Below are 55,913 nucleotides of genomic sequence, written 5' to 3' on the forward strand. Positions count from 1 at the left end.
GCTCTGAAAGCGGCATTCCGTTCCCCTCTCTCTGGGATTTACGGCTAGGTCTCTATAGTACGCCCCGATTCACTAGGTAGGCTAGACGAGTGCCTGAGAGTAACCAGTTAGTTGACCTTGTCCAGCTGAAGATTGACGAGTTTCTGAGCGAAAAGCGCAGCGAGCTCGAAGCGATCGCCCCCGAGTTGACAGCCCTCACCGATGTGGGAGGTTCCCTTCTTGCCGGCGGCAAGCGCTTTCGTGCTCTCTTTTGCTACTGGGGGTGGCAGTCGATAGCGGGACTGGCTTCGCCACAGGACCCCTTCGCTGACGAGACCGACAGTCACGACCTCACCGGAGTGCTGCTCTCCGCCTCGGCGTTGGAACTTTTCCATGCAGCCGCGCTCGTCCACGACGACATCATGGACCGCTCCGACACCCGCCGTGGCGCCCCCTCAGCCCACCGACGCTTTGAGGGCATGCACAACGAAGGCGGCTGGAGCGGCAGCGCCGAAGCCTACGGCGAGGCCTCCGCGCTTTTGCTCGGTGACCTCCTGCTCGGCTGGAGCGACGAACTTCTCGGTCGAGGCATCGCCACACTTCCCCGCCCGTCAGCTCTTGCGGCGCGCAAGGAGTTCATGACCATGCGCACGGAGGTCATGGCAGGCCAATTCCTCGACATCCACGATGAGAGCGCCTGGGCTAGCTATCCCGAGTCCGAGGCCCTTGAACGCGCTCAGCGAGTACTGATTTACAAGTCGGCCAAGTACAGCGTTGAAGCACCCCTGGTACTCGGTGCAAGCCTCGGAGCGGGCAGCGACGAGCAGTTAGCATCGCTCCGCGCCTTCGGCTTGCCGCTCGGAGTCGCGTTCCAGCTGCGCGACGACGTTCTCGGAGTATTTGGAGATCCCGAAGTCACAGGCAAGCCGGCCGGCGACGACCTTCGCGAGGGGAAGCGCACGGCAATAATCGCAATCGCACGCCAAAAGCTCTCGGCCAGCGCGAACTCGATCCTCGACGAGCTCCTCGGCGACCCTGACTTGAGTGACGAGCAAGTCAACATGATTCGCTCCACGCTCCAAGAATCCGGCGCAGTCGACCAGGTAGAGAGAGTTATCTCTCGCAACCTCGAGCGCGCATGTGAAGCGATTGAGACTGCGAACCTCGCACCGACGGCTCGAGCACGACTTCTTGAGCTCGCTACTGCCGCCACTACGCGTTCGTTCTAAGGGCTGAGGCGTCCGCTTATTCGCGTCAACGCGGGTGAGCGGACGCGATCGCCCTTCATCTCATCACGCGAGGCCGCCGAGCAGAATCGCGACTATGGCACGAGGCGCAAAGAGAAAACGCGCTTAGAAGCCGAGCGCCTGAGCGACGCGACGTACTTCTGCCTTACGCCCGGCGCGTAGTGCCTCCACCGGAGAGACTCCCAAGCTCGGCTCGCTCGAGAGCAGCCAATTCATCGCCTCGTCAGAGCTGAATCCCGCGTCAGACAAGACGACAACGGTTCCCTTTAGTTCACGCAACGGAGCGCCATTAGCGATGAAGACATCGGGAACTTGCCAGACGCCATCAATCTTGCTGGCGAGCAGGGCGCCCTCTTCAATAAGGCGGCGCACTTGGCTCACCTTGAGCCCGAGGAGCTCGGTGAGGTCTGGAACAGTAAGCCAGTTGGTGGTGGGTGATTCATTCACACGTTAAGACTGCCACGTCATTGCGGGAAAACCTGACAGTTCGCACGGCATCCGCACATATTCATTAGTGAACTTAGGTAACACCAGTCACATCAGTCACTCCTGCCACAATGGTTGACACTAGATCGCTTCTGTGACAACTTTGGAGCGGTGATCTCAGTGATCACATACACCTTCTCGGGGCCGGGAGCAGGAAGAACGACATGACACAATTCACAATGGATGACACAGACAGCGTCGCATCGAGCGTTTTCGCAGGGCTAGTTCCCGCGACATCCGCTCACATTGACGAACGCGCACGCCGCACGGCGCAGCAGCGAGCTCGAGTTAATCGCAGCGTCATGAACACCGTTCCGGTACTGCTCGTAGGTTCGCTCGCCGCAGCGACCTTCAATCTGACCGGGCCTGTTGAGCCAGTCAACGCCAAAACGCCCGACGATCCCCGGCTATCCGCCGAACGCGCCAATAAACCCACCACCATCACAGCAAGCACGGTCAGTGAAGCCTCGGTGGCTGTCATCGGACCGGCTCCCGCGAGTTACCGCGTGGTCGAAGGTGACACGGTCAGTGACATTGCCTCTCGGTACGGGCTCTCGACGGCATCCGTACTCGCTCTTAATGGGCTGAGCTGGTCGTCAATGATCTTCCCCGGCCAAGAACTCAAGCTCACGAAAGAAACAGTGGAAACGCTGCCAAGCGTCAATCACGTCAAAACCACCAACGGGCAGTACACCATCGTTGCTGGCGACACCGTGAGCGGCATCGCCAACAAGTTCGGTGTATCCACCATCTCCGTAATGTCAGCAAACGGCTTGGGCTGGTCAAGCATTATCTACCCCGGCCAGACCATTATCATTCCCGGCAACCTGAGTTCACCCACTCAGGAAACCGAGGAGTACGACTTCACCCTCGACGAGGACTACGCCGACGATTCAGTTTCGTCAGAGGCACCCTCCAGCGACGTCGTCGAAGACGATGTCGCTGTCGAAGCCCCCGTCGAAGAAGTCGTCGAGGCCCCCGCAGCCGTCGTCGAACCAGAGCCGGAACCTGCGCCGGTGCCGGAGCCCGTTTCTGTTTCGGGAACAACGTACCTCGTCGTATCGGGCGACACGATTTCAGCAATCGCTTCACGCGTCGGAGTCTCGACTCAAGCGCTTCTCGACGCTAACGGTCTCACCGCTTCGAGCATGATTTACATCGGCGACAAGCTCACGATTCCCTCGTCGAGCTCGGTTCCCGCTAGCAGCGGTGACAGTGTCACCTACTTGAATGCTGAAATGCGGGCGAACGCCGAAGTCATCATTCAGGTGGGCCGCGACCTGGGAGTCTCGGATTACGGCATCACGATCGCCCTCGCAACAGCGATGCAAGAGTCGAGCCTGCGCAATTTGAACTGGGGCGACCGCGACTCGGTCGGGCTCTTCCAGCAGCGGCCAAGCTCAGGGTGGGGCACGGTCAGCCAACTCACCACGCCCACACACGCAGCACGCCTGTTCTACGGCGGACCGAGCAACCCGAACAAGGGCATTACGCGCGGATTGCTTGATATCTCGGGCTGGCAAAACATGACTCTGACCCGCGCCGCACAGGCCGTGCAGATCTCCGGACACCCCGATGCGTACGCAAAGTGGGAAACATCCGCCCGTTCTTGGCTCCAACAGCTCGGCTAACCGGCAGAACAGCCGTGTCTAGCGGCACTCTCGAAGCTCAGAACTTTAGACTCTCAGAGTGAATGCGAACTCTACTGATCCGATGATCGGCCGTCTGCTCGACGGCCGCTATCAGATTCGTTCGCGGATCGCCCGTGGCGGTATGGCTACCGTCTACCTGGCAACCGACCTGCGCCTTGAGCGCAAGGTTGCCATCAAGGTGATGCATGGCCACCTTGCCGACGACAGCAAGTTCAAAGAACGTTTCGTTCAAGAAGCACGTTCCTCCGCTCGCCTCGCCCACCCCAACGTGGTGAATGTCTTCGACCAGGGTCAAGACAGCGACATGGCGTACCTCGTCATGGAGTACTTGCCCGGCATCACGCTGCGCGACCTCTTGCAAGAGCACCGCATCCTGACAACCGAGCAAACGCTCGACATCATGGAAGCCGTACTCGCCGGTCTTGCCGCGGCTCACAAAGCGGGAATCGTCCACCGCGACCTCAAGCCGGAAAACGTTCTCCTCGCCGATGACGGGCGTATCAAGATCGGTGACTTCGGCCTCGCCCGCGCGGCCAGCGCCAACACGGCCACCGGCGCAGCACTTCTCGGCACCATTGCTTATCTCTCCCCCGAACTCGTCACGCGGGGTCTGGCTGATACCCGCAGCGACATCTACGCCGTTGGCATCATGATGTACGAAATGCTTGTCGGCGAGCAGCCCTTCAAGGGCGAGCAGCCCATGCAGATCGCCTATCAGCACGCCAACGAAGTGGTGCCCAGCCCCAGTGCAGCCAACCACCTCGTTCCTGCTGAGCTTGACGACCTTGTTCTCTGGGCGACTGCGCGGGAACCGGATGACCGCCCCAAGGACGCTCGCGCCCTTCTCGACCAGCTTTACCAAACGCACAGCTCGCTCATGACGGCGCTGCCGCCGACGGCATCCACTGCGGTGCAGCGCACGATGGTCTTGCCGAGCGCTCCCGCTGCCGAGCCGCAAAACTCCACCGCGGACACTCAAGTGTTCGGCGCCGAGCTTCAGCAAGTGGCAGCTCCCGCTCCCACTCAGGTTTCGGAGAACACCACGACGCTCTCAACACGCGCCACCAAGCGCAAGTCGCGCGGCTGGTGGCTCGTCGTTTTGATCGTGCTGCTCGTCGGCGGTGCTGCCGGCGCAGGCTGGTACTTCGGCGCCGGCCCCGGCTCTCAAGTCACCATTCCCGAAAGCATCAAGAGCGCGACTCCCGCCGAAGCTCAAGCCATGCTCGAAGAGCTCGGACTCGTGGTTAGCGACGAGCTGGGCGAAACCTACGACCCTGTCGTAGCCGTTGATCTTGTCGCCAACGCCACTCCCGAAATCGGCACCGCCGTGCCTAACGGGTCGACCGTTCAACTTCTGATCTCGCAAGGACCACGCCCGATTGCTGTCCCTGACTTTCTCGGGATGACAGAGGAAGAAGCGCGCACCGCCATAAGCGAGGCGCCCTTCACCCTTGTGGAGCCGACCGTTAAACAGTTCGACGGAGACATCGCTGCCGGCCTCGTTGTCGACGTTCTCGGTGCTGACGGGGCTTCTATCGTGGGTGCCGAAACGTACGGTGAGCTTCAAGACGTGAGCCTCATTGTCTCAGCTGGCGCCCTCCCCGACGTGAGCTGTTCAACTGTCGATGAAGCGACACAAATTCTGGCGGGAGTGGGGCTCAACGCTCAGCTCGGCATCGAGGTGTTCAGCGATTGCGCCGAAGGCAGCGTTGTGACGATCGATTCGGAAAAGAACGCCGACGGAGTTGCTCGCACATTCCGCGAAGGCGACACCGTGACACTCATCACGTCCCGCGGTCCTGACCTTGTTCAGGTACCGGATGTGTCAGGCGAGACCATCAACGGCGCGATTTCGGAACTCGAATCTCTCGACTTTGTCGTCAACGTCGAAACTGATCTACCCCAGGGATTCTGGGGATCAGGCCTCGCCATCGTCTCAGGCACTGACCCGGCGGCAGGTGAAGCTATCAAACGCGGCTCCGAGGTCACGATTTTCGGGCCTCAGATCTAGCGAGGTTCTTCCTGCCCCGGGCTTGTGTGAATCTCGCTCGCTGCGGCGCCTTCGCACTGTTCACGTGGTGCTGTTCACGTCGCCCTCGGGCTAACTCCTGCGAAACAGGCTGACGTCTGTGCCGGATCAGTACACAAAAACGCCCGCCACCCGCGCACTTTTCAGTGCGTCGCGGTGACGGGCGTTTGTTGTTGTTAGAAAGCGCGAAGCTCTTCAGCTACCAAGAACGCAAGTTCGAGGGACTGCATGTGGTTGAGTCGAGGATCGCAGAGCGACTCGTACCGTGTTGCGAGAGTCGCTTCGTCGATTTGCTCCGAGCCGCCCAAGCACTCCGTGACGTCGTCGCCGGTGAGCTCGATGTGGATGCCGCCAGGGTAGGTTCCTGCAGCGCGGTGCGCCTCGAAGAATCCCTTGACCTCATCGACAACGTCGTCGAAACGACGCGTCTTGTAGCCGGTGGGCGTGGTGAGACCGTTCCCGTGCATCGGGTCGGTGACCCAGAGCGGCGTAGCATCCATGCTCTTGATGGCCTCGAGTAGGGGCGGAAGCGCGTCGCGAACCTTTCCAGCACCCATGCGGGTGATGAAGGTGAGTCGGCCGGGCTCGCGCTCGGGGTCGAGCTTGTCGATGAGCTGCTTCATCGTTTCGGGCGTCGTGGTCGGACCGAGCTTGACGCCGATCGGGTTGCGCAGTCGCGAGAAGTAATCGATGTGAGCGCCGTCAAGATCGCGGGTGCGCTCACCGATCCATAAGAAGTGGGCACTCGTGTTGTACGGGGTGCCGGTGCGCGAGTCGATGCGCGTCATGGGGCGCTCGTAGTCCATGAGCAAGCCTTCGTGGCTGGCGTAAAACTCAGTGCGCTTGAGCTCGTCGAAGTCGGCGCCTGCCGCCTCCATAAAGCGCACGGCCTTATCGATTTCCTTGGCGAGGCTTTCGTACTGGCGGTTCGCCGGGTTGGCAGCGAAGCCCTTGTTCCACGAGTGAACCTGGCGCAGGTCAGCAAAGCCGCCCTGAGTGAAGGCCCGAATGAGGTTGAGCGTCGAGGCAGCCGTGTGGTAGCCCTCGACGAGACGCGCGGGGTCGGCCGTGCGGGATTCGGGAGTGAAGTCAAAGCCGTTGACAATGTCGCCACGGTACGCGGGCAGCGTGACGTCGCCACGTGTCTCTGAGTCGCTTGAGCGCGGCTTGGCGAACTGGCCAGCCATGCGCCCCATCTTGACGATGGGCTTCGATGCGCCATAAGTGAGCACGACGGCCATCTGCAGAATGGTCTTGACGCGATCGCTGATCTGCTGAGCAGTCGCGCCGGCAAACGTTTCGGCACAGTCACCACCCTGCAGCAAGAAAGCGTCGCCCTGAGCAGCACGCGCGAGGCGTGTGCGGAGACGATCTACTTCGCCCGCGAAGACGAGAGGCGGCAGCGAGGCAATCTTGCTGGATGCTTCGCCAACGGCGTCGGCATCCGGCCACTGCGGCTGCTGCTTGATGGGGAGAGTGCGCCAGTTGTCTAGACCGGCAATCACGGCGGGATCAGCGAGCACGACTGGTTCTGACGGGTCGACCACGAGGAGTTTCCTTCATACATTTACTACGAGAATGACTGGGTTTGTGACCCACTAAGAGCCTACGGCACCGCACGGCGCTCAATGTCACCGTTACGAGGCTGTAAGGAGAGAGTTGCACGCCTTCTGGGCGGCGAAGAAGCTAGCGACGAGCTGCGCTGCGATCCTTGACGGAAGTGGCATACACATCGACGTACTCTTGCCCGCTAATGCGGTTGAGCTCGTACATGATCTCGTCGGTGATCGAGCGAAGGATGAACCGGTCGCCCTCCATGCCTTCAAAACGGCTGAAGTCGAGCGGTTCGCCGAAAACGATGCCGATGCGTCCCATGCGAGGAATCTTGGTTCCAATAGGCATGACTTTTTCGGTGTCAATCATCGCTACTGGAACGACCGGCACGTGACCCTCAAGAATCATGCGCGCCACGCCCGTGCGGCCGCGATACATTTTTCCGTCGGGGCTACGGGTGCCCTCGGGATAGATACCGAGAACTTCTCCGCGAGCGAGAACAGCGAGCCCAGTGTTCAAGGAAGCCTCGGAGGCTTTGCCACCGGAGCGGTCGATCGGGAGCATGCCCGTGCCGTTGAAGAACGCACGCGAGAGGAAGCCCTTAATACCTTTGCCGGTGAAGTAGTCGCTCTTAGCAAGGAAGAAAATGCGACGATCCATCACGAGCGGCAAGAAGACTGAGTCAATGAAAGACAAGTGATTGCTTGCCAAGATCACTCCGCCTTTACGCGGAATATTCTCCAAACCGGATACCCACGGACGGAAGACGGTCTTCAAGATGGGACCGGCAACCAGATTCTTCATAAACCAATAGAACATGGCACCTCTTCTCCTCGTCGCGGGACTACCCACTCTACCGTCCGGCGCCGCGCACCCCACAAACGGGTGCAAATATTCTCATGCGCCAATTCGCACGTGGTTTGTGCCCCCTCACCTAGCTAGAGTGGAGTAGACCACCTAACCGGTGCCAAAGGAGTTGCCGTGAAACAGTTTGATGTAACAGCCCTAGTTGAGGCTGACCCGGAAGCAAACGCTACCGATCTCTTGATAGATCGCGTTGCGGCTACACCCAATAACGCGTTGTTCTCGCTCCCTACAGCCAATGGAGGCTGGAGCGATGTGACGTCGACCGAGTTCCTTACCCAAGTCAAGGCTCTCGCCAAGGGCCTTGTTGCTGCAGGCATTGAGCCCGGCGACAAAATTGGTCTTATGTGCAAGACCCGTTACGAGTGGACTCTGATCGACTTCGCGACGTGGTTTGCGGGAGCAGTACTCGTACCGATCTACGAGACAAGTTCGCCCAGCCAAATCCACTGGAACATTACGGATTCAGGCGCGACGGCAATGATCACCGAAACGCCGGATCACTTCGCTCGCTTCGACGAAATTCGCGCTGATGTCCCCGCCATCACCAATGTGTGGCAGATCGACCTTGGCGACCTCGACAAACTTGCTAAGTCGGGTTCCGTGGTCACCGACGAAGAGATCGAACGTCGCCGCAACATTGCCAAGGGATCGGACCTTGCGACCCTGATCTACACGTCAGGGACCACAGGAAAGCCCAAGGGTTGCGTCATTACCCACTCGAACTTTGTCGAGTTGTGCCGCAACTCGCAGAAGGCGATCCCCGAGGTTGTCAATCCCGATTCGAGCACGCTGCTGTTCATCACGACAGCGCACATCTTTGCTCGCTTTATCTCGATCCTCTGCATCCACGGTGGAGTGAAGGTCGGCCACCAGCCCGACACCAAGCTCCTGCTGCCGTCGATGGCGTCGTTCAAGCCGACCTTCCTCCTAGCAGTGCCACGCGTCTTCGAGAAGGTCTATAACTCGTCGGAGCAGAAGGCCGAAGCCGGCGGCAAGGGCAAGATTTTCCGCAAGGCTGCCGAAGTCGCTATCGCGCACTCCAAAGCGATCGATGCCGGTCACGTACCGCTGGGTCTCAAGATCCAGTTCGCGGTTTTCGATCGCCTCGTGCTCTCGAAGATCCGTGCTGCACTCGGTGGACGTGTCAAATACGCCGTTTCAGGTTCTGCACCTCTCGGCCTTCGCCTGGGACACTTCTACCGCAGCCTTGGACTGACCATTCTTGAGGGCTACGGTCTCACCGAGACCACCGCTCCCATCTCGGTTAACAAGCCGTCGAACTTCAAAATTGGCAAGGTCGGTCCCCCGCTTCCCGGAGTATCGGTCCGCATCGCTGACGATGGCGAGATTCAGGCCAAGGGCGTCTGCGTGTTCGACGGCTACTGGAACAACCAAGCTGCCACTGACGAAGTGTTTGAAGACGGCTGGTTCAAGACCGGCGACATCGGACAAATCGATGAAGAGGGCTACCTCGAAATCACCGGCCGCAAGAAGGAAATCATCGTGACCGCCGGAGGCAAGAACGTTGCCCCCGCCGCTCTCGAAGACCCGATTCGCGCTAACCCGATCATCGGACAGGTTGTCGTCGTCGGAGAACAGCGACCGTTCATCTCGGCTCTCGTAACCCTCGATGAAGAAATGCTTCCGACCTGGCTTGGCAACAATGGACTTGACGCCACGTGGACTGTAGAACAGGCAGCAGCCCACCCGGCAGTGCTCGCCGAGGTTCAGAAGGCGATCGACGTTGGAAACTCCCGAGTCTCCCGCGCCGAATCGATTCGCAAGTTCCACATTCTGGACGCCGACCTGACTGAGGCGAGTGGTCACCTGACCCCGAAGCTCAGCATCAAACGAAACGTTATCTTGGCTGACTTTGCCGATGTCATCGACGGGCTCTACTCGAACTCGCCGGCGACCGAGGGAATCTCTCTCAAGTAGCTTCAACCGCAGAAAACCCCCGTCGCGCCTGCGTGACGGGGGTTTTCTTGTTAATGCGTCTGGTCGCTGTCAACACCGCGAGATCACTGACCGTTAGTACCAGGGTGCCTTACGAATCTCGCGCATCGCTTCACGCTTGGTCTCAGCCTCGAGGCCCTCGATGTAAAGGTGTCCGTCGAGGTGATCCGTCTCGTGCTGAAGTGCCTGAGCCATCAGGCCATCACCGCTGAGCTCTACAGGGTCCCCCGCGAGGTTCACGCCCGTAACGCGTGCGAACGGGTAGCGACGGCGTAGAAAATAGAAGCCGGGCACCGAGAGACACCCCTCATCGACGAGCTCCGGCTCCCCCGAAACTTCCGCAAGCACCGGATTGATGATGTAGCCGATGTCTCCATCGATGTTGTAGCTAAATGCTCGAAGGCCAACCCCAATTTGATTGGCAGCAAGCCCCGCTCGACCCGGCAGTTTCACCGTTTCGATGAGGTCTTCTACGAGCGCCGCGGCGCGCGGGTCTCCGATAGTGATCGGATCGCACGCCGAGCGAAGAACAGGGTCGCCAAAAAGACGGATCTCACGAACAGCCATGGTGTCAGTTGACCCGAACCGCAGGAAGGCCGTCCATGACGACGGCGGCAAGCTCCGTGGCCGCAGCCTTTGTCAGCTTGTTGAGGTCGCGGTAGTGCACAACCGAGCCGGTAGCCAAACTGGGGTCGTAAGGAACGCGTACGATTTCGCGAACACGCGACTTGAAGTGCGCCTCAATCTCCTCGAGCTTGACCAAGTTAGTGCCCTGCGTGGCGGTGTTGATCGCAACGACGGCATTCTTGACGAGGTCTTCATGACCATTGGATTCAAGCCAAGTGAGAGTTTCGGAGGCGAGGCGAGCTTCGTCGACGCTGCCGCCAGAAACGATGACGATCGAATCTGCGCGCTGCAACGTTGCCCGCATGACCGAGTGCACAATTCCTGTTCCACAGTCAGTGATCGCAACCGAGTAGAACCGCTCAGCCATATCGGCAACGACGTTGTAGTCGTCTTCGTCGAACGCTTCGGAAACATGAGGGTCGGTGTCGGACGCCAACACATCGAGACGTGTCTCGTCACGAGACACGACCGTCTGGAACTCGCTAAAGGTGTGCAGTGATTCAGCACGCATGACGACGTCGCGCACGGTGGCACGCGTCTGCTTGTCGATTCGCTCTGCGAGGGTGCCGCGGTCGGGATTAGCGTCGATCGCAATGATGCGGTCTTCGCGAGTGTCGGCCAGCGCCATCCCCAGCAGTGCAGTGATGGTGGTCTTGCCCACTCCACCCTTGCGGGTCAGAACCGGAACGAATCGCGTGCCGCCCACAAACGTCTTGGTAACTCGAGCTTCAAGCGCCTTGCGCTCACGCACACGGTAGGAGTCCCCCAGATTGACCAGGTGGAACGTCGCCGCGTAGACGAGCTCTTGCAGGAACCCCTCTGGTGCCGGCTGGCGGTTCTTCTTGCCCTGATTGATCAAGCGCTCCGCCGTGAGCATCGTCGCCGTCTCGGGCGTCGTGCGTACTTCGGTGCGCTGACGGCCACGACGAGTCGTCGGGCGGTCTGCCGGAGGAAGCTCCGGAATCACAGCAGCCTCGGGTACCGACTCCGGCGGAATCGTTACAACGGACTCCGGCGCAAACGCGACGGTAGTCGTTGCCATCGCTGCAGGGTCAACGTGATGGGCCGTAACGGCAACATCATCGATGGCCACAGCGGCCTCATGCTCAGGTGTCTCGCGAACGGCGACAGGCAGCGACAGCGTGAAGGTCACGCTGTCAGAGCTCGGCACCTGCTCAACCGTTGAGTCTTTCGTGTCGTGATCGGTCGACGAATCTTGCTCGTCGACGGACGACTGCACATCAGGTTCATTGCGCTTTGTAGTCACGTGTCGATCCCCTCCAGAAAGCAAACACACCACTTTACCGCGTTAACGAGCGAGACGTGACCGCTGCTTGCACACCGGTCACGTCTCTACCCTACAAAACACTGAGCGTTAGCTGGGCTCGATCTCCACAAGCAGGTCGCCCGCATCCACCTGTTGCGTCTTCGGAATAGCCAAACGCTTGACCGTTCCCGCAACAGACGCGGTGATCGCGGCTTCCATTTTCATTGCCTCGATCGAGGCAACAGCCTGGCCCGCTTCGACCTTGGCGCCCTCCTCGACCTGCAACGTGACGACCCCCGAGAACGGTGCGGCGACGTGGCCCGGCTTCGACGTGTCGGCCTTTTCTGTAGCGGTCGAATCAACCTGAATGCTCTTATCGCGGATAAACACCGGGCGAAGCTGACCGTTCAACGTCGCCATCACCGTGCGAATACCTTTCTCGTCCGCCTCACCGATGGCTTCAAGACCGACGAACAGCTGAACGCCTTTCTCGATCTCGACCACGTGCTCTTGACCCTGCTGAATTCCGTAGAGGTAGTCAGTGCTGTCGAGCTGCGAAAGGTCGCCATAGGTCTCCCGAGCCGTCTCAAAGATCTGAGTCGGACCAGCGAACAACAGGCGGTTGAGAGCCGAGCGGCGATCCTGCGGTTCGCCATCGAGCGCAGCCTGGTCCTCAGCGCTGATCTCCTCAACACCGATCTTCACGTTGCGCCCCTTGAGCACCTTCGTGCGGAAGGGTTCAGGCCAGCCGCCGGGAAGCTCTCCCAGTTCGCCCGCCATGAAGCCGATAACGGAATCCGGGATGTCGTACTTGTCGGGGTTCTCCTCGAAGTCAGCAGGGTCAGCGTTCGCCGCAGCCAAAGCTAAGGCCAAGTCACCAACGACCTTGGATGACGGGGTCACCTTCGGCGGACGCCCGAGCATCTTGTTAGCCGCAGCATAAAGATCTTCGATTGTTTCGAACTGATCGGCCAGACCGAGCGCAATCGCCTGCTGACGCAGGTTGGAGAGCTGACCACCGGGAATCTCGTGGTGGTAAACGCGCCCTGTGGGGCCGGGAAGACCCGACTCGAACGGAGCGTAGGCGTGGCGCACGGCCTCCCAGTACGGCTCGAGATCCGAGACCGCGTCGAGCGAGATTCCGGTGTCACGTTCGGTGTGCGCGAGCGCAGCAACCAAGGCCGACATCGAGGGCTGGCTGGTTGTTCCCGCCATTGGAGCGCTAGCGACATCCACAGCATCCGCACCGGCACGCGACGCAGCCAAGAAGGTGGCTAGCTGGCCACCAGCCGTGTCGTGAGTGTGCACGTGGACCGGAGCGTCGAAACGCTCGCGGAGAGCCGTTACGAGCGTCTCAGCGGCTTCTGCGCGCAGCAGACCAGCCATGTCCTTGATCGCGAGCACGTGAGCGCCGCTCTCCATGATCTGGTCGGCGAGCTTGAGGTAGTAGTCGAGCGTGTACAGATCTTCGTTGGGGTCAAGAAGATCTCCCGTGTAGCAGAGTGCAACTTCGGCGACAGCAGTGCCCGTGTTGAGGACTGCGTCGATCGCCGGACGCATCTGCGAAACGTCGTTGAGCGCATCGAAAATACGGAAGATATCGACACCGGTGTCGGCGGCTTCGCGAACGAAGGCATCCGTCACCTCAGTGGGATACGGCGTGTAACCCACGGTGTTGCGGCCGCGCAGCAGCATCTGGATAGCGACGTTGGGCAGAGCCTCACGCATCGACGCCAGTCGCTCCCACGGGTCTTCGGCCAGGAAGCGCAGCGCAACGTCGTAGGTTGCACCGCCCCAGGCCTCGACAGACAGCAGTTCAGGCGTCAGGCGCGCAACGTGCGGCATTACTGCTACCAAGTCACGAGTACGCACGCGAGTCGCCAAGAGCGACTGGTGGGCATCCCGGAACGTGGTTTCTGTGACGGCAAGCGACTTCTGCTCGCGCAGAGCGGAAGCAAAACCGGCCGGGCCGAGTTCGAGTAGCCGTTGGCGCGAACCAGCTGGAGCATCAACCGTGAGGTCAACCTCCGGCAGCTTCAGCTGCGGCTTGATAATTCCCGCACCATCGCCGTTGGGCTGGTTGACGGTGACATCAGCGAGCCACGTGAGGATCTTGGTTCCACGATCCTTCGAGCGGTGCGAGTTGACGAGCCACGGACGCTCATCGATGAACGCCGTACTCACGTCGCCCGCAATGAACTCAGGGTCATCGAGAACGCCCTGCAAGAACGGGATGTTCGTGGTGACGCCGCGAAGACGGAACTCTGCGAGTCCACGACGAGCGCGGCGCACGGCCGACGCAAAGTCGCGGCCACGGCAGGTCATCTTCACGAGCATGGAGTCGAAGTGGGGTGAGATCTGCGCACCCGCAGAAACCGTTCCACCATCCAGACGGATGCCGGCGCCGCCGGGCGAACGGTACGTCGTGATCTTGCCGGTGTCAGGTCGGAACCCACTAGCAGGGTCTTCGGTGGTGATGCGGCACTGCAGGGCAGCTCCGCGCAGTTTGAGTTCGTCTTGACGGAGCCCGAGCTCTTCGAGTGACTCTCCATAGGCAATTCGCATTTGCGACTGAACGAGGTCGACATCGGTGACCTCTTCGGTAACCGTGTGCTCGACCTGGATGCGCGGGTTCATCTCGATGAAGACGTGCTCGCCCTTGCGCTCCCCCGCCGTGTCGAGCAGGAACTCAACGGTTCCCGCATTGACGTAGTCGATCGACTTCGCGAAAGCGATGGCATCGCGGTACATCGCTTGACGGGTGTCTTCGTCGAGGTTGGGCGCCGGAGCGATCTCAACAACCTTCTGGTGACGACGCTGGACCGAGCAGTCACGCTCGAACAGGTGAATCGTGCCGCCGTGCGAATCCGCAAGGATCTGCACCTCGATGTGACGCGGGCGAACTACCGCCTGCTCAATGAACATCGTGGGGTCACCGAAAGCGCTGTCGGCTTCACGCATGGCCTCTTCGAGAGCACCGCGCAGGTCTTCCTTCTTGTCGACTCGACGCATACCGCGACCGCCACCACCGGCGACAGCCTTGGCGAACACCGGGAAACCGATCTCATCAGCGCCAGCAAGTAGGGCCTCGAGGTCGGTGCTCGCGGGAGTGGACTTGAGCACGGGAACTCCCGCCGCGATGGCGTGTTCCTTAGCGGTGACCTTGTTACCGGCCATCTCCAGCACCTTGGTGGGTGGACCGATGAACGTGATTCCGGCGTCTGCCGCTGCACGAGCGAGGTCAGGGTTCTCCGAAAGGAAGCCGTAGCCGGGGTAGATCGCGTCTGAGCCGGACTCCTTCGCTACTCGAATAATTTCCGAGACGTCGAGGTAGGCCCGAACGGGATGCCCCTCCTCACCAATCTGATAAGCCTCATCGGCTTTCAGACGATGAACCGAGTTGCGGTCCTCGTACGGAAAAACGGCCACGGTTCTTGCCCCGAGCTCGACAGCCGCACGCATAGCGCGGATGGCAATTTCACCTCGGTTGGCAACGAGTATCTTCTTGAACATTCGGTCCTTCCTGACAAAAACCAAGCCTAGAGTGATTGAACTCTGGCAGTTTCCTCAAGGGTGCGCAAAAGTTGGCGGAGTTTTAGGTTTCTTAACTGTAGTGAAGGTATCGTCGTTACTCGTGCACGTACTTAGCGTTAGCTCCCTCAAGGGGGGCGTGGGAAAGACGACCGTTACGCTTGGGCTCGCTTCAGCAGCCTTCGCTCGCGGTCTTCGAACTCTCGTCGTCGACCTTGACCCCCAGTCCGATGTTTCGACCGGAATGGACATTGATGTCACCGGTCACCTCAACGTGGCTGATGTCCTTGCCTCGCCCAAGGAGAAGATCGTGCGCGCCGCGATCGCTCCCAGCGGCTGGACTAAAGGCCGCCCCGGCAAAGTGGATGTGCTCATTGGCTCACCGTCAGCCATCAACTTCGACGGCCCGCACCCCAGCATCCGCGATATTTGGAAGCTTGAAGAGGCCCTCGCTAACGTTGAAGCGGATTACGACCTCGTTCTAATCGACTGCGCGCCGTCGCTCAACGCCCTCACCCGCACCGCCTGGGCTGCCAGCGATCGTGTATCGATTGTTACGGAACCCGGACTGTTTTCTGTCGCCGCCGCTGATCGCGCATTGCGCGCCATCGAAGAAATCCGTCGCGGCCTCTCCCCTCGTTTGCAGCCGCTCGGCATTATTGTGAACCGTTTGCGCTCACAATCGCTTGAGCACCAGTTCCGCATCAAGGAACTTCGCGACATGTTCGGCCCCCTCGTGCTGTCACCGCAATTGCCCGAACGTACGTCGCTGCAACAGGCCCAGGGCGCCGCAAAGCCCCTTCACGTGTGGCCAGGGGAAAGTGCCCAAGAAATGGCGCGCTACTTCGACCAGATTCTCGACCGTGTCATGCGCGCAGCGCGCATGGGCGAGTACAACAGCGGCCAATAGCTCCGCACTGCGCGTGAAGCCAGCACTTCGGTGCTGGCTTTTTGCATGCCCACGAACTGCGTCGCTCTCGCAGAGAGAAACGCGGGGAGAAAGAAGCGTCGTTTAGGAGGCGCGGGATGCGCGGCGCTTCGCCAGCTCATCCATGGGGTCTTCACCCTTGACGGTGTCAAGATCGATCAGGCTGGTCTCTACCTCGCGGAGAACCTTACCGACGGCGATGCCGAACACACCCTGGCCGCGGCTCACGAGGTCGATAACCTCATCGTTTGACGTGCAGAGGTACACACCAGCGCCATCGCTCATGAGCGTGGTCTGAGCAAGATCGTGGATGCCGGATTCGCGCAGTTGATTGACCGCGATACGAATCTGCTGCAGCGAGATTCCGGTGTCGAGCAGTCGCTTGACGAGCTTGAGCACGAGGATGTCGCGGAAGCCGTACAGTCGTTGCGATCCTGAGCCGGCAGCACCGCGAACGGTGGGTTCTACGAGCTGAGTGCGAGCCCAGTAGTCGAGTTGGCGATAGCTGATGCCCGCAGCGCGAGCAGCTACAGCGCCGCGGTAGCCCGACGTGTCGTCGAGGTCAGGCATTCCGTCGGTGAAGAGGAGGCCAAGGTCGTAGCGTGATTCTTCGCTACGGTTCACTTCACTCATGGCTTTGCCCCTTTAGTTCTGATTGATCAGCACGAAAACAACGAACCTTCATGTTGAAGTTGACGCTTAATGTTTCGTGTTACCCCACGGTAGTCACGCCCACCGCCTCGATCAACGACATTCGCAAAAACTCGGCGGCGTGTCGGAATCAGTTGGATAAAACTGGGCCAACCTCACTGAACCGTCGTCGGCGGGAGCCGGAAAACGGTCAACAGATCGACCGTACTACGAATCGAGTCTGCTGAGGGCGGATCGAATAAGACTGCTGCGAACAATCTCCAACTGGCCCGCAATTTCGCGCGCCATCTCAGCCGCACGCGCACGGCTTGACGCATCTTTGCGACGAGCAACCGGCATCAATGCACTCTCAATCAGGCCCAGCTCGCGCTCTGCAGCCGCACGAAAGCCCCGAAGGTGTCGTGGCTCAATGCCGCTGCGCTGAAGCTCCACAAGAGACTTGAGCACGGCGAGAGAATCTTCACCGAAAACATCGGAGGCCACGATGAGCGATGACGAAATAGCGTCACCCAAGAGCATCGGGCTCGCGCCGGCCTCGCGGATCAGCTCATCGCGCGTGAGCTTGCGCTCCGCCGAGAGCATGGAAGCAGCAGCAACGGCACCGCCAGGAAGCTCAGGGGTACGCCCCGCATCCATCTCTTCTAAGTAGCCACGAATGACCTTGAGCGGAAGGTAATGGTCGCGCTGCATAGTGAGCACGAAGCGCAAACGCTCCATGTCTGCTGAAGAAAACTTGCGATACCCGGATGCCGTACGTGCCGGAGCAACAAGCTTGCGCTCTTCAAGAAAGCGAAGCTTCGACGGGGTCAAATCGGGAAACTCAGGACTGAGCTTGGCAAGAACTTGGCCAATACTCAGCAGCGCGGGAGCCGGGGCTGACCGCGCTTGGCGCGCGACGCTAGCCACTAACTGCCAGCCGGCGGCGTGAGATCGCGGCGCGACGCGTAGAACGTGAGCTTGTACTTGCCGATTTGAACCTCAGCCTGGTCACGAAGCACAGCGGTCGTCGCAATGCGGTCTCCACTGAGGTAGGTGCCGTTGAGCGATCCAAGGTCTTTGACATCGAACGTCGTTCCATTACGCAAGAACTCAACATGACGTCGCGACACCGTGACGTCATCGAGAAAAATATCTGCCTCGGGGTGACGACCCACCGTGGTGAGGTCGGCATCAAGCAGGAAGCGGGCACCCACATTGGGGCCTCGGCGAACGATCAACAACGCTGAGCCCGACGGCAAAGCAGAAATTGCAGACTGCTCGTCTGCCGACACATCCGCGGCCATCGCCGCCACCTGCGCCGCAAACTCATGACTGTACGTAGCAGTGGTGTCGATGCGCTCGACAATAGGCTGCGCGGACGTCTCGTTTGCCGACTGTACGTCGGCGCCGTGACCACTATTCATTGACTCAACCATCGCAAACCTCCCTGACTAACCAGCGTATCGGATCGGAGCACTCCTCAGACCCTCGGAAGGCGAGAAATTCGGACAGATTGTGCAACGTAAATGAAACCTGCCCACCAATACAAGAACGCACCCCACAGCGCGAATGCCCACCCCACCGGATCAGTGACGCTCGCAATCGCAGGAAATGCCTGCCCCAGCATGAGAACGGGAAGCGCATAGAACAGGGCCGCGGTGGCCACTTTGCCCAAATGATGAACGGGAAGGGGCCCGAAACCGTAGTTGGCAGAAATGATGCCCAGCATGGCCAACATGACCTCGCGCGCAACAATCACGAAGAACAGCCACCACGGAATCACGTTGCGAGCAGCGAGACCAATCAGAGCAGCAAAAATGAACAGGCGATCGGCGGCGGGGTCAAGCAACTGCCCCAATCGCGTCATCTGGTTAAAACGTCGAGCAATGAAGCCATCGAGGTAGTCGCTGAGACTGGAAAACACCAACACGAGCAGCGCGAGAGCGTCTTGCGCGGTGATGATGAGATAGAGAAAAACGGGGACGAGCCCGAGCCTGAGAAAACTCAAGATATTGGGCACAGTCCACACACGATTGCTGATCTCGGGTGAACTACTACTGGCCACAGTTCGAGTCTAGCGAGCATCCGCATCCAAAATGCCGAGAATGCAGCGCTGTCTCGCAGGGGCTCACGAGTATCCTCGAGACCATGTCATGCATCCGGTTCAACACTCCTGCCCAACGGGCACAAATGCGAGCAATGGCCCCCTCGATGCTTAGCGCCGAGGAAGCTGCCGCGCTCCACCCCGCGCCCGAAGTTACTGACAGCAAGATTGCACGCCTGCGTCTTCTCGCGGCCGACCCCAATCCCAAAATTCGCGAGAGCGCTGCCAGCAGCCACCACACCCCGGTTGACGTATTTGAAGCTCTCGCTCGCGACAGCGATGCTGGCGTTCGCGCCTGTGTCGCCCGCAACGAACACGCCCCGTGCGATGTGCTGCGGATGCTCGTCGATGACCCCTCCGAGGTTGTGCGCGGCTTTCTCGCCATCAACTTCTATGTGCCCGATGACGCGATGAACACTCTCGCGGCAGACGGCAGCGCCACAGTGCAGCGCCTCGTTCAGTGGAAAACTGAACTCGCAACGGTCTAATGGCCGCGGGAACTGTTCGCGTCGACAGTTGGCTGTGGGCAGTGCGCGTCTATAAAACTCGCTCGCAAGCAACAGCGGCCTGCCGTGCTGGCCATGTGAAAATCGGCGGCACAAGCGTCAAGGCTGCCCAGCCGGTTCGCATCGGCGACCAAGTGCGCATTCGTATCGCTGGCTTCGATCGCATCCTTGTCGTCAAGCAGACGATCGTGAAGAGAGTGTCGGCGGTGACCGCCGCCGAAAGCTACATCGACGAGACTCCCCCGCCGCCCTCTCGCGAGGAGCGGGCTTTCGCTCCCCTGCGCGACCGCGGTGCCGGGCGTCCGACCAAGCGCGAGCGTCGGGAGATCGACAAGCTGCGCGGCAGAGATGGCAACGAAGAATGGATGCCCGAACTCTAGTTGTGTCTAGGCTCGCGTCAGCCTTCGAGCGAGCGCGATTCGGCAGGAACTTCGTCGAGCGCCTGCGCCCGGGCCTGTGAGCGCCGCGACACGAGCCAGACCACACCGGCGACTGCCGCGGAGAGTGCGACTGCTGCGCCCAGGAAGAGGGCGTTATCGATGCTCGAGCCGGTCGTTGCCGCCCACGACTCAGCGCGGTACTGGAAGGTGATCGGGATGACTCCCCCCAATGACGCGGTGCCGTCGCTCACCAGCAAAAGGATGCCGATTCCGATAGTCAGCGCGCCAGACACGATCATCGTCCACGAGTTTGACCACCCACGGATAGTGAGCGTCCGTGGCCGCAGCCAGCGACGCCCCCGCGCACCGAGCCGCTTCCAAACAGCAGCCAGAACGAGCAACGGCACCGTCAGCCCGAGCGCATAGAGCGTGAGCATGATGGCACCGTAGACCGCGTTTCCGCTGAGCGCCGCGACGGCGAGCACGGAGCCGAGGATCGGGCCCGCGCAGACGCCAGCGACGGCATAAACCATGCCGAGTGCGAAGACCGAGACGGCAGAGGTGCGGTCGGTTGCAGCATCCGCACTCTCCGTTCTGGTCAGGCCGGGAACCGGAATGGCGAACAGCTGAACAGCACCCGCGGCGATGACGAGGACGGCAGCCCCGACAATCAGCGCGCCGCGGTTTTCGTTCACGAGGGAGCCCAGCGTTGCCGAAAAGACTCCCAGAGGAATGAGCGTCGTGATGAGGCCGCCAAAGAAAAGCACCGTCCGCGCAAATAGAGCCGAAGCAGAACCAAAAGCGTAGGCAAAGAACGCCGGCAATAGCATCACCGAACACGGACTCAAGAGAGCGAAAAGCCCGCCGATAAAGGCCCCGGCGTAACCAATATCCACTGTTACTGGGCTGCCAGTCTCAACTGCTCGTCGATGACATCCTGGAACACCTGAAGCGGCTGGGCGCCGGCAATGGCGACATCATTGATCACGATAGACGGGACGCTCGTTACACCGATTTGTTGAGCCTCCTGCGCGTTGATCTGCACCCGCTGCACTAGTGCGGGGTTCGCAAGGTCTGCCTCGAACTGCGCCATATCGGGCACACCGATGTCACGCGCGTAATCGAGAACCTTGTCGCGATCGATCTCGAGGTGCCCCGTCTCGGGCGCCGACGCGTAGACCGCCGTGTTGTATTCCCAGAACAGCCCCTGCTCACCGGCGGCGTGCGCAGCGACCGCGGCCAGCACAGACGTCTCGCCGAAGATGGGATTATCGCGCCACTCGATGCGAAGCTGACCTGAATCGACATATTCGCTGATGAGCGTCGGAAGAGTTTCGCGCGACAGCACCCCGCAGAAAGGACAACGGTAATCCGCGTATTCCACGAGCACGACAGGCGCGTCGACCGCTCCGAGCGCAGTCGGGTCATCGGCAACCCGTCGGGCTAGTTCGACTGCGGGCTGCGCCTCCTCGCCGGCAGAAGCCGACGGGACCGCTTGACCGGGAGACGTCGCCGAATTTGACTGGGCTCCGGCCACGAAGGCGACGGCGAGAAGCGCCAACCCCACGAGCCCTCCCACGATGAACAGGCCACGCTTGGAGGATTCCTTGCGCCGATTCTGGGCTGCCCGAGACGGCTGGGGGGATTTCACGCTATCGATCTCCTCAGGGCACTCAAGTACCCACATCAGTGGCCCGATGAGGGCCACCATCCACCCTACCTACTGGCAGCCCAGGAGCCTGACCGAGACCATTGTCCAACGCGAGCCAGCAGAGGATCTCGCCAGCTTTCACCGCGTCGTCGTAGCCTTTACTCCGAGCAATCGAGGCGAGCTCACGCGGAGTGAGGCCCGTGTTCTTTTAGACGGTGTCGAGGTGCGCCTAGAACGACATCGGTCAGCTGCCTGTTTCCTCGTCGTCGCCCAGAATCGCGGCGATCTGGCCGACAGCGAGTCGCATTCCCTCTTCCATGCCCATTTCGATCATCTCTTCGAGTTGCTCAAGCGACTCGAATTGCGAGAAGATTGTGAGCCGTGTTCCGTCGGCGGTGGGTTCGAACGTCAACCTGGCCGTCGTTACCCCGAGATCCGCCGAGGGCTCGCCCTGATCATCCGCAAATCCATCTTCAATGAGCAACTCCGTCGGGGCCGAAATCGAGACGAATCTCCACCAGCCGTGAAGACGTTCGCCATCCGGCCCTTGCATGTAATAGTGCGCGCGTCCCTCTGGCTCGAACTCGAAACGCACGAAGGTAGCGGGCCACTCGGGCGGTCCCCACCAGCGCTCCAGTTGCCGGGGGTCGCTGACGAGCTGCCACGCTCGCTCGGCCGACGCGGTGAATTCCGCCGTCGTGGTCATCGAGAGTGCGGCGGCGTCGGTGTGTGTCGAGATGTTCATTAGGGTCTCCAATCGTGGTGGATCATCGTCGTTACTCTTCGTTGAGCACGGCTTCCATGCGCAGCACTCGCTGCGTCCAGACGTTCTCTACACGAGCGAGCAACTCTTGGCCACGCTGAATGGTCTGAAGATTGCCGCGAACAATTTGCTCGCGCCCGTGGCGCTCTTTCGTCACCAATCCTGCGGTGTGCAGGATCGCCACGTGTTTCTGCACCGCCGCGAAACTCATCTCGTACTTGCGCGCGAGCTGCGAGACAGAAACTCCCTCGCTGAAAACGCGCGTGACGATGTCGCGGCGCGTGGCATCCGCCAGCGCTCGAAACATCGCGTCGACTTGAGAGTCGGACAGTTCATCTACAACCATTTGGTTGTAGATTACTGACATGGGCGTGAACGCGCAAGAGACACACGGGCAGAGCGTTCCGTCTCCTAAAGTTTTCGCAGCGTGAGGATTTGTTCCGCTCGCCCAAATGGCCCCTGGCTGTCATGCAGCACCGTTGAGGTAAGACCAACACCGTCGGTGCCAAAACTCACCGCATTCTCGAGACCGAGCCACTCGCCAACCGGAATACGATAAAGGTGGATTTGAAGGTCAACATTGGGGAAGGCATAGCCACCCTCCCCCGGCTTCACCCGCGTCGCAATACCGTTGCTCGTATCGACGAGGCCCATGAGCCGCACGAAGTCAGAGATGGGCTCGGAGGCGAGCAGCGGAACGGGAGTGCGCAGCCAGACTCGCCCGCGGCCTGCTTCGTGCTCAGGTAGCGCTCGTGCCTCGATAGAGCGGATGTAGCCACCGGGCCACTGCGTCAGGTTGACGGGCGCGCCCGCGCTCTCTGGGCCGAGCATCCGTTCGTCAACGATGCCCGCAATCTCCGCAGTGTCTGAAGTGTGCAAACGCCAGGTCGTCGCGCGTACAGCGACACGGCCGCCGGCGCTCAACTCTGCCTGGACAAGCTCGATAGTGCGGCCCGGTCTCAACATCGAGACGTGGATGTCGAACTCGCCATCCGGGATTAGTCCCAAAATTTCGTAGCTGATGCGCGCAATGCGTAGCTCTGGCCGGGCCTCGAAGCCCTCCAAGGCATGCGCCAAAATGCCGGCGACGGGAGCCATGTGCTGCTCGTGCGGATTCCAAGCGCCCTGAGCGTGAATGGTCGATTCGAAGCGAGTGTCGCCGTGCCTGAGGTAATACGAGGAGGGGGTTGAAGTCACCGCCCCAGCCTAATCAGCAGTGACCACCCGCCCCAAGGGTTCAGAACGAGGATGCTGCGTGCTCTCGCAACTCCATACACATCAGCGCACGAGATGTGAGCGCTAGTGCGAACGAAGCTTGTCGATGAGCTCGCTCTTAGTCAATGACGAATAGCCGTGAAGGTCTAGCTCCTTGGCGCGCTGTCTGAGCTCTTTCACCGTCCAGTCGTCGTACGAGCCCGACTCTCCACCCCGTCGCCCGATCTCGGAGCGACCCTGATTCGCTGCCGCGTTCGAGATGCGCGCGGCTTTCTCTTTCGACGCGCCGTCCTCGCGAAGCTCTTCGTAGAGCTCGGGATCTTTGAGGCTTGAATTCTTGCGAGAGGGCATGAGCGAACTCCTCAATCTGGTCGACCGTGACGCTACGTATATGGCGCCGCCACCAGCCTAAGCAGAGGTGTGACAGTTGCGACGAACTGTCTGGAACCCTCAAGGAGGCACGGAGGAGGCGTTCAGAAAAGCGTTAGAACAGCATCGGTTGAGGCATTGCTCGCGCTGCCAATTGCGGCGGCATCTCCTCCGCGATCAACGAAGGTGTAACCGAACCTGAACGTGAGCGCACCCCGGCATGGACCCGCGGCTGGGCCCGAGAGCCGACGATTCCGGTGGCAGGATCGAGAGCGGTGCGCTGTAACCCATGACGCCGAATAATCGGCTGCAATTTAGCAGCAAGCCACTTGCGGTAGTCCTTGGGCGCGTAGTTTCCCGCCGAGTACATCGAACGATACTTACCCACGAGCTCCGGATGCGCACCCTCCAGCCACTCGAAGTACCACTCTTTAGTTCCCGGCTTGAGATGCAGAGCCGAATACGTGATCGATGTACCGCCGGCCGCTTTGACCTGCTCCACGGCTCGCTCGAGATGATCCCGGGTATCCGTCAAAAACGGGAGAATCGGCATCAGGAACACAGCACAATCAAGACCAGCATTGCGTGCCGCGGTTACCGTCGCCAACCGCGCCTTGGCAGTCGGGGTGCCTGGCTCGACCGACTGCTGAAGGTCATCGTCGTAGATTGCAATCGACATGCCAAGATCTACCGGTACATGCTCACTCGCCTCCACCAAGAGCGGCAGATCTCGGCGCAGCAACGTTCCCTTAGTGAGGATGGATAGCGGCGTGCCGGAACCAGCCAGCGCAGCGATGATGCCCGGCATGAGCCGATAGCGACCCTCAGCACGCTGGTAAGGGTCAGTATTGGTGCCCAACGCCACAGGGTTCCTCCCCCAACTGGGTTTACTGAGTTCCTTTGCGAGCACCTCAGCCACATTGACCTTGACGATGATCTGAGTGTCGAAGTCTTTGCCCGCATCGAGATCGAGGAATTCGTGCGTGGGGCGAGCGAAGCAATAGGTGCACTGGTGGAGGCATCCGCGCATGGGGTTGATCGTCCAACCGAATGGCATATCACTGGCAGTCGGCACCCTATTGAGCGCGCTCTTGGCGAGAACCTCGTAGAAGGTGACGCCGTCGAACTCGGGGGTTCGCACCGTTCGTACAAGATTGTTGAGCTTCGCGAGCCCGGGCAGAGCATCAGGTGCCTCGTTGCTCACTTGCTGCCCACTCCATCGCATGATGCTATTCGAACATATGTTCGAATAGACCGCAAGCCGACGCGCGAGTGGCTTTAGGCTGCTGCGACCTCGTGGGCGAACTGGGCAATCTCTCGAACCTGGGCGGAGTCTCGAGTGAGCTTCGCCGTCGTGAGGGCACCGTCATAGAGCACGATGAGACGCGACACGAGCGCATCAGTCACATCCACACCGACGATCTCCTTCACGTGCGCCCGAAGCACGCGCCGATAGCGGGCGATCGCGGCCTGCACGTCCGGCATATCGGGGCATTCGATCGCGGCGTTCGTGAAAGGGCAACCGTAGAAAGTGCCGCCATCGACTTGGTCAGCCACTGCCAAGAACAGTCGCTCGATGCGGACTGCTGGCGGGGCATCCGCGTCATCGAGCTCAGTCACTCGATCGAGCCATGCGTCGGCCTCCTCATCCAAGTACGCCGCGATCAGCGCTTCCTTGCTCGGAAAGTGGTGATACATGCTGCCCTTTGCCACCCCAGCCTGAGCGATCACAGTGTCGATTCCCGTGGCATTGATTCCGTGCGCGTAGAAGAGATCTGCCGCGGTGGCGAGGAGTTTCATGCGCGAGGTGACGCGGATCTGCGGGGTTTCTGGAGCCATCTTGCAATTCTAGACGAACCCGTCTATATTGTCTAGACGGATCCGTCTAGAAACGCTGGATGGCCGACACAAGGAGTTTTTCATGTCAGATCTCAAGATCGCCGTAGTCATCCTCGAAACCCTCGAGAACAACAACGCTCGCGTCTACCGTGGCCTCAAGACCGCCCTCGAGTTCAAGGCCGCCGGCGACGACGTCATCGTCATGTTCGACGGCTCGGGCGTAGAGACCCTCGCCAAGATCGCTGATGCTGGCCACCCGATGAACGGCCTCATCTCGGCGCTCGGCGACACGATCATCGGTGCCTGCGAATTCTGCGCCAAGTCGCACAAGGTCTTCGAACCCATCCGTGACGGCGGCTTCCCGCTGCTCTCCGACAACGGCGGCGAAGCCAGCGTTCGCAAGCTCGTTGTCGACGGCTACCAGATCATGAACTTCTAGCAGCTTCTCCCCCGAGAACGGCAACGGCCCGGGCCCTCACCACGGTGAGCGCTCGGGCCGTGCACTTTCTCCAACACGGCGGCTGCGACCGAGGCACCGCGCCAGCGCTGCTAACGTCGTAGGAGTGTTCTCTAAAGTGACAGTCCCCACCACCCTGCAGACCCGCGACGGCGAAATGACTCTTCGCTACTCCGAACTCGGAGACATCGACACCATCCTGCAACTGCTCGCCGACGACCCCGTCAGCGCCCTGCGTGGAGACACTGCTCGCCCCGAAGACCGCCCGGCCTACGAAAAAGCCTTTCACGCAATCGCCACGACTCCCGCAAACGCACTGCTCGTTGTCGTCGCACCATCGGGCGATGTCGTCGCAACAATGCAGCTCACTGCCATTCCCGGAATGGCGCGTCGGGGCTCGCACCGCCTCCAGGTCGAAGCCGTGCGCGTTGCCGCGAGCCAGCGTTCGAGCGGAATCGGCGGCGCGATGATGCGCTGGGTTATCGACACCGCGGCGCCCACGCTCGGCGCGTCCCTCATCCAACTCACATCAGACGAGGCACGCACCGACGCGCACCGGTTCTACACCAAGCTGGGCTTCGAAGCCTCACACATCGGTTTCAAGTACTCGGTCGAGCTCTAAGCCCGTCAGGGCGCCGAAACTGGTTGGCGCCGATAGCTCGCGCCAGCGTGGTCAGCAGGCAAGCGATCGCCCCGGCCATGCAGCTTCTGACGCAACGTTCCCTCTACATACTCTTCGGGGTATGAACCACGAGCCCGCAGCACCGGGATGACATGCTCGACCACGTCTTCGAACGTGCCCGGCGTGATCGCGTAGGCAAGATTGAACCCGTCGACGTCAGTCTCCGCCACCCACGACTCCAGCTCATCCGCAATCTCCTCCCCTGAGCCGATGATGAAGGGGCCAAGGCCTCCAATGGCTCCGAGGCGCGCAATGTCCCGCACTTTCCATTCGCTGCCGTCGCTGTTCGCTTTCTGAAAATTCGCCACGGTCGACTGAATAGCGTTGCTCTTCACATTGCCGATCGGCTCATCGAGGTCGTACTGCGAGAGGTCGATTCCCATCCATCCCGACATGAAGACGAGAGCCCCTTCCTCGCTCGCATAGCTCAGATAGTCGGCATATTTGGCATGAGCCTTTTCGGAGGTCTCATCGGTAATGATCGTCAGCAAGGTGTAGATGCGGGCCGAGTAACGGTCGCGGCCTGCTTCTTCGAGAGCATCCCTGATGCGACCAACTGTTTCCTTAAGACCCGCTTTGGTCGAGGCGGCGACGAAAATTGCCTCGGCGTTGCCCGCGGCGAACTGGATCCCTCGTGGCGACGCCCCGGCTTGATAGATCACCGGCGTGCGCTGCACCGAAGGCTCCGCCAGATGGATGCCGGGCACCGAGAAGTGCTCGCCGCTGTGTTCGATATCGTGAACCTTGCTGGGGTCGGTGAAGACACCCGATTCTCGGTCGCGGATAACCGCGTCATCTTCCCACGAGCCCTCCCACAACTTGTAGAGCACCTCGAGATATTCGTCGGCATGGTCGTAGCGGTCGTCGTGCTCGAGCTGATCGTCGTTACCCATGTTGCGCGCCGCTGATGGCAAATACCCCGTCACGACGTTCCAGCCGATGCGGCCCTTCGTGAGGTGGTCAAGCGTCGACATCCGTCGAGCGAAGGGATACGGATGCTCGTACGCGGTTCCCGCCGTAATGCCGAACCCCAAGTTCTCGGTGACATGCGCCATCGCCGAGACGAGCAACAGCGGATCATTCACGGGAACCTGAGCACCGTGGCGAATCGCGGCCTCGTTCGAGCCGGCGTAGACGTCGTAGGTGCCGAGGACATCCGCAATAAAGATGCCGTCGAAAGTTCCTTTTTCGAGCAGCTGAGCAAGCTCGGTCCAGTAGTCGAGGTCTTTGTAGCGCCACGATTGGTCATCGGGGTGGCGCCACATTCCTGAAGACTGGTGAGCGACGCAGTTCATATCAAAGGCATTGAAACGGATTTGTCTAGGCATGCTTTCATCGTGCGCCCGGACTCGATATCGCGCACCTAGCAGCGAAACAAAGGCGCAATAGTCGGACACATATCGACATATTCTCGCTTCATGGCGCGAGGGAGTGCACGCTAGTCCGCATCCCCCGAACCATTGGATGGACGAATGCACACGACAGCCCCCACCGCTCCCTTCACGGCAGAGCGCCCCCACGGCACCGATGACGATGCCCTGCCCGCTACCGGGCTGAGCGCAGCCGAATTCGCGGCGGCGTTTCGCCGGTATCCGGGTGGCGTGGCGGTGGTGACCGCTGACTCTGCTCTCGGCCCTGTCGCTCTTACGGTCACGTCGATCGTGTCGGTGAGCGCGGATCCCCCGCTATTTGCGTTCTCGATTGGACATCAGGCATCCACCGCGACGGGGATTCGAAATGCGAACTCCTACGTCGTGCACTTTCTCGGCAGCGAACAATTACCGATTGCCCAACTGTGCGCGACCAGTGGCGTCGACCGCTTCGCCGACCGTTCACTGTGGTCGCGCCTACCGAGTGGAGAGCCGTACTTTCCGAGCGCCCCCGTGCGCATCGTTGGCCAGCGCATTGATCAACTCGACACGGCGTCAGCGTCGTTGATTCTGGTTCTCGCGCAGGGTTCTCATGTCGGAACCGAGACGGATGCTGGCCCGCCGCTGGTTTACCACGACCGCGGCTGGCACGAGCTGAGCTCTCAGTCGCAGCTAGGACGCCGCTAGCTACAAACTCGGGCTCGCGGAAGTTGCGGCGGTGTGAGCTGAGTCAGAATCTTGCGTCGACTCGGAAGCGCGCTTCAATCCGGCAGCCTCGTCGTCATCCCAGCTCTCGACGAGCGTGATGCGACCGCGGGATTCCTTGACTGCGAGCACCAGCGCGATGATGCCGGTCGCAATGCCCACAACCCCCAAGGGGTTGGCGATTCCGATGGCGATCCCCAGGGCTGGCTCGTTCGGCCCGCTCACGATCGTTTGCAACCCTTCCGGGGTGTTATCGGGAATGGTGAGCCCCAACAAGAAGGCGGAAAGGCCAGAGGAGATCAGCATCGCGTGCGTGATGGGGCGTGTAGTGAAGCCGCGCAGGTCGCTGCGGCGTATCGCAAGGCCGACAAGCACCAACAGAATCGCAAAAATGACACCGAGCGTCGCCGCGTAAATGACGGTGAGATCGCCACCGAGGCCAAAGAGATGACGACCGAATGAGACCCAGCCTGCCACCGCAATGCCGAACACAATCACCGCGACACCGGTGCGGCCAGAGCCTGACTCTCCGGGAGTCTCTCGAACTCGAACAGCGCTATACGTCACGGGCATTCCTTAATCTTGCAGCGTCTCCTCAATCGTAGCGATCACGGAACAGAAGGCGCGCCTCTCCCCACGAGAGACGCGCCTTCATCACAGAAGCAACGAACGCGAGCTACGGAGCCACGCACTCCTGAGACATCGTTCCCAACCCGGTAATTGCGCTGCGCACAACTTCGCCCGCGCGCAAATAGCGAGGCGGGTTCTGGCCGAAGCCGACGCCGGGCGGTGTGCCGGTAAAGATCACATCGCCGGGGCGCAACTCGACAATGGCCGAGAGTTCACTGACGAGTCGCGGTACCGAAAACACCATGTCGTTCATCGGTGCGCTCTGCACGAGAGCATCGTCAATCCAACATTCGAGAGTGATTTCTGACTGCTGCAGAAAGCTCTCCGTGTCGACGAACACTGGCCCGAGCGGTGCGAACCCCGTGAACGACTTACCGAGCGAGAACTGCGGTGGCACTCCTCGCATCTGCACGTCGCGCGCCGAATAGTCCTGGCCAATGCAGAAGCCTGCGATTGCCGCGAATCCGTCTGCTTCGGCGATGTTGCGACCGCCCGCGCCCACGACAGCAACCAGCTCAACTTCCCAATCGACACTGTCGGTCGGCAATACGAGCGGTTCGAACGGACCCGAGATCGACGACGCAAACTTCGTGAAAACCATCGGATGTTCCGGGACGTTAAACCCGGACTCCGCAGCGTGATCAACGTAGTTGAGTCCGACCGCAAAAATCTGCTGCGGGGCGTGCGCGAGCGCACCCCACTGAGCGGGTTCAAGCGCGGCCTCGCTACGGTCGCTTGCTACGGCATCCGCCGCCCACGCCTGAAACGGTGCCCAGTCCCGGTAGAGCTCGTCGACCGTGGCCGAGAATCGACCAGCACTCGCACGCTCGATATCGACAACGGTGCCGTCGACGAGGAGCGATGCTCGGCCGTCAATGACTGCGAGACGCATTGCTACTTCGCGGGAAGCGCGACGATCGCGTCGAGCTCGACGTCGAAGCCACGAAGGTTGGCCTGAATCGTCGTGCGCGCCGGGAGCGGTGCCGTGAGGAACTCTGCCGCGATCTCGTTGAACTCAGCGAAGTCATCGAGGGTCTTGAGGTACACGCCGTAGCGCACGGTGTTCTCAAGGCTCGTGCCGGCAGCCTGAGCAACGGTCTCGAGGTTGCGGAAGGTCTGGCGAACCTGCTCAGCGAAGGTCTCGCCGACGCGGTTGCTGTCTTTGTCGAACGGGCCCTGACCGGCAAGAAACACGAGCGAGCCTGCGACGACGGCAGAGCTGTAGGTGCCGGCGGGCTGAGGAGCGTCTGGGGTGGTGATTGCGTGGAACATTGATGCCTTTCTTTGGGGTTGGTTGGGGTGCCCGCACTAAGCCGTGCGGGGCTGATCGCCGTGAAGGCGAGGAACTGACGCAAGAAGTTTCTTGGTGTAGTCGTGCTGAGGTGAGGTAAGGATGTCGGCGGCCGCGCCTGATTCGACGACTTCACCGTGATACATCACGTAGACGTAGTCGCAGAAACGCGCGACAACGCCCATGTCGTGAGTGATCATGAGCACCGCCATTCCGCGATCGTCGGCGAGAGCACCGATGGTCTCAAGCACGGCTGCTTGCACGGTCACGTCGAGCGCACTCGTCGCTTCATCCGCAATCAGCAGTCGGGGTGACGATGCGATCGCCATCGCGATCATGACGCGTTGGCGCATTCCGCCGCTGAGCTCGTGAGGGTACTGACGGTAGACCGCGGCGGGGTTACGAATACCGACCGCATCCAAACTCTCGATAACGAGAGCCTTGGCGGTCTTTCGCAGCTCGGGGCGGTGCGCCACGAGAACGTCGCGCACTTGGTGCCCTACTCGAAACACCGGGTTGAGCACCGACATTGGGTCCTGGAAGATCATCGAGGCTTGCGCACCGCGGACGCCTTGGATCGCCGAGAGCGGCGCTTTGAGAAGTTCACGACCATCGAGAGTGATGGATGATTCCTCGCCATAGTGGGCGATTCGTTCGTCATTCAGGCGCAAGACCGACATCGCGGTGACCGACTTGCCGGAGCCCGATTCGCCAATAATTCCCACGCGGGTGCCCGCCTCGACGCGAATGGAAACACCGCGCACCGCGGGAGGGGCGGATGCCGAGAACCGTACCGAAAGATCCCGGATTTCTAAGAGTGCTTGGTCGCTCATGCGCGGCTCCTCGTCACGTTGATCGGGCTAGTGAGATCGGGGTCGATCGACAGCGGACGATGCCGCGATGCAGGATCGGGTTCAAGAACCGCTTCGATCAGGGCACGAGTGTAGGGATGTTGCGGGTTGCCGAATACCTCGTCAGACGTTCCGTACTCCACGATCTCCCCCAGGTACATCACAGCGACTCGATGCGACATGGCACGCACGACGCCCAGATTGTGGGCGATAAACAGGTAGGCGATTCCTTGAGTGCGTTGAAGTTCTTGAAGCAGTTCGAGCACTTGGGCTTGCACCGAAACATCGAGCGCGCTGGTCGGTTCGTCGCAGACGATCAGCGACGGGCTAACGCCAAGCGCCCGGGCGATCGCGATGCGCTGGCGTTGACCACCGGAAAACTCGTGCGGGTACCGGCCGGCCATCTCCGCCGACAGCCCTACTTGCTCGAGCAGCTCGCCCACGCGGGCGGCGGCACCGGAGCGCGGCACGATCTTGTGCACCAGCATGGGCTCCGCGATTTGCCGCCCGACCGTCATCCGCGGGTCGAGTGTGGCGTACGGGTCTTGGAAGATCATCTGCAGGTCGCTGCGGATAGCGCGCATGCGGGTCGGTGTCACTTCGGCAAGGTTCTCACCTTGGTACGTGATGGTTCCTTCGAAAGGCATCAATCCGAGCACGGCGCGCGCGACGGTCGACTTGCCCGACCCCGATTCGCCCACAAGCCCGACCGTCTCGCCGGCGGCGAGGGACAGCGAGACCTTATTGACGGCGGGCTTAGCGTTGCCCGTGCCATAGCGAACCGTGAGGTCTGAGATTTCTAGTAACGGTGAAGGGGTCATGCTGTTCTCCTTCTCAAGACGTGGCCAGGCAATTCATGGGTGTGACGGCCGTCGCGCACTACCCGGACGCCGTTCACAAAAACGTGGGCGATTCCTTGCGGTGCTTCGAGTGGGGATGCGTAGGTTGCCCGGTCCGCAACGGTTGACGCGTCGAAGACCGTGACGTCAGCGCACGCACCAACCGCGAGCACGCCGCGGTCACTAAAGCCCAGTCGAGCTGCCGGCTTCGCAGTCATCTTGTGCACGATCTCCACGGTGGTCATGCCAGCACGCGAGAGTTCGTCGAACGAACGCGGGAAGGTACCGATCGACCGCGGATGAGGCAGATTGGCATCGTGGGTCAGGCTCAGGGCGAGCCCATCCGATGCCACAGAAACGAGCGGATGCTGCAGCACCCGGAGTGCGTCGACGGGACGCGTGCCGACGATGATCACATCAACGTTGAGATCGTTCGCGCTGAGGAGTTCCACGGCGAGAGAACCCCACGACTCGTGGCCTGAATCAGCAACTAGATCCGCGAGAGTTCTGCTCACCGCGAGCGGATTTGCTGAGGCCTTAGCCACCGTAATGGCCTCCGGTGGAAACCCTGCCGCCGACTCAAGCATCTCGGCAACGGCAGCCGGAGCATCCGCAATGCGTTGGGCGATCTCGGCCACGGGAAGTGCCCGCAGCTCGGTCGGCAACAGTTGAAGCATCGTGGTGTGACCGGCAAGATACGGATACGCATCGGCTTGCACATCGCCGTTCGCGTTCTCGACGAGGGCGATCGCGGCGTCGAGGGCGCTGCCATCGTCGTCACGGATCGAGCGAAAGTGCGAAATTTGCAGGCGAGCTCCCGAGGTCTCAGCAATCTGCAGGGCCTCAGTCACCGCATCCGCCAGTCCGTCGCTGTCGTACGCGCGCATGTGCATGCTGAGCAGAGCATTGTGTTGAGCAACTGAACGCGCAAGTTCAGTGAGTTCGTCGACTGGGCTGAGTTCGCCCGGCGAATACATGAGACCCAAGCTCAAGCCCCACGCGCCCGCCGCTAGAGCCTCGTGCAGCTCGGCAACCATGGTCGCGCGGCGATCGTCATCGTGATGGGGGTCTAGCCCGACTCTGGTTTGAGCGGCAAGCACGATAGTTCCGTGCCCCACTAGAGGTGCCACGTTCGTCGCCGCCGGTGTGGCATCGAGCGCGGCAAAGTACTCACTCACCGAGTTCCAGCTCACTTTGACATCCGCGACGATGTCTACGGGCCCGATAATCGCCCGAACGTCGTCGGGGTTGCCGCGAATCGGCGCCGGGCTCAAACCACAATTGCCAATCACTTCGGTGGTGATGCCCTGCAGCACGCGTGATTCACATTCCGGGTACGCAAAGCGGGTGAGATCGGAGTGCGTGTGGATGTCGATGAATCCCGGTGCCACGATGAGGCCTGTGCAGTCGACCACCACGTCGGCATCGCCCTCGGGGAAGTGCCCGATGCCGGCGATCTTTCCGTCGGCGATCAGAACGTCGGCGTCGAGAAGTGGGGCGCCGGTTCCGTCGGCAACCTGACCTCCGCGCAGCAGCGTGACGGGGGTCATGAGCGACGCCGCCGTCTCATGGGGTTGGCCGATTCAGCGATAAGTTCGCCAGCGAACATCAGCACGGCAGCGACGAAGGTGATGACAAGGCCGGCCGAGATCGCGTACCAGGGTGACGTGACGTAGTAGTTCTTCGAAGCCTCGAGGATCGTGCCCCACGTGGAGGCGGGCAAATCGACGCCCAAACCGAGATAGCTCAGACCGGCTTCGATCAGGATGGCTTCCGCCATGAGCGTGGGGATCAGCGTCAGCAGAGGGCCGGCGGAGTTGGGAAGCACGTGGAGACCCAAGATTTGAGTCGGTCGCACTCCCCCGACCCGCAGCGCTGTGACAAACTCGCGCTCCTTGAGACTGCGCGTTTGCGCTCGCATCAAGAGAAAGACGCGAGGGAAGAAGAGGAACCCAATAATGACCGTGAGCGAAAGGCTCGTGGTGCCGAAGCTCGCGACCATCAGAATGGCGAAGAGCACGAGAGGGAAAGCGAGCGTCGCCGAAGCGACACTCGTGAACGCGCCATCCACAAACCGTCCTGCGTTTCCGGCGATGAGGCCGGTGGGAAGGCCGATGACGAGAGCCACGAGAACGCTGCCCGCCGCGATGACGAGTTCGAGCTGAGTGGAGTAGACCAGTCGAGCCCAAACGTCGGCTCCCGCTTCATCCGTTCCCAACGGATGCGCGAAGCTCGGAGACAACAGAATGGACGACGCGTCAATCGCCGATGGCGAGTACGGGCTGAAGAGCGAGGGCCAGACTGCCATGAAGAGGGCGATTACGCCGATGACAATGAGAGAGAGTCTCGCGGGGCCGACGGCGGCAATAGCAGCGAAGGTGCGCGACAGGGGTGTTCCGCTCGTGCGGGGTTCGGTGAGTGTCATTCTGTGATCCTCGGGTCGACGAGACGGTAAGCGAGGTCTGCAAGGTAACCAACGAGCAGCACCACAATCGTGGTGAGCAAGACGGCGCCCTGCACTACTTGGTAGTCACGGTTGAGAACGCTCGAGAGTAGGAGTTGGCCGATACCGCCGAGGCCAAAGACGGCCTCCACGAGCACGGCACCTCCGACGAGCGCTCCGATCTGTACTCCCACGATCGTGATCATCGGAGTGACAGCATTACGCATGGCGTAGACGAAGACGCGGCGCGGTGTCGAAATGCCCATGGCCAGTGCCGTGCGCATGTAATCCTGGCGGAGAACGTCGGAGGCTTCGGCATAGACGAAGCGCGTCAGCACTCCCCCGAGGAAGATCGCCAGCGTCGTGACCGGCAGAATCATCTGGATGAAGAACTCTCCGAAGTCGTCGAAGGGGCTGGTGAATCCACCGGACGGCAAAATGTCGAGCGTGACCGAGAAAATGATGATGAGGAACAGTCCGAGCCAGACTGCGGGAATCGCGATCGCCAATGTCGTAACCAGACGCACTGCCCGGTCGACGATTCCATTGCGGAAATACGCAGCGGCCATTCCGAAGATGATGGAGAGCGGTACCGCAATGAGCACGGCTCCCAGGATGAGGAACAACGTGGGCGGAACAGCGCCCGCTACGAGTTCAACGACGGCAACCCCGCTGCGGCTTGAGACTCCAAAGTCTCCGCGCAGGATGTCGCCAAGCCAGATTCCATACTGAACCGGCCAGGGCTGGTCGAGCCCCATTTCTGTTCGTAGCCGGGCCAGCGTTTCCGCCGCATCCGGACGCCCCGCCTGGGGACCTAGCAGCAGAACTGCTGGATCCCCAGGGGTGAGCCGAAGAGCGAGGAAGGCGAACACCGAGACGAACCACAAGACCACGGCGAGCTTTGCCGCCTCTATTCCTGCGCGTCGCATGATTTTCACGATGCTGCCTCCCTCGTTTCTTCTTCGTGTTGCGTGCTGTGTCGTGCGCGGTGTTACTTGCTGACGGTGACCTGCGAGAGCAGAGCCCAGCCGAGCGGGTTGACCTCGTAGCCCGAGACCTCCGGACCAGCGATCGACGCAACCGGGGTCGACTGCACGATCATGATGGGGAGTTCGTCAACGAGAATCTGCTGGAGTTCGCCGTAGAGCTCGCCCCGAGTTGCCTCGTCAGAGACGCGGGTAGCGTCAAGCACGAGATCGGATACCGTCTGGTTCTGGTAGTCGTCCGCAAGGTGCGGAGTCATGATGATGTCGAAGAAGGAGTGGGGGTCCGCTCCAACGTTGAACACATTCCAGGTGGCGTCATAGCCGCGGCTCACGTAAGCGTCGAGCCAGACCGAAATTTCAGTGATGTTGACGTTCAAGGTCACACCGATTTCAGCCAAGGATGCCTGCCAGACGCGGGCGAGCTGTTCAGCTTCCGGGAAGCCGGAAGGTACTTCGAGCGAGAACTCGAGGTCAGACTCGCCAGCAGCAGCGAGCATTGTCGCGGCCTTATCGAGGTCGTACTCGTAGCCATCCTGCGCGGAGTAGGCCCAGCTGCTCTCAGGCAATGGGCTCCAGCTGCTCGAGCCTCCGCCACCGTAGGCGATTTCCCGAATGGAGTCCTTGTCGAGGGCGTGAGCCAGAGCCTGGCGCACCATCGGGTCAGCAAGCTTGCCCGAAGAGTTGAACTCGATCAGCGAGAGGCTGTTCGATGCCACCGGCTCCACGAGGGCGGCACGGTCGGCGTCGAGCTGCGACACCGTTGCGGCTGATGCGCTGGCGAGAATGTCAACGCTTCCGCTGTAGAGATTGTTGAGCGCGACCTGCTGGTCGGCGATCGGCTGCAGTCGAAGCGTTTCCGTCGGCGATACATCGCCGAAGTAGTCATCGAAGCTGGTCAGCACGATCTCGGTGTTCGCCGTCCAGCTCTCGAACTCGTAGGGGCCTGAACCTACGGGCTCTGAGGTCGCTGTGTCGAAGCTCGAAGGAGCGACAATCGCGATCGATGCGAGACCCGCGAGGAACGTGGCATCCGGGTTGTTGAGTGTGATGACGACCGTCGACTCATCCGTTGCCTCGTACGAGGCGACGTCGGCAAGACGGCCCGACCAGATCGAGTCTTCTGCTGTGCCGGCGCGCTCCATCGAAGCGATGACGGCATCAGCGTCAACTGAGGTTCCGTCGTGGAATACGGCATCCGGCGCTAGGCTGAACGTGAACACCGTTGCGTCTTCGTTTACCTCGTACGTCGCGAGATCGGGCTGAAGCTTCAGCTCGGCGTCGTAGTCGACGAGAGACGAGAACACGAGCTCACGAATCGCAAATTCGAAGATGATGAGCTGATTGGTGTGAGGATCGAAGTTGTCAATGTCGCCCGCCAGAGCTACGACTACCTCATCCTTGATCGCTGCTGAGTCGTCATTGCTTGATGACTCAGCAGCGCATCCTGTAAGCACGAGCGAACTTACTGCGGCAAGGCCGATCAACGACCGACGCCATGGTGACTTGTTACTCATTGCGCTACCTTTCTGTTACTTCTCTTGGTTGGTGCAGGGGTGTTACTAGTGACCCGCTGGCTGGTTAATGCCTACCGACGGGATTCCAGATGTCGACGACGTCACTGCCTTCGACGACGTGTACGCGGCTGAACATGTTCACGACGCCACACGCATGATTAGGGATGATTCGAACTCGGCTTCCGAAGCCGAGTTCGTCAATGCCGGTTCCGTTGAGGATGCCGTGCTCTTCGTAGGCGCGCTCGAAGACGATGTCGTCAGCGAGGGCCCCTTCGGGAGCCGTCACGAGCCCCAAGGTGTCGCCGCGGTTAGAGCGGTCGGAGCTCATCGCCTTGATGCCCGCATCAATGACGCGACGATCGGCAGCGGGAACGCTCACCACGGTGCTGAGAACCGTAATGGCGCACTGTGCGCTCAAAGCCGATCCGAGTCGGAATTGGTTGGCGTCGAAGAAGACGTAGGTTCCAGCGCGGGCTTCGGTGACACCAGCTACGCGCGGTGCAGATTCCCAGCCGGGCGTCGAGCCCACTGAGACCACCGAGATGGTGTGACCGGATGCTCGCAGCTGTTCCGCTACAGCAACCAACGACGAGGCGGCGCCCGTTCCAGCCGCGACGATCTCGTCGCGAGTGCCCTTAAGGCTGGCAAGCTGGCCCTCGTGCATGTAGACGCCATCGAGCAGGATGCCCGGTAGGGCGGCGATTTCAGCCGCGACGTCGTCCGCTGCGGCGGCCAGCACTCCGGTACGAGCGAGGCCAGTGTCGATCTCCAGGATGACCGGGATCGTAGAGTCGGCCGCCACTGCAGCCTGAGACAGCACTGCAGCGAGTTCGACCGAGTCGATTCCGACCGCTAGGCGCGCGGTGTGGTTGGCCTCGGCGGCAAAGCGAGCCTTCTGAGCAGAAGCCGGAGCGTTCGCCCAGAAGACGTCGTTGATTCCCGCAGCGAGCAAGGCTTCGGCCTCCGCCATCGTTGCGCAAGTGAATCCAATAGCGCCGGCCTGCAACTGCAGCCGAGCGACTTCTATCATTTTCGAGGTCTTGAAGTGAGGACGAAGAGCAACCTCCGCCTTCACCGCGAACTCCGCCATCATGCTGATGTTGCGCATCATCTGCGCGCGATCGATCAGCAACGCCGGAGTCTCCACAGAATCGAACAGGGTGGGGCTGAAGGTCATGATCCGCTCCTCATCATGTCGGCGGCTTCCCGAATCCACGAGAGTGTCGGTGCGGTTGCGGTGCCGTAGTTGTAGAGAGCGAGCTTGCTCACGCCCGAACCGCGGATGGCATCTACCTTCGACAGAAAGCTGTCTTTCGTCGGGTGGAAACTGGGCCAGAGAGTGATCGCGGAGGCCAGAGACTCTGCTCCACGATCGGAGAGCGCGGCCGCGGCGAGAGTGTGGTCGAGTTCACGAGCAACCTCGCCAGCGGTCGGATAGTAGCTTTCGAGAACGAAAGAGTCGGCGACAGCAACACTCGCTGCGACATCCACACCCTCCATCCAATTGCTGAAGGCGGGGCGACCCCAGACTGCGGCACTGAGATCGAGCACTGCGCCCTTGGCGCGGATCTCGCGGGCAACGCGGCCAGCGAGCTCGGTGACCACGTCGTTACGCATGCGGGTGTAGGCCGCAAGATCGGGCCACATCATGTGAAGCGACGCGATTTCGGCACCATCATCGGCGTCGCGACCGGCGGGTGCGTCGGCATTCCAGGTGCGGTGAAGTTCGTTCGAGACCCGAAGCCGAAGGGCTCCAACGTCGATTCCGCGGGCTGTTCCCTGTTCTCGACAGTGGCTGCAGAAGCACAGTGAGAGAAGGTAGCGCGTGGTCGGGTCGAGGCGGGCGCCCCACAGTTCGTGGGGATGACCGTGGTTGTAGAGCAGGTACGAGAGACTCTCGACCAACACACGATCGAACAGTCCCGAGCCGGCGATCTCCCCCACAAGCTCAACCGCGTATTGCTGAGCCGCAGGGTTTGCTGGGCACAGTCCATGGGTGAACGCGTCGCCGAAACAGTTCTTGATTGCTGCTTCGGGATGCTCGGTCGCCATCGTGGTGTTGTGGAATGCAATGCCCCAACCACTGAGCGAAACGCCCGCGGCATCCGCAGCACGCTTGAGCGAGGGATAGAGATCCGGATGCTCGGTCGCGATGGAGGAGGGCGGTACGACCAAGCCGCTGAAGTTGTTGAAGCCGAGGGGCAAGTGACTCGTGTTTGCTTCCGCCACCGTCGAGACACGGTCGAGGCGGCGAGGAGAGATGACCTCAGCCGAGTGATAGGCGGTGGCGATGACGAGGCGGTCGACACCGAGTTCGGCAACCGTCTCGACAACGCGTTCAGCGCCGTCGGCGATGACGTCCCAGGGGTAGATGAGCAGCGATACTTCAGACAACGGGAACCTCCTGATAAATCTGTTCGATTAGTTCGAGAGTGGGTTCGAGATCGTCGAGCCCAAAGCCCGCTTCCTCGTCGCGAAAGCTCGTCCACTGGCTGATGAACGGTGCTCGATCGATGTTGATCGACGGGCCGCTGCGCTCAACGCCGATAGCCGAGATCGACCACGAGCCATCCATATAAATGCGAGCTGTTCCTCTGGTGCCCATCACGATGAGCCCTGTGCCAATCGGGTCGAACGGCACCCACGACATATCGATGGATGCAATGGTCGATTCCCCGACGCGAGCGATCACGCTCGCGTGGTCTTCGGTCTCGTGGCTGGGGTTCACACGCTTGAGCGCTGCGGTGTGGAACTGCAACTCCTCACCGAGGATTGCGCGAGCACGATCGAAGGCATGCACGCCATTCGTCACAAGCACTCCCCCGCCGCTGACAGCGGAGTTGAAGTACCACCCGGGAAGGCTGTCCTCTTCGAGGTGAAACTGCATGCGGTCGTTGTAGGTGAGAATCTCGCCGAGTTCTCCGTCAGCGACGGCACTAACCACAGCTTTTACGCCGGCCCAGTGGCGAGTGGACATTCCGACGAAGAGTCGGCCACCTGTGCGAAGAGCGTCACGCAGCAGTGCAGGATCTTGCCCAGGAACACGATGGGGTTTTTCCACGAGAACATCGAGCCCCGCCGCTACCAGCTCTGTCGATTGCACAAGGTGCCCGGCAGAGGGAGTGGCGATGATCGCGCTATCGAGGTCGTGCTCCTGAGCAAGCGCCTCCTGCACGGAGGTATAGGTACTAGCACCCGAATCAACGGCGCTAGCTCGCGCCAGATCCGTGTCGACGACAGCAGCAATCTGGTCACCAACAGCACGAACTGCAACGGCGTGACGGTGACCCATCACCCCCGCTCCGACGACAAGAACCCGGCGCGCACTCATGCGAAAATTCCTTCGCTCTTCATTTCCTGCAGCACCTCGCGAGCGGCCTCAAGCGTGAGGTCGATGTCCGCTTCGGTGTGCGCGAGCGAAATGTGGTTGCGCTTGAGCGTCATGGGGTACATCACAAAGCCACGGTCGGTCATCCGGCGGTGGAAGGTGGCGTAAGCAACGTCGTTGTTCTCCAGAAGGTCGTTGTAGCTCTTGGGCTCACGATCCATGAAGTAGCAGATGAAGACGCTGCCGAGGCCCGTCACGTGAGCTGCAATGCCGAGCTCAGTGGTGATGTCGCGAAGCCCATCCCGCATCCGAGCGCCGAGGCGGCCGGTGTACTCGTGCATTCCCACTTCGGGATCACTGGCGACCGTCATGGTGGCGATTGCTGCGGCCATCGAGACGGGGCCGCCGTTGAACGTACCGGCGAGCATGACGCCACCGCCAGCGGACGAGAAGTTGTCCATGAGATCAGCGCGACCGCCTAGCCCGGCTACGGCGAAACCGTTGCCCATCGACTTGCCATAGCTGGTGAGGTCGGGGGTGATTCCGCAGAGCTCTTGGTAGCCACCGGGAGCGTGACGGAAGCCAGTGATGACCTCGTCAAAGATCAGGATGCTTCCCTCGGCCTTGGTGATCTCTCGTAGCCCTTCCAAGAAGGACTGGTCGGGAAGCAGCGCGCCAACGTTATGCGGCACGGGTTCGAGGATGATCGCTGCGATCTGATCTGGGTAGCGCTCGTAGAGGGCGCGAACCGAGTCGAGGTCGTTGAAGTCAGCGACAAGCGTGGAGCCCAGAGCGTCTTCGAGGATTCCGGTGGAAAGCGGGTCAACGGTTCCGATGCGGTCGGCCGGCGACGCGACGTTGCGAGCAACGGCATCTCCCCAACCGTGGAAGCAACCCTGGAACTTGAGGAGGTACTTGCGGCCGGTGACGCCACGAGCGAGTCGCACGGCCTGCATCGTGGCTTCGGTGCCGCTCATTGTCGTGACGGATTTTTCAACCGAAGGGATGAGTTTCGCGACCATGCGAGCAACCTCTACTTCGAGTTCGCTCACGCCCAGACCTACGAGGTCGAGACCGTTCAAGCTCTGGGTGACGGCGGCCGTGACACGCTCGTCGGAATGTCCCAACAAGATGGCACCGAATGCTGCGTGGTAATCCACGTAACGGCGACCGTCGTAGTCCGTCAGGTAAGCCCCCTGAGAATCGCGGAAGGCATACGGCGCACCAAAGTTCCGAGTTGCCGAATTCACTCCTCCTGGAATAAATTCTTTGGCTTCGCTGATCAGCGCAGCGGCTGTCCTAGGCACGGTATCTTGCTCCTTTTTCATCGATTGGGTAGTCATCACGGCGGGCTATTTGGCGAGCCGTGGGTCAGGGATCTCGAGAAGTGAAAGAGCATCCTGGTGAAGGATCGACTCGACAGTTTCTTCGAGAACGTGGGGCAGGTTGCCCGCACGGAAGTCGGCGAGAGAGCGGAAACGCGCAATCGCGTCAGCCGGCTCCCACAGCGGGTAGTCGCTGCCGAAGAACAACTTGTTAACGACGCCCCACTCTTGGGCATTGACGAGAGCCATGAAGCCATCCATCGGGCGGTGCCAGCTCGCGGATACATCGGCGAAGACGTTGGCGTGCTTGCGCAAAACGACAACGGCGTCGCGCTGCCACGGGTGCCCCATGTGCGCCATGATCTGCTTGAGATCTGGATGCCGGCGAGCAACTTCTTCGACAACGAGCGGTTGGCTGAGCGAGAGTCGGCCCTGCGCACTGGGCGTCGCACCCATGTGCCAGAGGATGGTCATCCGTCGCTCGGAGCAGAGTCGGTAGAACTCATCGAATGAGGGGTCGAGCGGATCGAAGAGCGACAGAACTGGATAGAGCTTGACGCCCTTGAAACCGAGCTCATAGGCCTCGTCAAGCTGGTCACGCCAGTCGGTGTCGAGCGGGTCGAGCGCGGTGAAGGCAACCGTCGGCGTTGACAGCTGAGCGCAGTAGTCCGCCACGAACCGGTTCGGAGTGTGCACCCCGGCACGTGTGGCGGCAAGACCGAAGACAATGGCGACATCGACGCCAGCCTTTGTCATCGCAGCGTCGTACATAGCGGGAGAGATACGCGGGTACGGCTCACCGTACGCGGGCTCCCAGTTCTTCTTGTGCTCGTCGCCCCAGTGTTCGGGCTGGTGGTTGTGAGTGTGGACATCAACGATCATGGTTTTCTCCTTTTCGCTGGCCGCCGCGCTCAGCACGGAAGGCGGCAACAAATCGTGGGTCGGCGGCAAGCTCGGCCGCCACATCGTGAACGCGCTGCGAGAGTGCTTCGCGCAGCTCGGGGGCAAGCTCGCCGGCGGGGCCTGAGACGCTGATCGCGACAGGAACGTCCAGCCCCAGCGGGATAGAAACAGCGAGGCAAATGACGCCGAGGTCACGTTCCTGGTCATCGAGGCTGTAGCCACGTTCGCGAATGGTGGCGAGGTTCGCATCCATCTGCTCGCGGTTTACGATCGTGTACTCCGTGAAGCGGGCATACGGCTCTTCAGGCAGGTGCTGGGCGATCTGGTCGACCGGGATCTCTGAGAGCAACATCTTTCCGATGCCCGTGCAGTAGGTGTAGTCGAGCGAGCCATCACGCGACCGGAACCGCAACGGACGGTCTGGTTCTTGCACGCACAAGTGCAGCGCCCAACGCCCTTCAAGCACACCGAGGTTGGCGGTGAGGCCCGTCTCGTGAGCGAGAGTCTTCAAATACGGTGCGGCGACGTCAGCGGTGTTCGCGACTCGACGGTACGACTCGGAGATGTCGAGCACCGCGTGCCCCAGTGCGTACACCGGCGGGTCACCCTCGCGGTAGACGAAAGCCTCCTGTTCGAGCACCGAAAGCAACCGGATGAGGGTCGACTTCGGGAGTTCGAGCTCGACTGATAATTCAGCGAGGCTGAGCGCTTTCTCCTGCGCGCCGAGCACCTTGAGCACTTTGAGAGCCTTGACTAGCCCCTGTGAATGATACGACGTGGCACTGCGTTCCATGTGAGGGACTCTATCCAGCGGGTTGTCAAAAGTGAAGCACATGGAATGTTAATTCCATGTTGCGCGACGTGGAACTCAGCGGCCCTCGTTGAGTCGAGAAAATGTCGCCAGGGCCGCTTCCCAGTGATTGCCCCGAATGCGGGGATTGTCTTGAGAGAGCCTCACCAGAAGACTGAGAAGAACTTTTTTTCCCGAGGAGACCACATTGGCCATGCCAAGCGACGGCCGAGTGGCCGTCTACATCGATTTCGACAACATCGTCATCTCGCGCTACAACCAAAAACACGGCAATGGGCAGTTCCAGAAGGACAAGGCCCGCTTTCATAATTCGAATCGCGCAACGCCCAGTGTGGTCGGCACGAAACTGCTCGAAGCCGAAGTGGATGTCGAAGCCATTCTCGACTACGCATCGTCGTTCGGAACAGTGGCTTTCAGTCGCGCCTACGCCGACTGGTCGGTGCCCGTGAACGCTTCCTACCAAAAGCAGTTCATTAACCGGGCGGTGGAACTCGTACAGCTCTTCCCGCTCACCGCCCTGATGAAGAACGGTGCAGACATCCGCCTGTCGGTTGATGCGATGGAGGACATGTTCAGGCTGCCGGATATCACTCACGTCGTTATCGTGGCCGGCGACTCGGACTATGTGGCACTCGCCCAGCGAGCCAAAACGCTGGGGCGCTTCGTTGTGGGGGTGGGAGTTGCCGGAGGCACGAGTGACGCTCTCACTTCATCGTGCGATAAGTTCGCGGACTACGACTCACTGCCTGGCGTCGAGTTTGGAACGCCCCCAGCATCCCCGCAGCCGAGCACGGCGCCCAAAAGCACAACTGTCACCGCAACGAAAACCGCTAAACCTACTGCGGCGAAGACCCTCAAATCGGCTGCCACGCAGAAAAGCACTACAAGCGCTCAGCCCACAAAGACGACGGCTGTCACCGCGAAAAGCGCTGGTACTCAACAACCGGCGGCGACCGCGAAGGGACCGTCCACGTCACCGGGTGGTGCAGCGGCGAGCGGAATGCGGCCGTTCAAGATGCTCGTGCGGGCGATGCTGCTGGTGCAACAGAAGGAAGATTCAGAGTGGCTCAACAGTTCGGGCGTCAAGAATCAGATGCTTCGAATTGACCCTTCGTTCAATGAAGCATCATTGAAGTTCAAAACATTCAGCGAATTTGTTGCGTCGCATCATTCCCACGTTGAGGTTCGAGAGCGTAACGGTGTGCGTGAATTGCGTTTACGGGCCAACGCCACTCTTCCCAAGTAGTCGCGAAACTTCGCTACGACAGCGCAATCGGTGGCTAGGCGAGCAGTTGTTCGGCCAGCAGCTCAAGTGCGCGCACGCGCACGGGTGACGTGTTCGCGGCGTCGTCGGTGTGTGCCGAGAGACCGGGCACGACCATGACTTCGTCAACACCAAAGCGGGTTGCGAGCGAGCGAATGCGGTTTGCTGCAGCAACTGGCTCGTCGATCACCCAGCGCTCGGCCATGTCATCCACCATCTGCTGCTGGGGCGCAGCGAGCTCCGTAGCAGCGGCCGCTTCGATCGTGGCCAGCGGCCCGAGCGGCATGCCACTCAGTAGTCGCGCCATTTGTTGCAATTGGGGCAGGGCTGCGGCACGAGCATTCGCCGCTGTTTCAGCGACGGCCACATTGAGTGTCAGGAAGGTTTTGGGCGCCTTCAGCTGCTCTGACGGCACAAAGTTGTCCCGGTAGAGCCCCAGGATGCGGGCGGTTCCCTCGCCCGAGAAGTGGTGAGCGAAGACATAGGGCATGCCCTGCGAGGCGGCCAAACGGGCCGAGTAGTCGCTCGAGCCCAGCAGCCACAGGTCAGCGACGGAAGCCGCGTTCGGCGTCGCCGTGAGCTCGTAGGTGCGGCCCTGTTGCAGCTGCAACGTGGCACCCTCAGGGTTCATGAGGCTGCGGATGTCGGCCACGTTGCGCGGGAAAGCATCGACATCGCTAGTCGTGCCCGTCATCCGCAAGTACGAGGTGATCACGGGGTCGCTGCCGGGAGCGCGACCGATGCCCAGGTCGATGCGGCCGGGGAATGCAGCCTCGAGGATCGCGAACTGCTCAGCCACCACGAGAGGCGCGTGGTTGGGCAGCATCACTCCCCCAGAACCGAGGCGAATGTTCTTGGTCTGCGCCGCCAAAATACCAATCAGAACGGCCGGGTTCGTCGACGCGACGGCCTTCATGTTGTGATGCTCGGCCACCCAGTAGCGCGAAAAACCCAGATCATCAGCGCGCTGAGCGAGCGCGGTGGTCGCTGCAAGGGCGTCAGCAGAAGTCTGGTTGCTGCGAACGGGAATGAGATCAAGAACGGAAAGGCGAAGTGGTGTAGTCATCACTGCTATTCAACGCCCCTGAGTCGTGGATATTCCTGAAAGCGCCGCATCCCGTCGCCGCGCACTGGCCCACCCGCGCGGTGGGACGTTCGCACTCAATAGACTGGGGCAATGCCCGCTGCCGAACCGTCGCCCTCCGCCGCAAACGACCCCACCGAGTCGAGCGAGCCAACCGAGGCGGCCGAGGCAACTGCTTCCGCTCCTGCGGCATCGCGCTCTCGCACCCGCCGCATAGTCCGCAACGTCTTTATTTCATTCGCTGCCGTTATCGTTCTCGCAGTCGTTGGAATGCTCGTCTGGGCCAACGTCGGTGTGATGCAGGCCGAGCCGGACCCGCTCGAGAGCGTACGCTCCAACCCCGCCGTGCACATCACCGAGAACTCGAACTCGTTCATCCTCACACCCACCGGGGACGCCACCGGCGAAGGCCTGCTCTTCATCCCGGGCGCCAAAGTGAGCGCGGATGCCTACCTCTACAAGCTGTCGGGAGCGGTCGCCGAATCTGGGCTCACCGTGGTCGTGACCAAACCAATCCTGAATCTTGCGTTCTTCGATCAACGCTCGCTGGACACGTTCACGAGCGCTGTACCGGATGTCGATTCCTGGTTCGTTGGCGGCCACTCGCTCGGCGGCGTGCGTGCGTGCCAATACGCGGAACAGCCCGACGTGAACGGCCTCGTACTCTTCGGCAGCTATTGCGCCAACGACCTCTCGGAGGTCGACACTCGTGTTCTCAGTCTCAGCGGCAGCAACGATCTCCTGAGCACTCCGGAGAAGATCATGAATGCCGCGCACCTATTGCCGACGTCGACCACGTTCTTTCCGATTGACGGTGCCAATCACGCGAGCTTCGGCGACTACGGGGTTCAGGCCGGAGACGGTGAAGCCACCCTCAACACCTCTGTTGTGCGCGATGTGATCGCCGCCGAGATCAACAGTTTCGTGCGCAATGGCTAACACCGACGAAGCTATGGGAGCGGCAAACTGGGGTCTCGTATTGATCCCCATTCTGGCTGTCCTGGCGCCGCTGCTCGCGCGGGCACTCTCCCCCGTCGTACGAATTTCAATCGTCGTCTTCGAACTCATCCTCGGCATCCTGATCGGGCCGAGCGTTCTGGGCTGGGTCGGTGAATCCGAATTCGTCGAGCAGCTTTCGGACTTCGGTTTGGCGATGTTGTTCTTTATGGCCGGAAACGAGATTCGGCTGAGCGCCATTCGCGGCCGCAACGGGCGACGAGCATCCCTCGGCTGGCTCGTGGGCTTGCTGGCCGGTGTCGCGATTGGCTTTCTTATCGAACCCGGCCTCGGCGCTGTCGTCATCGGCATCGCTCTCTGCTCAACTGCGCTCGGCGCGATTATGCCGATCTTGCGTGATGCTGGTGAACTCCCCACTCGCTTTGGCGGCTCCGCAATCGCCCTCGGCGCTGTCGGTGAGTTCGGCCCGCTGATCGCTATCTCGATCTTCCTCGGGGCGAGCTCTCTCGGCGCCTCCACAGTCGTGCTGGGCATCTTCATCCTGATTGCGATGACGCTGCTGTTACTTGCAGCCCGCATCGAGCACAACTCGCTCCACCGCCTCGTCACCGCAACGCTGCACACTTCAGGCCAGTTCGCGATCCGCCTAGTCATCTTTATCGTTGCAGCGCTCGTGGTGTTAAGCATCGTTCTTGACCTCGACATGCTGCTCGGCGCTTTCGTCGCCGGACTGCTGTGGCAGATCATGATGCGCCAAGCTCCCGAGCGTGACCGAGCGATGGTCGACTCCAAGCTGGATGCGATCGCCTTCGGATTCCTCGTGCCCATCTTCTACATCAATACGGGAGTGTCCTTCGAACTCAGTGCACTCACCTCCGACTGGAGTGTGGCCGCACTCGTGCCCGTCTTTCTGGTGCTCCTGCTCATCGTGCGCGGCGTACCGTCGATGTTCGCCGCCCCGAAGGGTTCCAGCAAGCGCGAACGCGCCGCCCTCGGCCTTCTCGGGGCAACCGGATTGCCCATCATCGTGGCCGTAACAGCGATCGGCGTCGATAGTGACTACATCAGTTCAGGGATCGCTGCCGCCCTCGTCGGCGCCGGCCTGCTTTCGGTGCTGATCTACCCGGTTATCGCGATGGCTCTACGCGGCGATGCTGCCGAGCTGAAGCAGCACGCCGGCGACGATACCGCTGACGATCTCCCTCACGAACCTCACATTGCCGAAGAAGCGTAGTCGGCGCTAACTACGCCAGAATCGGGATCGCGCCCGTGGCCGCATAACCGGCCGACTGAGGCAAAGGCTCACCCAACACATCCGACGGTGTGTGCGCACCGTCCGCTGCCTCGGTGGCAGTCTCGTGGTGCATCGAAATGATCGGGATCGACTCAGTGAGCGCCACCAACCCGTCGCTGATCGTGACGAGCGGATCGGCATCCGTGCTCGAGAAGATCGGGAACGAACGCCCCTCATCCGGCAGTCGACGGCCACGGCGGATCACGACGATCGTTGCTGCAGCAAGAGGAATCGCGATCACGCTCGGAGCCGCGACCCACATCGACGCGCTCAGAACGCCATAAGCACCCCACACGGTGTAGCCCATGACCAAGAGCCACTGCGTGGTCTCCGAGATTCCGGCAAGTCGAACCGCATCGTTACGGCTCTGCCAGGTGATGCGGGCCTGCGGCATCCACATGAGAAAAGAGAAACCAGTGCCCACGAATCCAAGCGCGTTAACAGCGAAGTCGGTGATGTTCATCCCGTTTGATCTGATCTTTCTGACGGTCCGGGGAAGAACTCCCGAATGGACACGATTGCTAGGCATCACCACGATGTCTCGGTAATCATAAGCACAAAAACGTGCGGGTGCTAGTACCCCAATTGGGCCCTGTAACGCAGGAGCACGAAGCTCAGCAGGTTACCCTCAGTACATGGGTTTCGGAAGCACACGTCGCGAGGGCGCGCTAGCTTCATGGAACGACGAACGCGGCTTCGGGTTCATCGATGTTGACGACGCCGCTGGCTCTGAGGCTGCTGGCGCTCAGAGTGAACGTGTTTTTGCGCACATCTCCGCATTTCCGCCGCGCGAGACGCGCCCGGTGCCCGGCGAGCGGGTCAGTTTTGTCATCGAACGCACGCGGGAAGGCAAAGTTCGCGCGCGCAACATCCGCTATCTTTCAGCCTCGGGCCGCCCGCTACGTGTGAAGCGACGCAAACCCGGCACCATGAGCTACGTGGTCTTGGCAACCTTCGTCATTGCCATCAGCACCGTGACGGCGATTGGTGCCCTACCGTGGATCTTCGCCGCGCTGTATCTGGTGATGAGCATCATTACTTACGGCTCGTACGCGAGCGATAAGAAGGCTGCGCAGACACGACAGTGGCGAGTGTCAGAGGGTGCCCTTCTCGGACTCGGGCTCTTCGGCGGCTGGCCCGGAGCGATCTTGGCCCAGCAACGGCTGCGCCACAAAACGCAGAAGCCGATGTTCCGCCAGGCATTCTGGGGCACCGTCGTGCTCAACATACTGGTCTTCGCCATTCTGACTACCGCTTTGCGGGAACCCGTCGTAGAGCTCATTCGCCTCATTCTCGAGGCAACTGCTCTCTAGCCCTGCCGGGTTCGCCGCCCAGGTTCTAGGGTGGTTGTATGGAGACTTCGACCAAGTTCCACACTGTCCGCCGCTCGCGCTCAGCGCCCGCGATCGTAGCGCTGCTTGCTGTTTCCGTTGCGGTTTCGGGATGCACGGCAGCGGCGTCCAACGGTCTCAAGGTCATTACGGGCGACTCGCCTGCCTCTGATGTAATTGCTCTCAGCGCGGGCAGCAGTGACGTAGAAGTTGCACGCGCAGTTGCTGCTGCTGTTGAGCAACTTCCTGAGCTGGCCGAGGCGGCTATGAATGAGTCGGGCACACCTGGCATGGCAATCGGCGTCGTGCACAACGGCGACATGATCTTTGCTGAGGGGTTCGGGCTTCGCGAAGTCGGCACGAGCGACCGAGTGGATGCCGACACCGTCTTTCAGATCGCCTCGGTTTCGAAGTCGCTCTCTGCCACAGTCGCGGCTCGCGCTATCACGCAAGGTGCCGTGGAGTGGGACACCCCGGTACGCATGCTGCTGCCCGACTTCTCTTTGGCAGAGTCGTACGTGACCCAGAACGCCACGATCGCGGACTACTTCAGCCATCGCACCGGGCTGGCCACGGGCGCGGGCGATGACCTCGAAGACGTGGGCTACGAGCGCGACTACATCCTCGATCACCTGCGTTATCAACCACTCGACGACTTTCGCAGTAGCTACCACTACTCCAATTACGGCATCACGGTGGGAGCCGAGGCCACAGCGGCGGCGCTCGACCTGCGGTGGGAAGACGCCGTGCGGGAGCTCGTCTACGAGCCGCTCGACATGTCATCCTCGAGTTCCAGCTATGCGGAGTTCGTAGCGCAGCCCAACCGAGCCACGCTGCACACGCTCTTAGACGGCGAGTTTCAACCGCTCTTCGAGCGAAACCCCGACCCACAGTCCCCCGCCGGCGGCGTCTCATCCACCGTTGGAGACCTGTCGAAGTGGATGACGATGGTGCTCTCCGGCGGGGAATACGCCGGCCAGCAGTTCGTCACCCCCGAATCGCTGACGCCTGCCATCACAGCGCAAAGCATTAGCGCGCGGGCTTCCGCCCCCGACCAGCGCAGCGGAAGTTATGGCTTCGGCTTCAATGTGGGGAGCCAGGCGAACGGTCGCACGACGGTGAGCCACTCGGGCGGTTTCGTTCTGGGTGCTGGAACCAACTACCAACTCGTACCGAGTCTCGATCTTGGAATTGTGACGCTGACCAACGCTGGCCCGATCGGCACGGCCGAAGCGGTTAACGCACAGTTCCTCGATCTGGTGCAGTACGGGGAGATCACTCGAGAGTGGATTGGCGACTACCGCGGTGCCCTCTCGGGCCTCAGCGCGCCGGCGGGCGATCTCGTTGACACTACTGCTCCCGGCACCGCGGGAGCATCCGTCTACCTCAGCGACTATGCGGGAACCTACCGCAACAGCTACTTTGGCGACCTTGTCGTGACCGAAGTGGATGGCGCTCTGCAGGCAGCGCTTGGCCCCCGTGGCGGCTATCTACTCGAGCTCGAACCGTGGGATTCCGACACCTTCGCCTTCGTTCCCACCGGTGAGAATGCGCCGCCGGGTTCCCTCTCATCGGCAACCTTTGAACGCTCCGGCGGAGCGGTTGCCGGGGTAACTCTCGAGTTCTTCGACGCGCAGGGTCTCGGAACGTGGCGCCGCTAGCACCGAATCGTTAGGCGAGCGAGAGAAAGAGCTTCTCGATTTCCTCCGACTGAGGCGAGCCCTCAGCATCAGGGTTAATCAAGCATTCCCGCATCGCTTCGGAGATAACGAGAAAGCCAGCACGGTCAAGGGCTTTTGAGACGGCCGCCAACTGGTGAACGACATCGCGGCAGCCGGCGCCGCTCTCGACCGTGGTGATGAGCGCCCCGAGTTGCCCTTGAGCGCGACGCAGTCGGTTTGCGATCTTCTTTTGAGCTTCGGAATCAGCGGCTGACGCTGTTCCTGCTGCTGACCCTGACCCTGGTGGCGGGACCATTTGTTCTCGTTTCTCTCGAGTGAGTTGACAGTTTCGATACCCCGTGGGGTATAGTTCAAGCATACCCCCTAGGGTATTTTACGAATAGTCAGTCAACGAAAGAAGATCTATGTGTAGAGCAGTCACGTGTCGCATATGCGGTAAAACAACGTGGGCCGGATGCGGAGAACACATCCAGTCCGTCAAGCGCAGTGTGCCCGCATCCAACTGGTGCAACGGCAAGCACTCGCAGTCCGAGATTGACGCCTCAAAAGCCACTCAGGGCGGCTTCTTCGCCCGCCTCTTCGGTCGTTAGGAGACCACATGTGCGCACAAGTTACTTGCCAGAACTGCGGTAAGCCCACCTGGGCTGGCTGCGGAGAACACATTGAGGATGCCCTCGTCGACGTCGCAGAGAACGATCGTTGCCACTGCTAACACGCAGCCACCACTAGCCACCTGCCGCCGTTCACACCATCCCTCCCCCGGACATAGCGAACACTCACTGGAGTAATCATGCTTCTCGAACGTATCTATGACACCGACCTCGCTCAGGCCAGCTACTTCATCGGCTGCCAGGCCAAGGGCGAAGCGATCGTCGTTGACCCTCGTCGCGACCTCGACGTCTACCTTGAGATCGCCGCGAAGAACGGGATGACCATCACGGCCGTCACCGAAACCCACATTCACGCCGACTACCTTTCTGGTACTCGCGAACTCGCTGCCCGTACAGGCGCGGAAATCCTTGTCTCTGACGAGGGTGGCCCCGACTGGACCTATGGAAGTGCTTTCGACGGTGCTGTGCGCATGAAAGACGGCCACACCATCACTCTCGGAAACATCACACTGCAGGCCGTTCACACTCCCGGGCATACGCCCGAGCACCTCTCGTTCTTGGTGACTGATGGTGCGCAAGCGGACGCTCCCGGTTTCATGCTGAGCGGAGACTTCGTCTTCGTGGGCGACCTCGGCCGCCCCGATCTCCTTGATGAAGCCGCTGGCGGCATCGACACTCGCTTCGGCGGAGCGAAGGACATCTTCGCTAGCCTGCGCGACCGCTTCCTGACTCTCCCCGACTATGTGCAGGTTTTACCTGCCCACGGTGCCGGTAGCGCCTGCGGCAAAGCTCTCGGCGCGATTCCGACAACTACCGTTGGCTACGAACGCGCATTCGCGTGGTGGAGCCACTACGTCGAGAACAACGATGAGCAGGGCTTCATCGACGAGCTGCTGAATGGTCAACCTGATGCTCACGCCTACTTTGGTCGCATGAAGGCACAGAACCGACAGGGCCCGAATGTTATGGGCGCCGTTAGCCCGCTGCGTGAGTACACGAGCGAGGAAGTCGCGACAGCGCTCGACGCCGACAGCGCCATCCTTATCGACACCCGCAACAACAGCGAAGTTCACCGTGGCACTGTGCCGCGATCCCTCAACGTCCCTGGGCCCGAGAAAGCAGCAAGCTACGGCGCTTGGGTCTACAACCCCGAGACAGAAACGCGTCCCGTCATCCTTCTGGCTGACGATCTTGAGAATGCCGAAGAGTTGCGCGATCACCTCGTGCGCGTGGGCATCGACACGGTGTCAGGCTTCGTGACGACTCTCGACGGACTCACCCTCGTGGTGCCCGAACTCGTCGATCCTGCCAAGCTCGATGACGTTGAGCGCGTGCTTCTGCTCGACGTTCGCAACAAAACCGAGTTCGCCGAGGGACACATCCCCGGTGCCGAGCAATTGAGCGGTGGCCGCGTCATGTGGTCGCTCGACCAGCTCCCCCGCGAAGGAACCATCGTGACGTATTGCCAGAGCGGAGTGCGCAACAGCGTGGCCGCGAGTGCCCTGCGCCGCGCTGGCTACGACGTAGCGGAACTGGATGGCTCGTACCTTGGTTGGCTCGCAACTTCCGGTGCAGTCCCCGCGGTTTAACGCACCCTCATGGAACCAAACCTGATTATCGCGCTGGCCCTCGCCGTGCTCGTGGGAGTTTCCCTCGGCATGCTCGGCGGGGGCGGCTCGATCCTCACCGTGCCGATCCTCACCTACGTTGCGGGCTTTGAGCCGCAGCAGGCGATCTCGGCTTCACTATTTATTGTCGGCGTCACGAGTGCAGTGAGCGTGTTTCACCACGCTCGAGTCGGTCGCGTGCGCTGGCGCACCGGATTGATTTTCGGCGTCGCTGGAATGGCAGGTGCTTTCGCCGGCGGTATTGTCGGAGGCTTCATCCCCGGCACTATTCTCATGGTGCTGTTCGCAGCGATGATGGTTGCCACAGCCACCGCCATGATCCGCGGGCGAAAGAAAGTGCCCGCAGGCTCGATCCACGAGCCCACCCCGTTGCCCGTCATCCGCATAATTCGTGACGGCTTCTTTGTCGGTATTGCTGCTGGGCTTGTTGGTGCCGGCGGTGGATTCCTTATCGTTCCCGCACTGACCCTTCTCGGTGGGCTTCCTGTAGCAGTTGCGGTTGGCACTTCACTGCTCGTCATCGCGATGCAGTCGTCTGCCGGGCTCACCGCTCACCTCTTTACTGTCGACCTGCCGTGGCCGACGATCCTCGCCTTCACCGGCATTGCCGTTGCGGGTTCGTTTGTGGGAGCAGCCCTTGCCGGTCGCATCCACGAAACCGCCCTGCGCAAAGGCTTTGGAATCTTCGTGCTCGTGATCGGAGCATTCGTGCTCGTGCAAGAAATCCCTCGGCTCATACCACTCCTGTCAGGAGCATGACCGTTGCCCACGACGACACCAGCAACGACAGCACCGAACTCAGCGAAAGCCCCTACAGTGGGTTCCGTTGTCGAGGGCTACGACATTCCAGTGGTGAACGAGCGCGCTGTCCGTGTAGCTGCAGGCATTCTCTTTCTCGCCGGAGCTATCTCGATCACGCTTGCTGTCATCCAACATTCAGCTGCGCCCCTTCGGCCTTTCGGCGTCTTCTTCATGCTCGACATGCTCGTACGCGTCACGGTCGGAGATCGTTGGTCGCCGACCTTGGCCCTCGGCCGCCTCATCGTGCGACGACAGCAGCCGAATTGGGTCGGTGCCCCGCAGAAAGAGTTCGCGTGGTGGCTTGGCTACGGCCTTGCCCTTCTCTCGTGCGCCGGAATGGGCCTCCTGGGTGCGCCGCTCGAAGCCACACTGGTGCTGTGTGGCCTGTGCCTCACCATGTTGTTCTTAGAAGCTGCGTTCGGCATTTGCGTTGGTTGCGCCCTTCAACGCGTGCTCACCACAACACCACCCCAATACTGCCCAGGCGATTCGTGCCGGGTTTCCGAATAACCACCCGTATCCCAAGGAGAAACAATGTTCCGTCCCCTCGCCGCTCTCGCTGGTTCCCTCGTCGTGCTCGCCTCGATCGCTGGATGCTCGACCGCCAGTGAAACTGTCGAGCTCAGCGCTGACACGATCCTCATCGACGTTCGCACCCCGGCCGAATACGACGCCGGTCATCTTGACGGCGCCACGCTTCTCGACCTCAATGGTGGAGACTTCGCCGCCGCACTCCCCACCCTCGACCCCGAGGCCGAGTACGCCGTCTACTGCAAGTCGGGCAATCGCTCCGGGCAAGCTGTCGCGATGATGGAAGATGCCGGCTTCGAAAACGTGATCGACCTCGGCTCCATCGGTGAGGCAGCAGCATCCACTCAGATCGAGGTTGTGCAGTAGCGCACCGCCACGAATTCGGTGCCGCGCATTCATCCCATCGATAGCTGCGTCGGCTCCGAACCACGGAGGTGAACACGACACCCGCCACGAGCACGCAGTACAACGCCGAGAATCGGTTCGACCGCGCCACCGCCGGCATGACGCGTGTTGTGGTTCCGACGGATCTCGGTGATGTCGTCGCGCATGTTGATCCGAACGCCGCCGCGCTGTCAGACTCCGCGACCCTCCTTCTGCACGGCGCAGCAGGATCCTGGACGACCTGGCTCCCCCTTATTCGTGCATCTCACGCGACCGGCCGGCCGCTGACCAACGTGGTCGCCCTCGACTTACCGGGCTGGGGCGAGAGTGGCAGCATTGCTGCCAGCGCCACAGTCGAAGACCTCGCGGATGCCGTAGCCCACGTAGCCAGAACGCTCGGCTACGCAAAGTGGAGCATTTTCGGCCACTCGCTCGGCGGACACCTCGCGCTCACCATTGCCGCCAGGCACCCGGAGCGCACCGTGAGCGTGACCGCCATCTCAGCAACGGGACCCGGCGCACTTTCAGTACTGCGTCATCCAATTCGCCACTTCGGCGTCTTGCCGTTGCTGGGAGGGATGCTCGGAGCGATGCGCTTTCTGAGCGCGCTCGGGCCAGCAGGCACTGTGCT

59 protein-coding genes (2 of these 59 only partly in view) are annotated in these 55,913 nt (G+C 61.0%); 21 read left to right on the plus strand and 38 right to left on the minus strand.

What is annotated here, in order from left to right; translation table 11 throughout:
* On the minus strand, window positions 1-16 hold the start of the coding sequence (locus CLV85_RS08480; RefSeq protein WP_100389095.1) for a DUF3040 domain-containing protein. It extends 368 nt beyond the left edge of the window; only the first 16 of its 384 coding nucleotides appear in the window; the start codon lies at window positions 14-16; its stop codon lies beyond the left edge, outside the window.
* 73 nt (window positions 17-89) lie between these two features.
* Between CLV85_RS08480 and CLV85_RS08485 the strand changes: the two genes are divergently transcribed.
* Entirely contained in the window at window positions 90-1,208 is a 1,119-nt protein-coding gene (locus CLV85_RS08485; RefSeq protein WP_100389096.1) for a polyprenyl synthetase family protein, read from the plus strand.
* Window positions 1,209-1,331: 123 nt separating this feature from the next.
* On the opposite strand, the gene CLV85_RS08490 is transcribed toward CLV85_RS08485, so the two are convergent.
* Entirely contained in the window at window positions 1,332-1,673 is a 342-nt protein-coding gene (locus CLV85_RS08490; protein WP_100389097.1) for an Rv2175c family DNA-binding protein, read from the minus strand.
* A gap of 218 nt (window positions 1,674-1,891) precedes the next feature.
* Between CLV85_RS08490 and CLV85_RS13430 the strand changes: the two genes are divergently transcribed.
* Window positions 1,892-3,343 carry a muramidase family protein gene (locus tag CLV85_RS13430; RefSeq protein ID WP_169925797.1) on the plus strand — a complete coding sequence of 484 codons (1,452 nt, stop codon included), beginning with the start codon at window positions 1,892-1,894 and terminating at the stop codon, window positions 3,341-3,343.
* 58 nt (window positions 3,344-3,401) lie between these two features.
* Entirely contained in the window at window positions 3,402-5,375 is a 1,974-nt protein-coding gene (pknB, locus tag CLV85_RS08500) for a Stk1 family PASTA domain-containing Ser/Thr kinase (protein WP_100389099.1), read from the plus strand.
* A gap of 194 nt (window positions 5,376-5,569) precedes the next feature.
* Here pknB and CLV85_RS08505 read toward each other — a convergent pair whose 3' ends face one another.
* A complete protein-coding gene (locus tag CLV85_RS08505) occupies window positions 5,570-6,940 on the minus strand; it encodes a class II 3-deoxy-7-phosphoheptulonate synthase (RefSeq protein WP_100389100.1) in 1,371 nt (456 codons plus the stop codon).
* Between the two features lie 139 nt (window positions 6,941-7,079).
* The gene (locus CLV85_RS08510) at window positions 7,080-7,766 is read right to left on the minus strand and encodes a lysophospholipid acyltransferase family protein (RefSeq protein WP_100389101.1); all 687 of its coding nucleotides are present in this window, start codon (window positions 7,764-7,766) and stop codon (window positions 7,080-7,082) included.
* A 162-nt stretch (window positions 7,767-7,928) separates the two neighbouring features.
* Here CLV85_RS08510 and CLV85_RS08515 point away from each other — a divergent pair, with 162 nt between their 5' ends.
* Window positions 7,929-9,752: an AMP-dependent synthetase/ligase gene (locus tag CLV85_RS08515; protein ID WP_100389102.1), complete on the plus strand. Its 1,824-nt coding sequence runs from the start codon at window positions 7,929-7,931 to the stop codon at window positions 9,750-9,752.
* A gap of 93 nt (window positions 9,753-9,845) precedes the next feature.
* Here CLV85_RS08515 and CLV85_RS08520 read toward each other — a convergent pair whose 3' ends face one another.
* From CLV85_RS08520 to CLV85_RS08530, 3 genes are all read right to left on the minus strand, one after another.
* Entirely contained in the window at window positions 9,846-10,337 is a 492-nt protein-coding gene (locus CLV85_RS08520; protein WP_100389103.1) for a peptide deformylase, read from the minus strand.
* A gap of 4 nt (window positions 10,338-10,341) precedes the next feature.
* Window positions 10,342-11,664 carry a MinD/ParA family ATP-binding protein gene (locus CLV85_RS08525; RefSeq protein WP_100389104.1) on the minus strand — a complete coding sequence of 441 codons (1,323 nt, stop codon included), beginning with the start codon at window positions 11,662-11,664 and terminating at the stop codon, window positions 10,342-10,344.
* Window positions 11,665-11,772: 108 nt separating this feature from the next.
* Entirely contained in the window at window positions 11,773-15,177 is a 3,405-nt protein-coding gene (locus tag CLV85_RS08530) for a pyruvate carboxylase (RefSeq protein ID WP_100389105.1), read from the minus strand.
* 121 nt (window positions 15,178-15,298) lie between these two features.
* Between CLV85_RS08530 and CLV85_RS08535 the strand changes: the two genes are divergently transcribed.
* Window positions 15,299-16,105, plus strand: coding sequence for a ParA family protein (locus tag CLV85_RS08535; RefSeq protein WP_100389315.1), 807 nt, complete (start codon window positions 15,299-15,301; stop codon window positions 16,103-16,105).
* A 102-nt stretch (window positions 16,106-16,207) separates the two neighbouring features.
* Here CLV85_RS08535 and CLV85_RS08540 read toward each other — a convergent pair whose 3' ends face one another.
* The 4 genes from CLV85_RS08540 to CLV85_RS08555 all read right to left on the minus strand — a co-directional run bounded on the left by CLV85_RS08540 (window position 16,208) and on the right by CLV85_RS08555 (window position 18,818).
* Window positions 16,208-16,756, minus strand: coding sequence for a MerR family transcriptional regulator (locus CLV85_RS08540; protein ID WP_100389106.1), 549 nt, complete (start codon window positions 16,754-16,756; stop codon window positions 16,208-16,210).
* A 225-nt stretch (window positions 16,757-16,981) separates the two neighbouring features.
* Window positions 16,982-17,680, minus strand: a complete 699-nt coding sequence (ftsR, locus tag CLV85_RS08545; protein WP_100389107.1) for a transcriptional regulator FtsR — start codon at window positions 17,678-17,680, stop codon at window positions 16,982-16,984.
* Complete coding sequence (locus CLV85_RS08550) at window positions 17,680-18,189, minus strand: FHA domain-containing protein (RefSeq protein ID WP_100389108.1); 510 nt, start codon at window positions 18,187-18,189, stop codon at window positions 17,680-17,682. The genes ftsR and CLV85_RS08550 overlap by 1 nt, the downstream gene beginning before the upstream one ends.
* A 44-nt stretch (window positions 18,190-18,233) precedes the next feature.
* The gene (locus CLV85_RS08555; protein ID WP_100389109.1) at window positions 18,234-18,818 is read right to left on the minus strand and encodes a CDP-alcohol phosphatidyltransferase family protein; all 585 of its coding nucleotides are present in this window, start codon (window positions 18,816-18,818) and stop codon (window positions 18,234-18,236) included.
* Between the two features lie 134 nt (window positions 18,819-18,952).
* On the opposite strand from CLV85_RS08555, the gene CLV85_RS08560 reads away from it, so the two are divergent.
* Together CLV85_RS08560 and CLV85_RS08565 are read left to right on the plus strand one after the other, a co-directional pair.
* Complete coding sequence (locus CLV85_RS08560; protein ID WP_229820214.1) at window positions 18,953-19,345, plus strand: hypothetical protein; 393 nt, start codon at window positions 18,953-18,955, stop codon at window positions 19,343-19,345.
* Entirely contained in the window at window positions 19,345-19,743 is a 399-nt protein-coding gene (locus CLV85_RS08565) for an RNA-binding S4 domain-containing protein (protein WP_100389111.1), read from the plus strand. The genes CLV85_RS08560 and CLV85_RS08565 overlap by 1 nt, the downstream gene beginning before the upstream one ends.
* Before the next feature lie 17 nt (window positions 19,744-19,760).
* Here the strand turns inward: CLV85_RS08565 and CLV85_RS08570 are convergent, their stop codons facing one another.
* The 8 genes from CLV85_RS08570 to CLV85_RS08605 all read right to left on the minus strand — a co-directional run bounded on the left by CLV85_RS08570 (window position 19,761) and on the right by CLV85_RS08605 (window position 25,580).
* Window positions 19,761-20,639, minus strand: a complete 879-nt coding sequence (locus CLV85_RS08570; RefSeq protein ID WP_100389112.1) for a cytochrome c biogenesis CcdA family protein — start codon at window positions 20,637-20,639, stop codon at window positions 19,761-19,763.
* Window positions 20,640-20,641: 2 nt separating this feature from the next.
* A complete protein-coding gene (locus CLV85_RS08575) occupies window positions 20,642-21,394 on the minus strand; it encodes a DsbA family protein (RefSeq protein ID WP_229820211.1) in 753 nt (250 codons plus the stop codon).
* Between the two features lie 244 nt (window positions 21,395-21,638).
* Complete coding sequence (locus CLV85_RS08580; protein ID WP_100389113.1) at window positions 21,639-22,139, minus strand: SRPBCC family protein; 501 nt, start codon at window positions 22,137-22,139, stop codon at window positions 21,639-21,641.
* A 31-nt stretch (window positions 22,140-22,170) separates the two neighbouring features.
* Window positions 22,171-22,503, minus strand: a complete 333-nt coding sequence (locus tag CLV85_RS08585) for an ArsR/SmtB family transcription factor (RefSeq protein WP_100389317.1) — start codon at window positions 22,501-22,503, stop codon at window positions 22,171-22,173.
* Window positions 22,504-22,568: 65 nt separating this feature from the next.
* On the minus strand, window positions 22,569-23,354 hold the full coding sequence (locus tag CLV85_RS08590; RefSeq protein WP_100389114.1) for a thioesterase family protein: 786 nt from the start codon (window positions 23,352-23,354) through the stop codon (window positions 22,569-22,571).
* Window positions 23,355-23,456: 102 nt separating this feature from the next.
* Complete coding sequence (locus tag CLV85_RS08595; protein WP_100389115.1) at window positions 23,457-23,723, minus strand: DUF7218 family protein; 267 nt, start codon at window positions 23,721-23,723, stop codon at window positions 23,457-23,459.
* A 133-nt stretch (window positions 23,724-23,856) separates the two neighbouring features.
* Window positions 23,857-24,966 (minus strand): Rv2578c family radical SAM protein, encoded by a 1,110-nt coding sequence (locus CLV85_RS08600; protein ID WP_100389116.1) that lies wholly within the window; start codon window positions 24,964-24,966, stop codon window positions 23,857-23,859.
* A 53-nt stretch (window positions 24,967-25,019) separates the two neighbouring features.
* Entirely contained in the window at window positions 25,020-25,580 is a 561-nt protein-coding gene (locus tag CLV85_RS08605) for a TetR/AcrR family transcriptional regulator (protein ID WP_100389117.1), read from the minus strand.
* 82 nt (window positions 25,581-25,662) lie between these two features.
* Here CLV85_RS08605 and CLV85_RS08610 point away from each other — a divergent pair, with 82 nt between their 5' ends.
* Together CLV85_RS08610 and CLV85_RS08615 are read left to right on the plus strand one after the other, a co-directional pair.
* Entirely contained in the window at window positions 25,663-26,019 is a 357-nt protein-coding gene (locus CLV85_RS08610; protein ID WP_100389118.1) for a DsrE family protein, read from the plus strand.
* 175 nt (window positions 26,020-26,194) lie between these two features.
* Complete coding sequence (locus CLV85_RS08615; RefSeq protein WP_189621871.1) at window positions 26,195-26,659, plus strand: GNAT family N-acetyltransferase; 465 nt, start codon at window positions 26,195-26,197, stop codon at window positions 26,657-26,659.
* 5 nt (window positions 26,660-26,664) lie between these two features.
* Here CLV85_RS08615 and CLV85_RS08620 read toward each other — a convergent pair whose 3' ends face one another.
* A complete protein-coding gene (locus tag CLV85_RS08620) occupies window positions 26,665-28,047 on the minus strand; it encodes an LLM class flavin-dependent oxidoreductase (protein WP_100389120.1) in 1,383 nt (460 codons plus the stop codon).
* Window positions 28,048-28,191: 144 nt separating this feature from the next.
* On the opposite strand from CLV85_RS08620, the gene CLV85_RS08625 reads away from it, so the two are divergent.
* On the plus strand, window positions 28,192-28,776 hold the full coding sequence (locus tag CLV85_RS08625) for a flavin reductase family protein (protein WP_100389121.1): 585 nt from the start codon (window positions 28,192-28,194) through the stop codon (window positions 28,774-28,776).
* Here the strand turns inward: CLV85_RS08625 and CLV85_RS08630 are convergent, their stop codons facing one another.
* The 15 genes from CLV85_RS08630 to CLV85_RS08700 form a co-directional block, all read right to left on the minus strand.
* Window positions 28,777-29,361 (minus strand): hypothetical protein, encoded by a 585-nt coding sequence (locus CLV85_RS08630; RefSeq protein ID WP_205030345.1) that lies wholly within the window; start codon window positions 29,359-29,361, stop codon window positions 28,777-28,779.
* A 109-nt stretch (window positions 29,362-29,470) separates the two neighbouring features.
* A complete protein-coding gene (locus tag CLV85_RS08635) occupies window positions 29,471-30,316 on the minus strand; it encodes a fumarylacetoacetate hydrolase family protein (protein ID WP_100389122.1) in 846 nt (281 codons plus the stop codon).
* A 2-nt stretch (window positions 30,317-30,318) separates the two neighbouring features.
* A complete protein-coding gene (locus tag CLV85_RS08640; RefSeq protein WP_100389123.1) occupies window positions 30,319-30,696 on the minus strand; it encodes a RidA family protein in 378 nt (125 codons plus the stop codon).
* 36 nt (window positions 30,697-30,732) lie between these two features.
* Window positions 30,733-31,548 (minus strand): ABC transporter ATP-binding protein, encoded by an 816-nt coding sequence (locus CLV85_RS08645; RefSeq protein ID WP_100389124.1) that lies wholly within the window; start codon window positions 31,546-31,548, stop codon window positions 30,733-30,735.
* The gene (locus CLV85_RS08650) at window positions 31,545-32,387 is read right to left on the minus strand and encodes an ATP-binding cassette domain-containing protein (protein ID WP_100389125.1); all 843 of its coding nucleotides are present in this window, start codon (window positions 32,385-32,387) and stop codon (window positions 31,545-31,547) included. The genes CLV85_RS08645 and CLV85_RS08650 overlap by 4 nt, the downstream gene beginning before the upstream one ends.
* Window positions 32,384-33,955 carry an N-acyl-D-amino-acid deacylase family protein gene (locus CLV85_RS08655; protein ID WP_100389126.1) on the minus strand — a complete coding sequence of 524 codons (1,572 nt, stop codon included), beginning with the start codon at window positions 33,953-33,955 and terminating at the stop codon, window positions 32,384-32,386. Before CLV85_RS08655 ends, CLV85_RS08650 begins: the two co-directional genes overlap by 4 nt.
* Window positions 33,952-34,830: an ABC transporter permease gene (locus CLV85_RS08660; RefSeq protein ID WP_100389127.1), complete on the minus strand. Its 879-nt coding sequence runs from the start codon at window positions 34,828-34,830 to the stop codon at window positions 33,952-33,954. Before CLV85_RS08660 ends, CLV85_RS08655 begins: the two co-directional genes overlap by 4 nt.
* Window positions 34,827-35,777 carry an ABC transporter permease gene (locus CLV85_RS08665; RefSeq protein WP_189621809.1) on the minus strand — a complete coding sequence of 317 codons (951 nt, stop codon included), beginning with the start codon at window positions 35,775-35,777 and terminating at the stop codon, window positions 34,827-34,829. The genes CLV85_RS08660 and CLV85_RS08665 overlap by 4 nt, the downstream gene beginning before the upstream one ends.
* A 62-nt stretch (window positions 35,778-35,839) precedes the next feature.
* On the minus strand, window positions 35,840-37,348 hold the full coding sequence (locus CLV85_RS08670; RefSeq protein ID WP_100389129.1) for an ABC transporter substrate-binding protein: 1,509 nt from the start codon (window positions 37,346-37,348) through the stop codon (window positions 35,840-35,842).
* Between the two features lie 64 nt (window positions 37,349-37,412).
* On the minus strand, window positions 37,413-38,525 hold the full coding sequence (locus CLV85_RS08675; protein ID WP_100389130.1) for an alanine racemase: 1,113 nt from the start codon (window positions 38,523-38,525) through the stop codon (window positions 37,413-37,415).
* Window positions 38,522-39,742: a hypothetical protein gene (locus tag CLV85_RS08680; RefSeq protein ID WP_100389131.1), complete on the minus strand. Its 1,221-nt coding sequence runs from the start codon at window positions 39,740-39,742 to the stop codon at window positions 38,522-38,524. The genes CLV85_RS08675 and CLV85_RS08680 overlap by 4 nt, the downstream gene beginning before the upstream one ends.
* Window positions 39,735-40,679 (minus strand): Gfo/Idh/MocA family protein, encoded by a 945-nt coding sequence (locus CLV85_RS08685; RefSeq protein WP_100389132.1) that lies wholly within the window; start codon window positions 40,677-40,679, stop codon window positions 39,735-39,737. The genes CLV85_RS08680 and CLV85_RS08685 overlap by 8 nt, the downstream gene beginning before the upstream one ends.
* Window positions 40,676-41,983 carry an aspartate aminotransferase family protein gene (locus CLV85_RS08690; RefSeq protein ID WP_205030346.1) on the minus strand — a complete coding sequence of 436 codons (1,308 nt, stop codon included), beginning with the start codon at window positions 41,981-41,983 and terminating at the stop codon, window positions 40,676-40,678. The genes CLV85_RS08685 and CLV85_RS08690 overlap by 4 nt, the downstream gene beginning before the upstream one ends.
* Window positions 41,984-42,028: 45 nt before the next feature.
* The gene (locus CLV85_RS08695) at window positions 42,029-42,883 is read right to left on the minus strand and encodes an amidohydrolase family protein (protein ID WP_157847486.1); all 855 of its coding nucleotides are present in this window, start codon (window positions 42,881-42,883) and stop codon (window positions 42,029-42,031) included.
* Window positions 42,873-43,697 (minus strand): IclR family transcriptional regulator, encoded by an 825-nt coding sequence (locus tag CLV85_RS08700; protein WP_158592993.1) that lies wholly within the window; start codon window positions 43,695-43,697, stop codon window positions 42,873-42,875. The genes CLV85_RS08695 and CLV85_RS08700 overlap by 11 nt, the downstream gene beginning before the upstream one ends.
* 211 nt (window positions 43,698-43,908) lie before the next feature.
* Between CLV85_RS08700 and CLV85_RS08705 the strand changes: the two genes are divergently transcribed.
* The gene (locus CLV85_RS08705; protein WP_100389135.1) at window positions 43,909-44,961 is read left to right on the plus strand and encodes an NYN domain-containing protein; all 1,053 of its coding nucleotides are present in this window, start codon (window positions 43,909-43,911) and stop codon (window positions 44,959-44,961) included.
* A gap of 34 nt (window positions 44,962-44,995) precedes the next feature.
* Here CLV85_RS08705 and CLV85_RS08710 read toward each other — a convergent pair whose 3' ends face one another.
* Window positions 44,996-46,045, minus strand: a complete 1,050-nt coding sequence (locus CLV85_RS08710; RefSeq protein ID WP_100389136.1) for an MsnO8 family LLM class oxidoreductase — start codon at window positions 46,043-46,045, stop codon at window positions 44,996-44,998.
* A 111-nt stretch (window positions 46,046-46,156) separates the two neighbouring features.
* On the opposite strand from CLV85_RS08710, the gene CLV85_RS08715 reads away from it, so the two are divergent.
* Both CLV85_RS08715 and CLV85_RS08720 read left to right on the plus strand, forming a co-directional pair.
* Window positions 46,157-47,002 carry an alpha/beta hydrolase gene (locus tag CLV85_RS08715; RefSeq protein WP_100389137.1) on the plus strand — a complete coding sequence of 282 codons (846 nt, stop codon included), beginning with the start codon at window positions 46,157-46,159 and terminating at the stop codon, window positions 47,000-47,002.
* Complete coding sequence (locus CLV85_RS08720) at window positions 46,995-48,254, plus strand: cation:proton antiporter (RefSeq protein WP_229820209.1); 1,260 nt, start codon at window positions 46,995-46,997, stop codon at window positions 48,252-48,254. Before CLV85_RS08715 ends, CLV85_RS08720 begins: the two co-directional genes overlap by 8 nt.
* Window positions 48,255-48,264: 10 nt before the next feature.
* On the opposite strand, the gene CLV85_RS08725 is transcribed toward CLV85_RS08720, so the two are convergent.
* Entirely contained in the window at window positions 48,265-48,777 is a 513-nt protein-coding gene (locus CLV85_RS08725; RefSeq protein WP_100389138.1) for a hypothetical protein, read from the minus strand.
* A gap of 172 nt (window positions 48,778-48,949) precedes the next feature.
* Between CLV85_RS08725 and CLV85_RS08730 the strand changes: the two genes are divergently transcribed.
* Window positions 48,950-49,627, plus strand: coding sequence for a DUF1294 domain-containing protein (locus CLV85_RS08730; RefSeq protein WP_100389139.1), 678 nt, complete (start codon window positions 48,950-48,952; stop codon window positions 49,625-49,627).
* Between the two features lie 38 nt (window positions 49,628-49,665).
* Window positions 49,666-51,306 carry a serine hydrolase gene (locus CLV85_RS08735; RefSeq protein WP_100389140.1) on the plus strand — a complete coding sequence of 547 codons (1,641 nt, stop codon included), beginning with the start codon at window positions 49,666-49,668 and terminating at the stop codon, window positions 51,304-51,306.
* Between the two features lie 10 nt (window positions 51,307-51,316).
* Here CLV85_RS08735 and CLV85_RS08740 read toward each other — a convergent pair whose 3' ends face one another.
* Window positions 51,317-51,622 (minus strand): metal-sensitive transcriptional regulator, encoded by a 306-nt coding sequence (locus tag CLV85_RS08740; RefSeq protein WP_100389141.1) that lies wholly within the window; start codon window positions 51,620-51,622, stop codon window positions 51,317-51,319.
* 109 nt (window positions 51,623-51,731) lie between these two features.
* Here CLV85_RS08740 and CLV85_RS13525 point away from each other — a divergent pair, with 109 nt between their 5' ends.
* The 6 genes from CLV85_RS13525 to CLV85_RS08770 form a co-directional block, all read left to right on the plus strand.
* Window positions 51,732-51,917, plus strand: a complete 186-nt coding sequence (locus tag CLV85_RS13525; RefSeq protein ID WP_100389142.1) for a hypothetical protein — start codon at window positions 51,732-51,734, stop codon at window positions 51,915-51,917.
* A 200-nt stretch (window positions 51,918-52,117) separates the two neighbouring features.
* Window positions 52,118-53,527 carry an MBL fold metallo-hydrolase gene (locus CLV85_RS08750; RefSeq protein WP_100389143.1) on the plus strand — a complete coding sequence of 470 codons (1,410 nt, stop codon included), beginning with the start codon at window positions 52,118-52,120 and terminating at the stop codon, window positions 53,525-53,527.
* Between the two features lie 9 nt (window positions 53,528-53,536).
* The gene (locus CLV85_RS08755) at window positions 53,537-54,325 is read left to right on the plus strand and encodes a sulfite exporter TauE/SafE family protein (protein ID WP_100389144.1); all 789 of its coding nucleotides are present in this window, start codon (window positions 53,537-53,539) and stop codon (window positions 54,323-54,325) included.
* 3 nt (window positions 54,326-54,328) lie between these two features.
* On the plus strand, window positions 54,329-54,877 hold the full coding sequence (locus tag CLV85_RS08760; protein WP_100389145.1) for a DUF4395 domain-containing protein: 549 nt from the start codon (window positions 54,329-54,331) through the stop codon (window positions 54,875-54,877).
* Window positions 54,878-54,901: 24 nt separating this feature from the next.
* Window positions 54,902-55,264: a rhodanese-like domain-containing protein gene (locus CLV85_RS08765; RefSeq protein WP_100389146.1), complete on the plus strand. Its 363-nt coding sequence runs from the start codon at window positions 54,902-54,904 to the stop codon at window positions 55,262-55,264.
* Between the two features lie 68 nt (window positions 55,265-55,332).
* A protein-coding gene (locus tag CLV85_RS08770; RefSeq protein ID WP_100389147.1) for an alpha/beta fold hydrolase crosses the window boundary here: on the plus strand, window positions 55,333-55,913 show its 5' portion. 364 nt of this gene lie beyond the right edge of the window; only the first 581 of its 945 coding nucleotides appear in the window; its start codon is at window positions 55,333-55,335; its stop codon lies off the right edge, out of view.

Origin of the sequence: Salinibacterium amurskyense (genome assembly GCF_002797685.1) — a bacterium.
GTDB classification, from domain to species: domain Bacteria; phylum Actinomycetota; class Actinomycetes; order Actinomycetales; family Microbacteriaceae; genus Rhodoglobus; species Rhodoglobus amurskyensis.

What these genes read in the sequence shown, in the direction of transcription:
- CLV85_RS08540 (WP_100389106.1), bottom strand. Translation starts at nt 16,756, where the DNA reads ATGAGTGAAGTGAACCGTAGCGAAGAATCACGCTACGACCTTGGCCTC.
- CLV85_RS08735 (WP_100389140.1), top strand. Translation starts at nt 49,666, where the DNA reads ATGGAGACTTCGACCAAGTTCCACACTGTCCGCCGCTCGCGCTCAGCG.
- CLV85_RS08660 (WP_100389127.1), bottom strand. Translation starts at nt 34,830, where the DNA reads ATGACACTCACCGAACCCCGCACGAGCGGAACACCCCTGTCGCGCACC.
- CLV85_RS08635 (WP_100389122.1), bottom strand. Translation starts at nt 30,316, where the DNA reads ATGCGTCTCGCAGTCATTGACGGCCGAGCATCGCTCCTCGTCGACGGC.
- CLV85_RS08665 (WP_189621809.1), bottom strand. Translation starts at nt 35,777, where the DNA reads ATGCGACGCGCAGGAATAGAGGCGGCAAAGCTCGCCGTGGTCTTGTGG.
- CLV85_RS08755 (WP_100389144.1), top strand. Translation starts at nt 53,537, where the DNA reads ATGGAACCAAACCTGATTATCGCGCTGGCCCTCGCCGTGCTCGTGGGA.
- CLV85_RS13525 (WP_100389142.1), top strand. Translation starts at nt 51,732, where the DNA reads ATGTGTAGAGCAGTCACGTGTCGCATATGCGGTAAAACAACGTGGGCC.
- CLV85_RS08580 (WP_100389113.1), bottom strand. Translation starts at nt 22,139, where the DNA reads ATGAACATCTCGACACACACCGACGCCGCCGCACTCTCGATGACCACG.
- CLV85_RS08695 (WP_157847486.1), bottom strand. Translation starts at nt 42,883, where the DNA reads ATGATCGTTGATGTCCACACTCACAACCACCAGCCCGAACACTGGGGC.
- CLV85_RS08620 (WP_100389120.1), bottom strand. Translation starts at nt 28,047, where the DNA reads ATGCCTAGACAAATCCGTTTCAATGCCTTTGATATGAACTGCGTCGCT.
- CLV85_RS08605 (WP_100389117.1), bottom strand. Translation starts at nt 25,580, where the DNA reads ATGGCTCCAGAAACCCCGCAGATCCGCGTCACCTCGCGCATGAAACTC.
- CLV85_RS08640 (WP_100389123.1), bottom strand. Translation starts at nt 30,696, where the DNA reads ATGTTCCACGCAATCACCACCCCAGACGCTCCTCAGCCCGCCGGCACC.
- CLV85_RS08750 (WP_100389143.1), top strand. Translation starts at nt 52,118, where the DNA reads ATGCTTCTCGAACGTATCTATGACACCGACCTCGCTCAGGCCAGCTAC.
- CLV85_RS08585 (WP_100389317.1), bottom strand. Translation starts at nt 22,503, where the DNA reads ATGGTTGTAGATGAACTGTCCGACTCTCAAGTCGACGCGATGTTTCGA.
- CLV85_RS08550 (WP_100389108.1), bottom strand. Translation starts at nt 18,189, where the DNA reads ATGGTTGAGTCAATGAATAGTGGTCACGGCGCCGACGTACAGTCGGCA.
- CLV85_RS08670 (WP_100389129.1), bottom strand. Translation starts at nt 37,348, where the DNA reads ATGAGTAACAAGTCACCATGGCGTCGGTCGTTGATCGGCCTTGCCGCA.
- CLV85_RS08530 (WP_100389105.1), bottom strand. Translation starts at nt 15,177, where the DNA reads ATGTTCAAGAAGATACTCGTTGCCAACCGAGGTGAAATTGCCATCCGC.
- CLV85_RS08560 (WP_229820214.1), top strand. Translation starts at nt 18,953, where the DNA reads ATGGCCCCCTCGATGCTTAGCGCCGAGGAAGCTGCCGCGCTCCACCCC.
- CLV85_RS08615 (WP_189621871.1), top strand. Translation starts at nt 26,195, where the DNA reads ATGACTCTTCGCTACTCCGAACTCGGAGACATCGACACCATCCTGCAA.
- CLV85_RS08595 (WP_100389115.1), bottom strand. Translation starts at nt 23,723, where the DNA reads ATGCCCTCTCGCAAGAATTCAAGCCTCAAAGATCCCGAGCTCTACGAA.
- CLV85_RS08510 (WP_100389101.1), bottom strand. Translation starts at nt 7,766, where the DNA reads ATGTTCTATTGGTTTATGAAGAATCTGGTTGCCGGTCCCATCTTGAAG.
- CLV85_RS08740 (WP_100389141.1), bottom strand. Translation starts at nt 51,622, where the DNA reads ATGGTCCCGCCACCAGGGTCAGGGTCAGCAGCAGGAACAGCGTCAGCC.
- CLV85_RS08720 (WP_229820209.1), top strand. Translation starts at nt 46,995, where the DNA reads ATGGCTAACACCGACGAAGCTATGGGAGCGGCAAACTGGGGTCTCGTA.
- CLV85_RS08705 (WP_100389135.1), top strand. Translation starts at nt 43,909, where the DNA reads ATGCCAAGCGACGGCCGAGTGGCCGTCTACATCGATTTCGACAACATC.
- CLV85_RS08520 (WP_100389103.1), bottom strand. Translation starts at nt 10,337, where the DNA reads ATGGCTGTTCGTGAGATCCGTCTTTTTGGCGACCCTGTTCTTCGCTCG.
- CLV85_RS08565 (WP_100389111.1), top strand. Translation starts at nt 19,345, where the DNA reads ATGGCCGCGGGAACTGTTCGCGTCGACAGTTGGCTGTGGGCAGTGCGC.
- CLV85_RS08645 (WP_100389124.1), bottom strand. Translation starts at nt 31,548, where the DNA reads ATGAGCGACCAAGCACTCTTAGAAATCCGGGATCTTTCGGTACGGTTC.
- CLV85_RS08725 (WP_100389138.1), bottom strand. Translation starts at nt 48,777, where the DNA reads ATGAACATCACCGACTTCGCTGTTAACGCGCTTGGATTCGTGGGCACT.
- CLV85_RS08675 (WP_100389130.1), bottom strand. Translation starts at nt 38,525, where the DNA reads ATGACCTTCAGCCCCACCCTGTTCGATTCTGTGGAGACTCCGGCGTTG.
- CLV85_RS08730 (WP_100389139.1), top strand. Translation starts at nt 48,950, where the DNA reads ATGGGTTTCGGAAGCACACGTCGCGAGGGCGCGCTAGCTTCATGGAAC.
- CLV85_RS08685 (WP_100389132.1), bottom strand. Translation starts at nt 40,679, where the DNA reads ATGAGTGCGCGCCGGGTTCTTGTCGTCGGAGCGGGGGTGATGGGTCAC.
- CLV85_RS08610 (WP_100389118.1), top strand. Translation starts at nt 25,663, where the DNA reads ATGTCAGATCTCAAGATCGCCGTAGTCATCCTCGAAACCCTCGAGAAC.
- CLV85_RS08600 (WP_100389116.1), bottom strand. Translation starts at nt 24,966, where the DNA reads ATGCGATGGAGTGGGCAGCAAGTGAGCAACGAGGCACCTGATGCTCTG.
- CLV85_RS08765 (WP_100389146.1), top strand. Translation starts at nt 54,902, where the DNA reads ATGTTCCGTCCCCTCGCCGCTCTCGCTGGTTCCCTCGTCGTGCTCGCC.
- CLV85_RS08650 (WP_100389125.1), bottom strand. Translation starts at nt 32,387, where the DNA reads ATGACCCCTTCACCGTTACTAGAAATCTCAGACCTCACGGTTCGCTAT.
- CLV85_RS08625 (WP_100389121.1), top strand. Translation starts at nt 28,192, where the DNA reads ATGCACACGACAGCCCCCACCGCTCCCTTCACGGCAGAGCGCCCCCAC.
- CLV85_RS08715 (WP_100389137.1), top strand. Translation starts at nt 46,157, where the DNA reads ATGCCCGCTGCCGAACCGTCGCCCTCCGCCGCAAACGACCCCACCGAG.
- CLV85_RS08700 (WP_158592993.1), bottom strand. Translation starts at nt 43,697, where the DNA reads ATGGAACGCAGTGCCACGTCGTATCATTCACAGGGGCTAGTCAAGGCT.
- CLV85_RS13430 (WP_169925797.1), top strand. Translation starts at nt 1,892, where the DNA reads ATGGATGACACAGACAGCGTCGCATCGAGCGTTTTCGCAGGGCTAGTT.
- CLV85_RS08710 (WP_100389136.1), bottom strand. Translation starts at nt 46,045, where the DNA reads ATGACTACACCACTTCGCCTTTCCGTTCTTGATCTCATTCCCGTTCGC.
- CLV85_RS08655 (WP_100389126.1), bottom strand. Translation starts at nt 33,955, where the DNA reads ATGACCCCCGTCACGCTGCTGCGCGGAGGTCAGGTTGCCGACGGAACC.